Annotated in this window: 49 protein-coding genes; 32 read left to right on the plus strand and 17 right to left on the minus strand. The window is 58.2% G+C overall.

Annotation, left to right across the window (positions count from 1 at the left end; translation table 11 throughout):
- A partial coding sequence (locus YUU_RS0124965; protein WP_156944503.1) for a DUF4347 domain-containing protein occupies positions 1 to 2,464 on the minus strand: 2,464 nt, incomplete at its 3' end.
- A 1,700-nt stretch (positions 2,465 to 4,164) separates the two neighbouring features.
- Here YUU_RS0124965 and YUU_RS0124975 point away from each other — a divergent pair.
- Genes YUU_RS0124975 through terL form a run of 4 tightly spaced genes read left to right on the plus strand, consistent with a single transcriptional unit; the run spans position 4,165 to position 8,032 of the window.
- Positions 4,165 to 4,809, plus strand: coding sequence for a hypothetical protein (locus YUU_RS0124975; RefSeq protein WP_027524842.1), 645 nt, complete (start codon positions 4,165 to 4,167; stop codon positions 4,807 to 4,809).
- A 27-nt stretch (positions 4,810 to 4,836) separates the two neighbouring features.
- Positions 4,837 to 6,219, plus strand: coding sequence for a DNA methyltransferase (locus tag YUU_RS0124980; RefSeq protein ID WP_084801550.1), 1,383 nt, complete (start codon positions 4,837 to 4,839; stop codon positions 6,217 to 6,219).
- Entirely contained in the window at positions 6,216 to 6,635 is a 420-nt protein-coding gene (locus YUU_RS51705) for a DUF5681 domain-containing protein (protein ID WP_051389886.1), read from the plus strand. The genes YUU_RS0124980 and YUU_RS51705 overlap by 4 nt, the downstream gene beginning before the upstream one ends.
- Positions 6,632 to 8,032, plus strand: coding sequence for a phage terminase large subunit (terL, locus tag YUU_RS0124990; RefSeq protein ID WP_027524844.1), 1,401 nt, complete (start codon positions 6,632 to 6,634; stop codon positions 8,030 to 8,032). Before YUU_RS51705 ends, terL begins: the two co-directional genes overlap by 4 nt.
- A gap of 227 nt (positions 8,033 to 8,259) precedes the next feature.
- Here the strand turns inward: terL and YUU_RS51710 are convergent, their stop codons facing one another.
- Complete coding sequence (locus tag YUU_RS51710) at positions 8,260 to 8,682, minus strand: hypothetical protein (protein WP_245288087.1); 423 nt, start codon at positions 8,680 to 8,682, stop codon at positions 8,260 to 8,262.
- A gap of 219 nt (positions 8,683 to 8,901) precedes the next feature.
- Between YUU_RS51710 and YUU_RS0125000 the strand changes: the two genes are divergently transcribed.
- The 3 genes from YUU_RS0125000 to YUU_RS0125010 are packed head-to-tail and all read left to right on the plus strand — an operon-like array spanning position 8,902 to position 11,502.
- Positions 8,902 to 9,762: a YqaJ viral recombinase family protein gene (locus YUU_RS0125000; RefSeq protein WP_027524845.1), complete on the plus strand. Its 861-nt coding sequence runs from the start codon at positions 8,902 to 8,904 to the stop codon at positions 9,760 to 9,762.
- Positions 9,746 to 10,927, plus strand: a complete 1,182-nt coding sequence (locus tag YUU_RS0125005) for an ERF family protein (RefSeq protein ID WP_027524846.1) — start codon at positions 9,746 to 9,748, stop codon at positions 10,925 to 10,927. Before YUU_RS0125000 ends, YUU_RS0125005 begins: the two co-directional genes overlap by 17 nt.
- The gene (locus YUU_RS0125010) at positions 10,924 to 11,502 is read left to right on the plus strand and encodes a hypothetical protein (protein WP_027524847.1); all 579 of its coding nucleotides are present in this window, start codon (positions 10,924 to 10,926) and stop codon (positions 11,500 to 11,502) included. Before YUU_RS0125005 ends, YUU_RS0125010 begins: the two co-directional genes overlap by 4 nt.
- A gap of 458 nt (positions 11,503 to 11,960) precedes the next feature.
- Here YUU_RS0125010 and YUU_RS51715 read toward each other — a convergent pair whose 3' ends face one another.
- A complete protein-coding gene (locus YUU_RS51715) occupies positions 11,961 to 12,179 on the minus strand; it encodes a hypothetical protein (RefSeq protein ID WP_035663303.1) in 219 nt (72 codons plus the stop codon).
- Positions 12,180 to 13,426: 1,247 nt separating this feature from the next.
- Between YUU_RS51715 and YUU_RS56640 the strand changes: the two genes are divergently transcribed.
- From YUU_RS56640 to YUU_RS0125060, 6 genes are all read left to right on the plus strand, one after another.
- Entirely contained in the window at positions 13,427 to 13,684 is a 258-nt protein-coding gene (locus tag YUU_RS56640; RefSeq protein ID WP_084801551.1) for a hypothetical protein, read from the plus strand.
- 923 nt (positions 13,685 to 14,607) lie between these two features.
- Positions 14,608 to 17,385, plus strand: a complete 2,778-nt coding sequence (locus YUU_RS0125040; RefSeq protein WP_156944504.1) for a hypothetical protein — start codon at positions 14,608 to 14,610, stop codon at positions 17,383 to 17,385.
- A gap of 36 nt (positions 17,386 to 17,421) precedes the next feature.
- The gene (locus tag YUU_RS0125045) at positions 17,422 to 17,685 is read left to right on the plus strand and encodes a hypothetical protein (protein WP_027524849.1); all 264 of its coding nucleotides are present in this window, start codon (positions 17,422 to 17,424) and stop codon (positions 17,683 to 17,685) included.
- A 183-nt stretch (positions 17,686 to 17,868) separates the two neighbouring features.
- Positions 17,869 to 18,261 carry a VanZ family protein gene (locus YUU_RS51725; RefSeq protein ID WP_051389888.1) on the plus strand — a complete coding sequence of 131 codons (393 nt, stop codon included), beginning with the start codon at positions 17,869 to 17,871 and terminating at the stop codon, positions 18,259 to 18,261.
- A gap of 153 nt (positions 18,262 to 18,414) precedes the next feature.
- Positions 18,415 to 19,506 carry a GDP-mannose 4,6-dehydratase gene (gene gmd / locus YUU_RS0125055; protein WP_027524850.1) on the plus strand — a complete coding sequence of 364 codons (1,092 nt, stop codon included), beginning with the start codon at positions 18,415 to 18,417 and terminating at the stop codon, positions 19,504 to 19,506.
- 608 nt (positions 19,507 to 20,114) lie between these two features.
- Positions 20,115 to 20,801 (plus strand): FkbM family methyltransferase, encoded by a 687-nt coding sequence (locus YUU_RS0125060; RefSeq protein ID WP_084801552.1) that lies wholly within the window; start codon positions 20,115 to 20,117, stop codon positions 20,799 to 20,801.
- Positions 20,802 to 20,858: 57 nt separating this feature from the next.
- Here the strand turns inward: YUU_RS0125060 and YUU_RS0125065 are convergent, their stop codons facing one another.
- The 5 genes from YUU_RS0125065 to YUU_RS0125080 all read right to left on the minus strand — a co-directional run bounded on the left by YUU_RS0125065 (position 20,859) and on the right by YUU_RS0125080 (position 25,393).
- Positions 20,859 to 21,077, minus strand: a complete 219-nt coding sequence (locus tag YUU_RS0125065; protein WP_027524852.1) for a hypothetical protein — start codon at positions 21,075 to 21,077, stop codon at positions 20,859 to 20,861.
- A gap of 223 nt (positions 21,078 to 21,300) precedes the next feature.
- Positions 21,301 to 22,590 (minus strand): WcaI family glycosyltransferase, encoded by a 1,290-nt coding sequence (locus YUU_RS0125070; protein WP_245288088.1) that lies wholly within the window; start codon positions 22,588 to 22,590, stop codon positions 21,301 to 21,303.
- 72 nt (positions 22,591 to 22,662) lie between these two features.
- Complete coding sequence (locus YUU_RS0125075; protein WP_027524854.1) at positions 22,663 to 23,637, minus strand: GDP-L-fucose synthase; 975 nt, start codon at positions 23,635 to 23,637, stop codon at positions 22,663 to 22,665.
- 261 nt (positions 23,638 to 23,898) lie between these two features.
- Complete coding sequence (locus YUU_RS56645) at positions 23,899 to 24,171, minus strand: hypothetical protein (protein ID WP_245288089.1); 273 nt, start codon at positions 24,169 to 24,171, stop codon at positions 23,899 to 23,901.
- 199 nt (positions 24,172 to 24,370) lie between these two features.
- Positions 24,371 to 25,393 carry an ABC transporter substrate-binding protein gene (locus YUU_RS0125080; RefSeq protein ID WP_256375303.1) on the minus strand — a complete coding sequence of 341 codons (1,023 nt, stop codon included), beginning with the start codon at positions 25,391 to 25,393 and terminating at the stop codon, positions 24,371 to 24,373.
- Positions 25,394 to 25,624: 231 nt separating this feature from the next.
- Here YUU_RS0125080 and YUU_RS0125085 point away from each other — a divergent pair, with 231 nt between their 5' ends.
- The 14 genes from YUU_RS0125085 to YUU_RS0125150 all read left to right on the plus strand — a co-directional run bounded on the left by YUU_RS0125085 (position 25,625) and on the right by YUU_RS0125150 (position 44,380).
- The gene (locus YUU_RS0125085) at positions 25,625 to 27,124 is read left to right on the plus strand and encodes an undecaprenyl-phosphate glucose phosphotransferase (RefSeq protein ID WP_245288091.1); all 1,500 of its coding nucleotides are present in this window, start codon (positions 25,625 to 25,627) and stop codon (positions 27,122 to 27,124) included.
- 115 nt (positions 27,125 to 27,239) lie between these two features.
- A complete protein-coding gene (locus tag YUU_RS56650; protein ID WP_198031821.1) occupies positions 27,240 to 28,376 on the plus strand; it encodes an AGE family epimerase/isomerase in 1,137 nt (378 codons plus the stop codon).
- Between the two features lies 1 nt (position 28,377).
- Positions 28,378 to 29,844 carry a bifunctional D-glycero-beta-D-manno-heptose-7-phosphate kinase/D-glycero-beta-D-manno-heptose 1-phosphate adenylyltransferase HldE gene (hldE, locus tag YUU_RS0125100; protein ID WP_027524859.1) on the plus strand — a complete coding sequence of 489 codons (1,467 nt, stop codon included), beginning with the start codon at positions 28,378 to 28,380 and terminating at the stop codon, positions 29,842 to 29,844.
- The gene (gene rfaD / locus YUU_RS0125105; RefSeq protein WP_027524860.1) at positions 29,841 to 30,827 is read left to right on the plus strand and encodes an ADP-glyceromanno-heptose 6-epimerase; all 987 of its coding nucleotides are present in this window, start codon (positions 29,841 to 29,843) and stop codon (positions 30,825 to 30,827) included. The genes hldE and rfaD overlap by 4 nt, the downstream gene beginning before the upstream one ends.
- Positions 30,824 to 31,870: a glycosyltransferase family 9 protein gene (locus YUU_RS51730; protein WP_051389890.1), complete on the plus strand. Its 1,047-nt coding sequence runs from the start codon at positions 30,824 to 30,826 to the stop codon at positions 31,868 to 31,870. The genes rfaD and YUU_RS51730 overlap by 4 nt, the downstream gene beginning before the upstream one ends.
- Positions 31,871 to 31,872: 2 nt before the next feature.
- The gene (locus YUU_RS0125115) at positions 31,873 to 33,225 is read left to right on the plus strand and encodes a lipopolysaccharide biosynthesis protein (protein ID WP_027524861.1); all 1,353 of its coding nucleotides are present in this window, start codon (positions 31,873 to 31,875) and stop codon (positions 33,223 to 33,225) included.
- 154 nt (positions 33,226 to 33,379) lie between these two features.
- Complete coding sequence (locus tag YUU_RS51735; protein WP_198031822.1) at positions 33,380 to 34,240, plus strand: glycosyltransferase; 861 nt, start codon at positions 33,380 to 33,382, stop codon at positions 34,238 to 34,240.
- A 16-nt stretch (positions 34,241 to 34,256) separates the two neighbouring features.
- A complete protein-coding gene (locus YUU_RS0125125) occupies positions 34,257 to 37,121 on the plus strand; it encodes a hypothetical protein (RefSeq protein ID WP_027524862.1) in 2,865 nt (954 codons plus the stop codon).
- A 261-nt stretch (positions 37,122 to 37,382) separates the two neighbouring features.
- Positions 37,383 to 38,501, plus strand: coding sequence for an acyltransferase (locus YUU_RS0125130; protein WP_198031823.1), 1,119 nt, complete (start codon positions 37,383 to 37,385; stop codon positions 38,499 to 38,501).
- A gap of 431 nt (positions 38,502 to 38,932) precedes the next feature.
- Positions 38,933 to 40,186 carry a glycosyltransferase gene (locus YUU_RS0125135; RefSeq protein WP_245288099.1) on the plus strand — a complete coding sequence of 418 codons (1,254 nt, stop codon included), beginning with the start codon at positions 38,933 to 38,935 and terminating at the stop codon, positions 40,184 to 40,186.
- Positions 40,173 to 40,757 (plus strand): acetyltransferase, encoded by a 585-nt coding sequence (locus YUU_RS0125140; RefSeq protein ID WP_027524865.1) that lies wholly within the window; start codon positions 40,173 to 40,175, stop codon positions 40,755 to 40,757. Before YUU_RS0125135 ends, YUU_RS0125140 begins: the two co-directional genes overlap by 14 nt.
- Positions 40,751 to 42,418 (plus strand): GMC oxidoreductase, encoded by a 1,668-nt coding sequence (locus tag YUU_RS0125145; protein WP_035663307.1) that lies wholly within the window; start codon positions 40,751 to 40,753, stop codon positions 42,416 to 42,418. Before YUU_RS0125140 ends, YUU_RS0125145 begins: the two co-directional genes overlap by 7 nt.
- A 9-nt stretch (positions 42,419 to 42,427) precedes the next feature.
- Positions 42,428 to 43,384 carry an aldo/keto reductase gene (locus YUU_RS62760; RefSeq protein ID WP_084801555.1) on the plus strand — a complete coding sequence of 319 codons (957 nt, stop codon included), beginning with the start codon at positions 42,428 to 42,430 and terminating at the stop codon, positions 43,382 to 43,384.
- Between the two features lie 66 nt (positions 43,385 to 43,450).
- Positions 43,451 to 44,380: a glycosyltransferase family 2 protein gene (locus YUU_RS0125150; protein ID WP_027524867.1), complete on the plus strand. Its 930-nt coding sequence runs from the start codon at positions 43,451 to 43,453 to the stop codon at positions 44,378 to 44,380.
- A gap of 80 nt (positions 44,381 to 44,460) precedes the next feature.
- Here YUU_RS0125150 and YUU_RS58900 read toward each other — a convergent pair whose 3' ends face one another.
- The 7 genes from YUU_RS58900 to YUU_RS0125180 all read right to left on the minus strand — a co-directional run bounded on the left by YUU_RS58900 (position 44,461) and on the right by YUU_RS0125180 (position 52,157).
- Entirely contained in the window at positions 44,461 to 44,871 is a 411-nt protein-coding gene (locus tag YUU_RS58900; RefSeq protein WP_156944506.1) for a hypothetical protein, read from the minus strand.
- On the minus strand, positions 44,862 to 45,677 hold the full coding sequence (locus YUU_RS0125155) for a hypothetical protein (protein ID WP_156944507.1): 816 nt from the start codon (positions 45,675 to 45,677) through the stop codon (positions 44,862 to 44,864). The genes YUU_RS58900 and YUU_RS0125155 overlap by 10 nt, the downstream gene beginning before the upstream one ends.
- Positions 45,625 to 47,871, minus strand: a complete 2,247-nt coding sequence (locus YUU_RS0125160) for a polysaccharide biosynthesis tyrosine autokinase (RefSeq protein WP_027524869.1) — start codon at positions 47,869 to 47,871, stop codon at positions 45,625 to 45,627. Before YUU_RS0125160 ends, YUU_RS0125155 begins: the two co-directional genes overlap by 53 nt.
- Before the next feature lie 117 nt (positions 47,872 to 47,988).
- Positions 47,989 to 48,594: a hypothetical protein gene (locus YUU_RS0125165; RefSeq protein WP_027524870.1), complete on the minus strand. Its 606-nt coding sequence runs from the start codon at positions 48,592 to 48,594 to the stop codon at positions 47,989 to 47,991.
- Between the two features lie 122 nt (positions 48,595 to 48,716).
- A complete protein-coding gene (locus YUU_RS0125170) occupies positions 48,717 to 50,021 on the minus strand; it encodes an O-antigen ligase (RefSeq protein WP_245288093.1) in 1,305 nt (434 codons plus the stop codon).
- 240 nt (positions 50,022 to 50,261) lie between these two features.
- Entirely contained in the window at positions 50,262 to 50,804 is a 543-nt protein-coding gene (locus YUU_RS51740) for a hypothetical protein (RefSeq protein ID WP_051389902.1), read from the minus strand.
- A 129-nt stretch (positions 50,805 to 50,933) separates the two neighbouring features.
- Entirely contained in the window at positions 50,934 to 52,157 is a 1,224-nt protein-coding gene (locus tag YUU_RS0125180) for a polysaccharide biosynthesis/export family protein (protein WP_027524872.1), read from the minus strand.
- Positions 52,158 to 52,528: 371 nt separating this feature from the next.
- Here YUU_RS0125180 and YUU_RS0125185 point away from each other — a divergent pair, with 371 nt between their 5' ends.
- From YUU_RS0125185 to YUU_RS0125195, 3 genes are all read left to right on the plus strand, one after another.
- Positions 52,529 to 53,002 (plus strand): hypothetical protein, encoded by a 474-nt coding sequence (locus YUU_RS0125185; RefSeq protein ID WP_051389893.1) that lies wholly within the window; start codon positions 52,529 to 52,531, stop codon positions 53,000 to 53,002.
- 71 nt (positions 53,003 to 53,073) lie between these two features.
- Complete coding sequence (locus YUU_RS0125190) at positions 53,074 to 53,349, plus strand: hypothetical protein (RefSeq protein ID WP_027524874.1); 276 nt, start codon at positions 53,074 to 53,076, stop codon at positions 53,347 to 53,349.
- 118 nt (positions 53,350 to 53,467) lie between these two features.
- On the plus strand, positions 53,468 to 54,721 hold the full coding sequence (locus YUU_RS0125195; RefSeq protein ID WP_027524875.1) for a hypothetical protein: 1,254 nt from the start codon (positions 53,468 to 53,470) through the stop codon (positions 54,719 to 54,721).
- An 11-nt stretch (positions 54,722 to 54,732) separates the two neighbouring features.
- Here the strand turns inward: YUU_RS0125195 and YUU_RS0125200 are convergent, their stop codons facing one another.
- Positions 54,733 to 55,356, minus strand: a complete 624-nt coding sequence (locus YUU_RS0125200; protein ID WP_027524876.1) for a transglutaminase-like cysteine peptidase — start codon at positions 55,354 to 55,356, stop codon at positions 54,733 to 54,735.
- A 190-nt stretch (positions 55,357 to 55,546) separates the two neighbouring features.
- Here YUU_RS0125200 and YUU_RS0125205 point away from each other — a divergent pair, with 190 nt between their 5' ends.
- Both YUU_RS0125205 and YUU_RS0125210 read left to right on the plus strand, forming a co-directional pair.
- Positions 55,547 to 56,284 (plus strand): metallophosphoesterase family protein, encoded by a 738-nt coding sequence (locus tag YUU_RS0125205; RefSeq protein ID WP_027524877.1) that lies wholly within the window; start codon positions 55,547 to 55,549, stop codon positions 56,282 to 56,284.
- A gap of 57 nt (positions 56,285 to 56,341) precedes the next feature.
- Entirely contained in the window at positions 56,342 to 57,001 is a 660-nt protein-coding gene (locus tag YUU_RS0125210; RefSeq protein ID WP_027524878.1) for a hypothetical protein, read from the plus strand.
- Between the two features lie 16 nt (positions 57,002 to 57,017).
- Here YUU_RS0125210 and YUU_RS0125215 read toward each other — a convergent pair whose 3' ends face one another.
- The gene (locus tag YUU_RS0125215) at positions 57,018 to 57,464 is read right to left on the minus strand and encodes a hypothetical protein (protein ID WP_245288094.1); all 447 of its coding nucleotides are present in this window, start codon (positions 57,462 to 57,464) and stop codon (positions 57,018 to 57,020) included.
- Between the last annotated feature and the right edge of the window lie 207 nt (positions 57,465 to 57,671).

A 57,671-nucleotide genomic window follows, 5' to 3' on the forward strand; every position in this document is an offset into this window, starting at 1 on the left:
TCGACTTGACGTCGACGGTGTGGCTGCCGTCCGCCAGGCTGGTCGGATCGTAGCTCGAGGTGAACGCCGCGCCATCCACCGAATAGCTTACCGCCGCACCGGCTTCGGTGCCGCTCACGGTCAAGGACCCGTCCTTGGTCAGATGGTCGCTGGCGGTGCCGCTGGTGCCGGCGCCCGCGGTGTCGTTCGTCAGCACCACGGTCGGCGCCGCCGTTGTGGTGTCGAGCGTGAAGCTGATGCTGGTGTCGGCGGTGTTGCCGGCCTGGTCGGTCGACTTGACGTCCACGGTGTGGCCGCCGTCCGCCAGGCTGGTCGGATCGTAGCTCGCGGTGAAAGCCCCACCATCCACCGCGTAGGTGATCGCCGCACCGGCTTCGGTGCCGCTTACGCTCAAGGAGGCGTCCTTGGTCAGATGGTCGCTGCTGGTGCCGCTGGTGCCGGCACGGGCGGTGTCGTTCGTCAGCACCACGGTCGGCGCCGCCGTCGTGGTGTCGAGCGTGAAGTTGATGCTGGTGTCGGCGGTGTTGCCGGCCTGGTCGGTCAATTTGACGTCCACGGTGTGGCTGCCATCCGCCAGTGCGGCCGGGTTATAGCTCGCGCTGAAGGCTCCGCCATCGACCGCGTAGGTGATCGTGGTGCCGACGGCGCCGCTCACAGTCAAGGACCCATCCTTGGTCAGATGGTCGCTGGCGGTGCCGCCGGTGCCGGCGCCAGCAGTGTCGTGGGTCAAAGTCACGATCGGTGCAGCCAGGTTAGGCACTCCAAACGTCAGCGTCGTTGAGGTGACGAACCCGTTCTGATCGAGCGTGGTGAGCGTGAATGTGTCGGAGAGAGAGACGTGAGACGTTACCGTGTAGCTGTAGGTACCATCAGCATTGACGGTAAGCGTTCCGTCCGCGCCGTGCACGGTGTAAGAAGTCGGCAGGGTTGCCGTACCATCGAGGTACTTGGCAACAGCGAGCGATGGATCAAGGGTCGTCGCGCTCGCGCCGGCATTTCCCGCGGCGACACCGACGATCTTGAACGTGTCGGTAAAGTTGGTCGAGCTTGTGCCGACCGTGTTGCTGAAGAGATTGAGACTGTTGAGCGAGCCGGTGCTTGAATTCGCGCCGGCGGCCAGATTGATCGTCCCGGGGTTTACGATTTGAACCTGAAGCGCCTCAAAGCCATTGAGGGATAAGCCGCCCCCGGTACCGAAGTTCAACGAATAGGTCGCACTGCTCCCCTTGTGCGTGGCGAGCCAGTTGGCATACCCAGTAAGCTGGGTATTCATCAGCGAGTATTCGTCGGCTGTTACGACGATTCGAATCGTGTCTGTGCCGCCTCCGGCGACGTAGGTGTCGACGTCGTTAGCAATACTCTGCAGCTGGCTGCCCACGACCGTGTAATGGTCCGAGATCGCATAGATGAAGAGATCATTGCCGTTGCCGGCGGTCACCGTGTCGGTGCCTGCGCCCGCCATGATGACGTCGCTGCCGTTGCCGACTTTGATCGTGTCGTTTCCGGCGCCGCCGTAGATGATGTTGCTGCCGTTGCCGGCACTGATGGTATCCGTCCCGCTGCCACCAACAATGATATTGCTGCCGTTGCCATCGCTGATGCTGTTGGTGCCGCTGGTATCCTTCGCATAGATCAGGTTGCCGCCATTGCCGTCGCTGATCGTCGCGTTGCTGCCGCTGGCGATGATCGTGTTGGATCCGTTGCCGTCGCTGATGGTATTGTTGTTGCCACTGACCGTGATGGTATTGGTGCCGTTGCCATCGCTAACCGTGTTGTTATTTCCGGTTACGGCAACGGTGTTGGTCCCATTGCCGTCAGACACAGTGTTGTTATTGCCCGTCACAGTGACGGAATTTGTCCCGTTGCCATCGCTGATCTTGTCGTTGCTTCCGGTGACCGACAGCGTGTTTGTGCTGTTGTTTCCAGAAATCGTGGTGTTGTTTGTGTCCAGCACGCCCGCATAGGCCCGCTGCCCAGCCGCCGTGATCGGCGGCGGTGCCAAAGTTGGTTTTTCAATCGACGAGAGTTCCCAGCTTCCCCCGCGCGCGGCGGCGCCGACGCGCCGGACTGATGCCGCTACCTTCGCTCCGGTCGCGTTTGTGATCGCATGGACGAACGCAGCGCCGTGCTCGCCTTGCGCGACCGCACAGCTCCACAACCGAAGTTCTCCGCCCTCTCCGATCACGCTGCCCAAAACGGCCAGATCATCCCGGTCTTGATCAATCGTTTCAAGCGACAACAGCCCCGCCGAGAACGCGATCTCACCCGGTTGTCCGTGAGCGATAATGTGGACTGCTTCCAGTCCTTTCCTGCCCTCAACTGCGCGCGCCATTTGGCGGAGGGCTGGCTCATTGTTGATAAGCAGGAACAGCTCTACATCGGGGCGAATTCCCTTAGTCAACACATCGAGGTCATCGACGCCCTGGTCGATAAAGGCGATCTCATGCTTGTTAGTGGTGGTCATGGATGAGCTCTCGACTGAAATTGAATAACGGGAACAACGTCGCGCTCACGCGCTGGTAAATGCTGGATTGTTTGGATCGAATGGCTGCCAGGGCCCAACGGCATCTGGACAAATGAATTGCATTCCGTCGTCAGCGAGGCGGCACGATTCGCCACGGGCTCGTTCGAAAGCCCACTGGTCGATTTGAGCGGACGCGTGATTTGCGAGCTTGCTCAAAGACCCGATCGAAAGGTCGCACCGAGAAGAAAGAGGCGAACTCGAAATTTCCTGGCGACGCCGTTCAATTTCGGACCAGTTAATTGGCAATCCGCCCCTGCGGGCAATATTAACCTTACTCAAATCACGTCCCCTGTAGCGCTGCCACTGCAGCGCCCCCGTTCCACGTGCGTCAGAAAACGGCAACACTGGAGCATCCTCGCAATACGCTTGGGCAATCACTCGATCCAGCACGATCCGGGGCTACCCCTTTAGGATGATTTGATCGGTCCGAGATCGGAGTGCGCGGTGCTTCGCCGCAAGCGAATGACCGTAAGCCACCGTAACCGATCTTTCGGTAGGGCCGCGCGCCTTGCGTTCGTCAGCGACCGGCTTGTCGCCGTTCAAGTCAGAGCGACGCCGCGCCAAGCAATGTTCTAGCAGGATGAGATCGCTGCGTTGTGCCGGTTGTCGGACGCGGGCCGGCAACCTTGTCGACGCTGTCGAACGCACCATGATCCTGGGACCAACACATGCCCTTGATCTTATTGGTCAGCCGGCGAGCGCATGTCCAACGGACACCCATGGGCCGGCTCGACGACCTCCCGCCCTGGAACTGGCGACCTGCGACCGCCATCAACTGACAACAGTAGTCCGAGACGGACGCTTACGTGAGCGTAGTAAGCGTCCAAATCTCACACGATTGTCTCGCGGCTCGCGCACACCGATCTGTTCTCGGTCTCGATTTACAATGAGAGGAGAACAGGATGGCGGACGAGAGCCGGCCCCCGCATTCGATACGGCAAGGCGCCTTGGCGGTCACACCAAGCAGAGCACGTTGAATCAGCGCGAGGATTGTGAGGCCCACAGCATTCCGCCGAAGGCGGTTCGGTAATTTGTATGCGAACGTCAAGGCCAAACCGCGTCCGCCCAAGTGGCGGCTGGTCTATCGGCGCGCCGACCCAAAATCATTAGGAGGTTGCCTAAAGGAGATCGCCCTGGGTGCGAAGCCATCCGTTCACAAACACGTCGCTGAGCGACCGGGGGATCGCCGGATCCGCCATGATCGCATCCTCCCATCTTCCCCGTCGCCAGCTCAGCACAGCAACACCATCGTTCAACCTTGGATTGTTATCCACATTGCAACCGCGCGATGCTCCGATCACATGGGCGGAAAACACTTTTGTTAGCCGTCCCTTGATGGGCGCGTAGACGCTAGCAAGATGCATTCCGTCCCGAGGTGACCGGCCATCACCGTTAGATCTCCGTCAAGCTCGGCGGTGCAATCTCCGACGTCATGCACACGTCAGCCTTTCGAACAGACAAGTCCAAGCATCTTTGGAACCAGGCAGGCCACCACGACTTGGCGCTTTCGGTTCGCACTCGTAGGGAGCTCGCCTGGAGTGGCGGGCGGCATCGGCACCTCCTTTAATCGTTCGTGACTCTCATTCGACTATATAGGTCCGTCTTGACGGGGCCAATTGAAACCCATAGTTATACTCCAAATGACCGATTACAAGCGCAATCAAGTTGCGGAGGCGATTTCACGGGTCTTCGACGAGCAGTCGGCCGAGCCAAGTCCGGCGTTACGAACCCGTATCAAGCGCCTCCTCGATACCGACCGCGGCCAAGGACGAAACCTCCGGTCCAGCGATCCGGAGATTTCGAACTACGCCTTTTACAGTGATGACTCCGGCGGCAAGGGCGCCGACGTGCTGTTCTCGGACTACGAGGCTTTTGCACTCATGCTCGGGCTGCAGATGTTGAATCACAACTGGCCTCAATTGTTCGCGGTCAAGATGCTACGCCAATACAGAAAAGAACTCGAAGCAAGGCACGCGAGAATCTTACGTGTCGATCCAAAGGTGCTGTTCGACCCAGAGCAGATGAAGCGCGAAGCCCGACCGGGAGCTCCGGCGTACCCGTCGACGTCGCGCGTCTTCTTGTTAATCTGTTCGGATAACCGGTACGCCAAGGATCCGGAAGCTGTTGCCGCGCTAGCGAAAATATTTGACGACGAAACGACGGCCGTTGCCTTCACTCGTGAGAAGGCCGGCCGTTCGACCACTTGGCTCGAATTGGGGGGATCGGCGCATTTGTTGGCGAATGCGCTCTCCAGAACTCAACCAAAGCAGCGCGGTCGAAGCTGAAACAGCCCAACTGACGGAGAAAAATGGATGCCTTCACGCAAAATTGAAACCCATATAAAGGTTTCAAATGAAAGCTGTCGTTTCCCCTACTGGGACGATCAGCGCAACATCCGGTTGGTGCCTCCGCAATCTCTCAAGCCCGCGAAAAAGAACGCGCGGACCCACTCCAAGAAGCAAGTCAAACAAGTCGCCAACTCGATCCTCCAATTCGGATGGACCTATCCCATTTTGGCGGGCGAAGATCTGCAGATCATCTGCGGGCGCGCGCGCTGGGAAGCGGCCAAGCAGCTCGGGCTCAAGGACGTCCCCGTCCTGGTGATGCGTGGGCTCGACGAGACCAAAAAGCGCGCGCTCGCCCTTGCCGACAACAAGATTCCGGCGAACGCAGGCTGGAATCGCAAGCTGCTCGCCGAGGAGCTCGGCGAGCTTTCTTCCCTGCTCCCGGAATGCAATCTCAGCCTCGAGATCACCGGTTTTGAGCCGGCGGAGGTCGACGGCCTGATGGCCGATTTCGGCGACCAGGATCCGGGCGATGAGCTCTGCGCGATCGAAGATCATCCGGTCAGCCGCAAGGGCGACCTGTGGCAGGCCGGCGCGCATCGCCTGCTGTGCGGCGACGCCCGCGCGCCATCGGACTGGGCGGTCCTAATGGCCAACGATCGCGCCGCCATGGTATTCGCGGATGGCCCTTACAACGTGCGCATTTCGAAAACGCTCGGCCGCGGCAAGATCAAGCACCGCGAATTTGCGGTGGCTTCCGGCGAAATGTCACCGGCCAAGTTCACGGAATTTACAACGACATGGATGCGGCCTGCCGTCCAGTTCTCCAAGGACGGTTCAATCCACTACGTTTGCACCGACTGGCGGCACCTGGGCGAGATGCACAGCGCCGGGCACGACGTCTTCGGCTCCCTGCAAAACCTTGTTGTCTGGAACAAGACCAATGCCGGCCAAGGCAGCTTCTACCGCTCGCAGCACGAGCTGATCTTCGTCTACAAGAAGGGCGATGCGGCGCACCTCAACAATATCGAGCTCGGCCGCCACGGCCGCAACCGCTCCAACGTCTGGAGCTATCCCGGCGTCAACAGCTTCCGCGCCGGCCGGCTCGACGACCTCGCGGTGCATCCCACGGTCAAGCCGGTCGCGCTAGTCGCCGACGCGATCAAGGATTGCACCGCGCGCGGGGACATCGTGCTCGATCCCTTCATGGGGTCTGGCACCACCCTGCTCGCGGCGGAGCGCGTCGGCCGCTGCGCTTACGGCCTGGAGATCGACCCGCGCTACGTCGATGCCGCGATCCGCCGCTGGCAGGCCTTCACCAAGCAAGACGCTGTCCTCACCGCAACCGGCCAGACCTTCGAGGAGGTCGCCGCCGAGCGCGCCTCCGCAACGCCGGGGAGCAGCACATGAGCCGTAAGCGCCCGCGCCGCGCCGACACGTCCGGCACAAAAGATGGCGTCGGCTACTGCACGCCGCCGCCCGAGCATTGGTTCAAGCCGGGCCAAAGTGGCAATCCGAAGGGCCGGCCCAAGGGCAGCAAGAACGAGGCGACGATCATCAACGAGATCCTCGCCCGGAAAATCACGGTCCGTGAGAACGGGCGAGCGCGCAAGATCACCGTGCAGGAGGCCATCCTTCTTAACTTCGCGAATGACGCGCTGAAGGGAAATCCAAAATCAGCGACCTTCCTGCTCAACCGCAAGCAGCTGATCGAGTCATCCGAACAGCCTAAAACCCCGGTCCTCGATATGGACGACAGGAAGATCTTGGAATTTTACGCCCGCCAACTCGAAGAGCAGCTCAAGAAGAAAGAGGAACCCGAATGACCAACCACGACGTTGCGCTGCTGGATGCAGTTCTGCGCACCAACTTTGTCAGCTTCCTCTACCGAAGCTTTCTGACACTCCATCCGGGAGCCACTTTTCTTCCCAACTGGCACATCGAGGCGATTGCCTATCAATTGGATCGCGTGCGCCGCGGAGAAATCACCCGCCTCATCATCAACCTGCCGCCACGTTATCTGAAGTCGGTCATGGTGTCAGTGGCGTTCCCAGCGTTCTTGCTGGGTCTGGAGCCGCGCCGTCGAATCATGGCGATCAGCTACAGCGACGAACTGTCGACGAAGCTGGCGCGAGATTTCCGGTCGGTGGTGCACGCCGCGTGGTACCGGCGCGCCTTCTCGGTCATGAGCCCGCTGCGTGACACCGACGGCGAACTCATCACCACCGAACACGGCTTCCGCAAGTCGACATCGGTCTCGGGAACCCTGACGGGCCTGGGCGCCGATCTGTTCATCATTGACGATCCGCAGAAGCCGGCTGACGCGCACTCTGATGTTCGTCGCGACGGCCTCAATCAATGGGTCAACAACACCATGATGTCGCGTCTGGACAACAAGCAGACCAGCGCCATCATCGTGGTCATGCAACGCGTCCACATGGATGACCTGTCGGGATTTCTCACCAGTTCGTCGGACCAATGGGAAGTGCTTAGCCTGCCTGCAATCTCCGAGACAGACACCACCATCCAAACCGGTATCGATAAGTTCTATACGCGTCGCGCTGGAGAAGCGTTGCACCCTGCACGTGAGTCGATCGAGACGCTCCGCAAACTGCAGCAGACGCTCGGGCCCGACGTGTTCGCCGCGCAATACCAACAGGCCCCCGTGCCGGCCGGCGGGGGCATGATCAAGCGATCCTGGTTGCGGTATTACGACGAGGCGCCGCCACGTGTGCCTGGGAGTAGGATCATCCAGAGCTGGGATACGGCCGCCAAGAATGGCGCGCAAAATGACTGGTCGGTGTGTACAACCTGGCTTGTCACGGACGGCTACTACTACCTGCTGGACCTTACCCGCGGTCGGTTCGAATATCCGGTTCTCCGCGACACCGCGCTCGAGCTCGCCAAGCGCTTCAAACCGCATGAGATCCTGGTCGAAGACGCATCCACCGGGATTGCGCTGGCCCAGGAGCTCCGGGACAAGACCGATTGCTTCGTCAATCCCATCAAGATCGACCACGATAAGATCGGCCGCCTGTACGTTCAGCAGGCCAAATTTGCAGCCGGGCGGGTGCTGTTGCCAAGGAACGCGCCATTTCTGGCCGACCTCGAGATGGAGCTGCTGACCTTCCCGCAAGGCCGTCACGACGACCAGGTCGACAGCATCAGCCAGGCCCTTGCCTATGAGGACAACGGCTACGACTATACGATGAGCTGGCTGTGATGGAGTGCGTTGCCGCTACGCGAGCTTCCCCGAGTTCGCGACCAGTCCAAACGTGAATATCGGCGCGATCGGCAGGCGCGTTCAGCAAATGAAGAAGACGCGGTCGAGAACTGCTCTGTGGCGTCCATCCGCTGGATATAGCCGTTGCTTCGGCGCGTCTAAGCCTCACGGCGCAGCCCTCGGTGCCCAGTTTCTGCAGAACGAACCCAACTTGGTTCCGAGCTGCTTCAACCCGCTCCTCCCCTGAGGGATCGCAGCGCGCGCTTTTGTCGCGCGAGCGCGGCACGCTCATAGCGATCGAGGCCGTTCAACCGCTTCAAACATCCCGACATCTGTGCACCCAGCAGTTCGGTCAACATCGCATGGCGGACGGCGCGGACGCGTGACAGCTCACGTTTCGATCGCGCAACATCCAAGCTCAGCTCAGAAGACATCATCGGCCCTAACGCCGCGGCGACCGCGTCCGCAAGCTCGCTCAGTTCGCGATCCTCGTCGTCGATGCAGCACGCGAGCCCGTGGCGCAGCGCGTTATGGCTGGAGTTGGCTTTTCCGCCCGCCGTTTTCGGACCGGTGCTGCGCGTGGCGTTACGGCGATTGGCTTCGATTTGTCGGTGTGACGTCATCCCCCCAGCTCCTCGGCTGCCGCGCATTCTAGCGCCGAAAAAATCCCTCCAAACGCCTGAAATATCAAGCCTTTTCAGGCCAAAAGAACAACAATCTTGCTGCAGAAAGGACTGGCATTTCCACGCAAAAGGAGCGTTACTGATGCAACGGGGCGTTGACCGACGGCCCCGGTATCTCACCCCGCAGTGGCGGGGGTTTTGGCGGTGCGGCGGCAGCCGCAAGTGCCAAACCCAAAGGAGATACCAGTGGCCACGATCGCAACCAATGGCGCCGAGGCGCCCCATCCCATCATCAAGTTCAATCCCTACGACCGCCGAGCCTTTATCGGCGGCTCGGACGCCCGCATCATCATGGGCGAAGATCAGGACGATCTCATTCGCCTGTGGCGCGAAAAGCGCGGCGAGATTGCGCCGCAAGATTTTGCCCACAACCTGATCGTTCAGCTCGGCACCGTTACGGAGACGCTCAACCGGAGCTGGTATCAGCACGCCTCGGGCCAGACCATCACAGACGTTCAAAAGCGCCTTCTCCATCCCGTGCATGGCTGGATGGCCGCCACCCTCGACGGCGTTGTCGCAGAGACCGGGGCGGTGTTCGAAGCCAAGTTCATGCTGCCCTGGGGTTTTACCGAGGAGGCCGCCGCCGAGAAGCACATGGCGCAGCTGCAGCACAACATGTGGGTGATCGCCGCCCGCTCGGCGGTGCTCTCAGTGATCACCGGCGGCGGCAAATGGGTCGAGATCACCGTCCACGCCGACCCGCTCTACCAGCACCTGTTGCTGACCGCGGAAAAAAAGTTCTGGCGCTGCGTGCAGAGCGGCGAGCCGCCGCTCCTGTTCGGCATCGAGCCGCCGCGTCCGCGGCTCGCCGCCGTCAAGGTCGTCGACATGACCGCGTCCAATCTGTGGGCCGAGTGCGCGGCGACCTACCTGCGCACCCGGGAGGCCCATGGCGAGCACGAGCTGGCCAAGGCGGAGCTCAAGAAGCTGCTGCCCGAGGACGCCAAGGAGGCCTTTGGCCACGGCCTTCGCGCCAAGCGCTCCAAAGCCGGCGCGGTCAGCTTTGATCCGGTTGAGATGGAGAGCGTCCATGCACCAGGCCAGTGAGCACATCGGTACGATCGCGGCGGCGCTGGCCCGCGCGCAGGCCGAATTGACCAATCCGGAAAAGACCCTCACCGCTCAGATCCGTTCGCCATTTCTGCGCGATGACGATCGGACCTTCCGCTACGCCTCGCTGGCCTCGGGCCTCGACATCGTGCGCAAGACCCTGAGCCAGCAGGAGATCGCCACCATCCAGACCACCCGGATCGAGGCGGCAACCGGACAGATCCACCTCACCACCCTGCTCGCCCACTCCTCGGGCGAGTGGATTTCTTCGGACTGGCCGGTGTGCGCCACCAGAGATGTCGAGGCGCCGCACCGGATGGGGGCGGCGCTAACCTACGCCCGGCGCTATGCCCTGTTCGCCCTGGTCGGGATTGCCGGCGAGGACGATCTGGATGCGCCCGACGCGCTGGCAGGCATGCCGGAGGCCGGGCCGCAAGGACCTCTTGGCGCCAAAGCCAAGCCCGCCAAGGGCGTTCTCAACCGCGCGCCGGTGCTGGGGCCGCCGCAGTCCGCTGAGCTGCGCGAGCAGCTTCTGAGCCAGCTCGCAGCCCTGCCTCCCGACAACGACCTGCTCACCTGGGCCAAGGCCAGCATTCCGCTCAAGAACACCTTGCTGGAGGCCGACGCCCGGATGGTCGAAGCTGCCTATCGGACCAAGCTCGAGACTGGCTCAGGTCGCGCAGCCGTAATGGTCGAACCTTTGCCCGTCTCAGATCGCGAGCAAACCCCAGCATCGGTCCAAGCCGCCGACACGGGCGCCGAGGCAGCGCTGCAGCCAGCTCTGCCAGCCGCGCCCGAGGCCGGGCTCGCCCATCCCAAGGAGCCGCCCCGCAAGCGCAGCAAGGCGCATCTGTTGTTCGTCCGCGACCAACCTTGCCTGGTCTGCCGGCAAACCCCGTGCGATGCGCATCACCTCAAATTCGCGCAGCCGCGCGCGCTGGGCCAGAAAGTCAGCGACGAGTTCACCGTGCCGCTGTGCCGCGCCCATCATCAGGAGCTGCACCGGCATGGCAACGAACGGGCGTGGTGGGCGAACCTGCAGATCGTGCCGTTGCCGGTCGCGCAGTTGCTGTGGGCGGCGAGCCCCATCCACGGCCCGTCCAAGGCGGCCGTCGGCACCGCGGCTCTTGCAAACCTGGGGTCGGAGGCCTCGCCACCATGAACGGCCCGTTCCAAACCGCGCAGCAGCTGACCGCGACCGCGCTGCCGACGGAGTTTGAGGTGTTGGCGCAGCCGCCCCTGCTACTCCCCGGTGAACACCTTGACCACTACCAGGCGCTGCGGCAGGCGATCTTCGCCGACCTTGCGCCCCGATCGGCCATTGAGTGGCTGCTCGCGATCGATGTCGCTGAACTCTCCTGGGAGATCCAGCGCTACCGCGTGTTGCGGCACAAGGCTCTCGAAATCTATCGCCAAAAGGCAATCGAAGCTGCGCTTCGCAGTATCGACATGATCGGGATCGCCCCCGAGTTCGAAGCTGAGGCCGAGTACTACACCCTGCAAAATGCCCTGAGCTGGCGGATTGACGCGGTGGCTGCAAGCGAGATCGACACGCGTCTTGCTCGCTATGGCTTCGATCAACACGCCATCAACACGGAAGTCTACGTGCAGGCCCGCGAAATCTTCGTGCTGTTCGAGGGCCTGCTCAATGCCGCACAAACCAAGCGGATGCTGCTGCTGCGCGAGATCCGGAATCAGCGCCTCGCTGGTGGGCGCCGAAGGATGGATTTCCCTTGATCTCCTGATGCAGCGGCGTGGGACCGAAACCGCACGTAGCCTCTTCGAGGTACCCAGCCGATCCGAGAGAGAAGCCCCGACGCGCTACCGCGCGTCGTGGCTTTCTTCTGTCGCTATCCCATCGAGGCCGCCAACTTCGATCAAAGCACGCTCTCTTCGCGATCGCGACTGTGATCGGCCAGCAAAGTGCAGCTGTCATCGTATTCGACCTCAGCCCATCGATTGCACTGCTCCGGCCCGAGGACAGCCCCACCACGCCTAACCGTGGGACCGCCTGCTCCTCTCCGGCTCGGCTTTAGGGCTGGGGCAGCAGTACCAAGGCCCCAAGACAGCGTATCCCGGTGACCTCCGAGTCATCAGCAACGGCCGCCCGGCGGTGCCGAAGCGCATCAGCCTCGTCCCCAAGCCGCGGCGGTCTAGGACAGACGCGATGCCGCCGACGGGCGGCGTCGCTCAAGTCAATTGCTTGCCCGCGCCCAATCAGCCGTCAGTGTCCGATTGATGTGGTTGGCCTGGTCCTTGGTCAGATCAACCGCGGGATTGGTTCCAACCATCGCAGGTCCCTTGCGTTGTCGATCGTAAACCATCCAGCCCTTCGATCCCTCGCGAACCAAAAATCTGGATGGAGGCGACGCGTTGTCGCTCATCAGTTGCTGTTTCATCAGTTGCTGTTTCATCAGTCCTAGCCCTTTTCGATACAAGCCCACCGCCCAGCTGAGACAGCTTCTGCAACAGAGATGCCAATTTCCGTGCCCCGCTTTGGCACATCGGGTTTTGGTTAACAGTCGATCCGGTCCACCCGAGCACGCGTCGTGCGTGGGCTTACGACCGGCTTGTGACGCGCTGGAGCGTTTGGGCAGCGCCAATTCTCGCGGTCGAACAGGGGCGGCCCGCCGCGTTCGACCACCGACATCGACCGTCGATCGCAGTCTGCCATTCCGGGGCGTCTTGCTCGCGCCAGAGAATTGCGATCCCTCGGCCGAGCGAGCTTGAAATGCTCTCATCCCCGCCGTTGCTGCTACCGGCGAGGACGCCGGTCACTACCGGCTGCTGCGAGATGCGATATTCTCCGAGGTCGCACCTCGTTCAGCGATCGAGTGGCTGTTGGGTGCACAAGCGCGCGACGTTCTTGTCCTCTTCGAAAGCCTGCTCAATGCCGCGCAAGCCAAGCGTCTGTTGGTTCTCAAGGAGATGAAACGTCACCGCGCTTTAAGTCGATGCAAGCGCTAGGATTGCGAAAAGACGGAGATCAAGTGGGTTCTACCTGCGATACGCGTTTCGCATGCAGTGACAAACCACGCTCACTTCCGCACCCCTTGGCACCGTCCCATCTCGGTGAAATCTACCAATGGACCATCGTGTCTGGTCTGCACTATAGCGTTGACGCATTCGGGACCTTCAAGGGCGGTCACATGAGCATCAAATCAGTGGTGGCAGGCCTGTGCTGTTTCGCCGGCTTGCTATTGGCGCGCGCTTCGATCGCAGGCGAATGCGCGTCACGCCCCGAGCGCTTCGAACTGCGCTCCGACACGGTGTATTGGTCTTTTTCGATCCAACCTGGAGGCGAGTGCCTGCAGGGTTTGCGGGGCAGGACGCAGCTCCTGGACGAGATAAAATTACTCGAGCCGCCAACGGCCGGCGTTGTAACTACCGTCGGCCCATCATTTCGTTACCAAGCCCCCTCTTCCGCGGGAAATGACCGATTCACATTAGAGGTGACAGGCGAAAATCGCAGGCAACGCGGCACGTCGACCATCATCGTAGAGGTGACTGTCAGGTAAGGGCGCATTCCATTGAAAGTGCGCCAGTGCATGGCCACAAGTAATGTGCTATCTTCGCCGCGATGCCCCTGCTCAAGCCATGCAACCTTTTGCAGGGAAGCGCATTGTTCGACCTTGAGCCATTTTGAGAAGGAGATTTCCCTATGAAGCCCCGTGCCCTGGTCCTGACCGTGCTTTTGTGCGCTTCCGCCCCGATGCTCTCGGCTAGCGTTGCCTCGGCTGCGGATATCTCGACCTATCCGGCGCACCGATACAGGACTGGATACGTCTATTGGGACGATGTCTATCCGCCCGCAGTTTACGGTCCGCGTCTTCGACCAGTTGAGGAGGTAGCGGCACTGAAGGCGGAGCGACGGCCCGTCTCTTCGCTCTGGTCAGGCTACTGGTGGTACAATCACTGATCCATCAGGACATCTCGAGGGTGATCCGAGCAAATTGCTGATGGATCCCCCCTAACAAACAGAATTCAACATTTCCGGAACGACCGTCGATTCATTTAGGAAAGCGTCGATTGTCTTTTGAGCACGATGATGCGCGGCTTTGAACCCGCTTTGTGAAAGCTCCCTTCGATACCGCACAAAATGTTAGGGCGGCCACCAGGCCGGGTAGAGTTTGTGGTCCTTTTCCTCCCCGTTGGGCCACCTGACGCAAGCGTCCAACACTGTCAAATATTGCGATAGGCAACGATCTCGCCCCGCTATCTGCGATCGAGTGGCTGCTCGCCATCGACGTTGCAGAAATCTCCTAGGATATCCAGCACGACCGATTCTTGCGACACAAGCTTCTCGACGCGTATCGCCAACGGGCAATCGAAAAGTCCCTACGGCACATCGATCTAGTGGGCATCGCGTCCGAGTTCGAAGCGCAAGCAGAGCTCTCCACGATTCAAGTTGCGCTGAGTTGGCGGCTCGATCCGATTGCCGCCTCCGAGATTTAAAGGTCGCCCTGCTGCATACGGCTTGGACCAACATTCGATCAGCATGGAGGTGTACGCGCCAGCACAACAGAGCAGCGCTCTGGCCTCCTCCGCGAACTCCAGGCAGAGCCGGTCGAATTGCGCCCGTCACGAACAGGTGATGCCGGGGCTGTGACCTGCCTCACGGTGGAGAGCGACACAACCGTTGATAGTGCAGCGAAGCGGAAAGGACCTACACACAGACAATCAGCGAACACTGCCAGCCGTTTTCGGGAATGGAGAGCATCCATGTGGAACGCGAAATTTCGCATTGAAGCTGCCCGAATGAGACGCATCAGGTCGGCCCATATAGTCAATAGGGCGCAAACCCGACCTCCTACCGCCCGAGATAGATGGCAGAACCGCCTGGTGATGATCAGGTCGTTTCTCATCGGCGGCTGGGATGGCAATGCGAGTGCAAGCCTGAACGGATGGATCAGCTTTGGTTTGCACTATCGCGCGCTGTTGCCAAGGTTCGCTGTGGCACTCGTCTTGTTCCTGCTGCTTGCCGAGCCCGACTGGCACCACTCCTGGCTCGACCAGCATTACTTCCCGATCAACCAGCTTCTTGCCGCGCTTGATCCCCTGCCGCATCTCGCGGCGGCTTTCGCCCTGCTGGTTCTCGCCGCCTATGCCTCCCTCCTTAGCCTCAGGCTCGTGACCGACATCGTGGAGTTTGGCCGTTTAGGCCGGATCGTGGCCGCGATGGCGCTGCCAATCGGCGTGATGGGCGTCGCGACGTATCTCCTGTTCTTCAACGATCAAGGGCGTGAACTTGGCCTCGGTCTAATGGACAAGAAGATCGGCCAATTCGCCGTGCTGTTTTTAGTCTTGATCTATTGGGCCGTGAGTGCGTGGCTGTCGGCTCGGATTGGACTCAATCGGGCGTTTCCGGAGCCTGAACACCATCAGGTTCTCCTGTTCTGGGGGCCTCGTCTCGTCGGTGTTATCGCTCATTTTCTCGCCGCTTGCAGCCTGTCGTTTGCTGCACTCCAAGCTACCAATTTCACACATACCGTCGCAAATATTGCACTTGCGGTTACTGCACCTATAGCGATCGTGCTCGCAGTCTCTTTTGTCTGGTTCCTCGAGCATGCGCTGTTGCCCCACAGGGGCAACGCCGAGCAGCGAGCGCGTGCACGTTCGAACATGCAGATGGCTGCGTTTTTTGAAGTCATGCTCTTAATGGCTGTCGGGTTTGCACTGTGGCGTGAAACTATTCCGGCTGGTCTATTTCGGGCGATACTGGCGATATCGCTCTCCGCGATCGGTTTTTTGGGCGTGATTAGCTGGCTGCGTCGTAGACCTCCGCTCGGCTCCGGAGCCGTTCAGGAACACCGTCGACGCGACACAATCGCGGAAGCGAGAACTTCGTGGATGTGCGGCTTAGGTTTGACCGCAATCATGGTCGGCGGCACACTGGCGATCTGGATTTCGCCAATGTGGGTTGGCGGGCATTTTGGATCACTGGTTATTGCCTTCTTCGCATTCGGCTCATTCCTGTCCGGCGCCAATCTGCTGGATCTCATTGCCGACGCCCTGGCGCGGGATTGCAGGCGGCGAGGCTTCACTGCGATTCACAGACAGACAGTGTGGTGCGTTTTCGTCGGACTTTTGGTGGCGCCTGCCATATTGATGTCGGCCACCCGGACTTACCACCCTGTTCGACTTTGCGGACAATGTAAGCCCGCGCCAGATAAGGCGGGAATGTCCGCTATCGCAAAGTACGACCAGCGGCCCACCGTAACCGAGGCCGTTGAAGCATGGTACCAGAAGGCTGCGCCGATCTACCACTCTCTGTATCCCGGAGAACCTGTTCCGCTGTTCATTATCGCGACTGCGGGCGGCGGGATCCGTGCCGCGTATTGGACTGCGACCGTTCTCGAGAAGCTCGAGGCGGAATTGGACAACGCTGCCATCGAGGCTGCAATGGCTGCGGCCGGCCAGCCGGACAACGACGGGCTAATGCGCCCCTTGCTGTTCGCCATCAGCGGCGTCTCCGGCGGGAGCGTCGGAGCAGCCGCGTACGCCGCAGCGGTTCATAATCATCTTGAGAAGAAGCCGAAGGTCGCACCCACGAACGAAACGACGGTCGGGCCGAAGGTCGAGCCGACGACCTATCTTGAAGGCGACCTTCTCGCCGCAGGCCTAGCAAGCCTTGCATTCATCGACATTCCTTCCAACTTCCTGCCGGATTTCGGACAGATCGACCGCGGCGAGGCACTTGAACGCAGCTTCGAACAACAAGCGCCCGACAACGGGCTGTTGGCTAATTCCTTTACCAGCTTCTTCCCGGAAATCAGATTATCGCCAGACTCATGGAAATGGCGGCCCGCACTGCTCCTCAACGCCACGCATCAGGAAACTGGGCGACGCATCATTACCAGCCATCTCAAGATCGATCAGGACACCTTCGTCGACAGCTACGATGCCCTTAAAATGCTCACATCCGACGTTCGCCTCAGCACGGCTGCCCACAACAGCGCACGTTTCACCTACATCTCTCCCGCCGGCGACCTGATTGATCCGGACAATAAGCCTCATGGGTTCGTTATAGACGGGGGCTACTTCGAAAACTACGGCGCACAGACGGCGGTCGAGCTTGCACGCGCGGCGATCAAGGCGAAAGGTAACGCGATCCGGCCCGTGATTTTGCAGATCAGCAGTGATCCGACGATGGTCGTGGGCAAAACATTGGTCCGCCAATGCACAGACCACCGCGGCGAGGCCCTCGAAAGCTATCAGGCCAATCCCCATTGGTGGAACCTGTCGCTCTTCAACGAATTGAGCGCACCCATGATCGGCATCATGTCGGTGCGGGAAGCTCACGGCTTCACCGCCGTCACCGGCCTCGCTCATCTGTGCTGTGAAGATCAATCGAAACCCGCACTCGACATTGGCGATGCAACCTCACTTAAGTCGGCGACCCGACAGCCCTTGTTTTTCCATCTGGCCATGTGCGCGCAGGAGCAATCATTCCCGCTTGGATGGGTGCTTTCCGACCAAACCCGCGAGAGGCTTAAGGGAAGCGACACGCTTAAGGGCCTACTGACGAAGTGCGACAACGACGACCAACTCTCCAAGCTCGTGCGGGCTTTGGGGAAACCTGTGCCGCTCCCAAGCAAGGTGGCCACGGCTAGACCTTGATCTCATCGCGCCCGAGTTCGAAGAGCAAGCAGAACGGTGCAGAACGCGTTGAGCCGGCGTCTTGGTCCGATTGCCGCCTCCGAAATCGACAATCGCATTGCCGCCATCGGAGGCCAACACGCCATCAGCATGAACGTGTCCGCGCAAGCGCTGGAGACCTTCCGCCTGTTTGAAGGCCACCTCAATGCCACGCAGGCTTCGAGATTGCTGCTTCTCAAGGAGATCAACGGCATCGAAGTCTTCCGCAGCTCAAGGCAAATGTCCAAAGGCCAAGCATTCAAGCGCGCGAACAGGCGTTAACGTGCGGCATCCCAGGCGCCGTTTTCCGCGCAACTGCCCCGTATTTCCGAGGCCATTTGACCAAATATTAGGCGACCGCCGTGCGTCTAACGTATGACAGTCTATCACTCCGGAGTGCCCAGAATTCGAGCCAGATTCCAGGCTAAGCGTTGCAGGATCGCGGAGTTCCCGCTATGAGGAAGCATGGCAAGACTTTGTCTTATTGCAGGATGGCTGGCGCTGGCGGCCGTGGCGTTCATGACGCTTGGCCCCGTGCATGATAGGCCCCAAATTGCACCGTCTCATCTGGAACATTTCGCGGCGTTCCTACTTTTGGGCCTCGTGTTCGCGCTAGCCTATCCGAAACATCCTATGCGTGCGGTTCTGATCGTGGCTGGAAGCGCAATCCTGCTTGAGATTCTGCAACTACTTACGCCCGACAGACACGGTCGCGTGGTGGATGCAATGACCAAGGTTATGGGAGCTGCATCCGGCATCATGCTAGCTCGCGTCATGCTCAACTCCTGGCAAGCAAAATTGCGGAGCGTGCCCGCGGTGAGCACCGCTTTTAGGCGCAGAGAGCGGGATCAGCTTTAATGGCCTTCGCCGCCGCTGCGGCGGCTTGATTGCCGGGCGCCCGCCCGGGTCTGTTAACATTAGCGACCAATCCGCTCGAAAATTCACCTTGTTTCAGGTAGCCCCAACCGAAGGTTTTGGCTAAGAACACGTGTCAAGATCTGTGAGATTTGCATGACTAAAAAACGCGCACTCATCACCGGCGTTACGGGACAGGACGGCGCCTATCTGGCCGAACTGCTCCTAGAGAAGGGCTATGAAGTCCATGGCATCAAGCGCCGGACCTCGCTGTTCAATACCGACCGCATCGATCACCTTTACCTTGATCCACATGAGCCGGACCCGCCCTTCCGCTTGCACTACGGCGACCTGACGGATTCGTCGAGCCTGATCCGTATCGTCGGCCAGGTGCAACCCGACGAGATCTACAATCTCGCGGCGCAAAGCCATGTCGCGGTTTCCTTCGAAGAACCCGAATACACGGCAAATTCGGATGCGTTGGGCGCACTTCGAATTTTAGAGGCTATCCGGATCGTTGGCCTGGAGAAGAAAGCGCGCTTCTACCAGGCCTCGACGTCCGAACTCTATGGCCTTGTCCAGGAGATCCCGCAGAAGGAAACGACCCCCTTCTATCCGCGCTCCCCTTACGCGGTCGCCAAGCTCTATGCCTACTGGATCACGGTGAACTACCGCGAAGCCTACGGCATGTATGCCTGCAACGGCATCCTGTTCAATCACGAGTCGCCCGTCCGCGGCGAGACCTTTGTCACCCGAAAAATCACGCGCGCCCTGGCCCGCATCCATTTGGGCCTGCAGGAACGTTTGTATCTCGGCAATCTCGACGCGCTGCGCGACTGGGGCCATGCCCGCGACTATGTTGAGATGCAGTGGTTGATGCTGCAGCAGGAAAAGCCGGAGGACTTCGTCATCGCCACCGGCAAACAGCAGTCGGTGCGAGATTTCGTCAACGTCGCGGCCAGCGAGATTGGATTGCAAATTCGCTGGGAAGGAACGGGCGTCGACGAAAAGGGATACGATACCAAAACTGGAAAGTGCGTCGTGTCGGTTGACCCCAGATATTTCCGACCGACCGAAGTCGAGACGCTGCTCGGCGACCCCGCCAAGGCGAAACAGAAGCTCGGGTGGGAGCCGAAAACGTCGTTCGAGAGCCTGGTTCGGGAGATGATGAAGGAGGATCTCGAGTCCGCGAAGCGGGACGAACTGATCAAGCAGCACGGCTTCCGCTACTTCGCGCGACACGAATAGCCCGTCGGTAGCTCGTCATCGCAATTGATAAGGAAATAAGCGCTCTCGCAGCGCTTATTTTTTGGCTGCTCTTGCCAAGCGACGCCACCGCGGTGTCATTCCTCTTCAGGGCAAGCGAACCGCATCTTCCACGACAGTGGGGAACGAGGCGTTAGATACCGGACCGACGTCTTGCTGCTTTCACTACCCCAAGGTTTCCGAGCAGATGCCTCGCCGCCATCGCCGCACTCTTGCCTTCGGTGACTTCCTGTAGTTTGCAGCAAAGATGCGACCCGCGCGACCGAGTTCCGCGTTGCCACATTTGCGATACGCAACATCGGGCTCGCGGGTCGAACTCTCAACTCCGAGCGCTGCAATAACGAGCGCTCTATCGCGGCAGCGCGTTCTTGTGCTTTACGCAAAGGCCTTCTTCAATTGGCCTTTCGCCGGCTTTGAAACACCCGAGCAATATTGCCTACAACGTTTGAATGTATTGCCGTGTTGCCGTCATTTTTTGCGACAATCGGGAACACTGGCATGCTTATGCATAGAGCGGGTTGACCTGCTTTCATGCGAGGTTTAGCTGTCCCCTATGGGCTGTTCGGGCGACAAGAACAGGCAAACTCGTCATGCTCACTGCACCGCTACGCATGGCCGGTCGATTGCACCGCTACATTTCGCGCCGCCTTTACGGCGATCCCAACTACTATCTGGAACTATGTTCCGGCGTAATCCATGTCGGGGCAAATGCTGGCCAAGAACGAGACCTCTATTCTCGACACAAACTCAAGGTGGCGTGGATAGAGCCTGTCCCGGAGCAATTTGAAAAGCTTCGACAAAACATTCGTTCGCTGCCCGACCAGCGGGCAATCAATGCGCTGATCGCGGATACTGATGGCAAGCCCTATACGTTCCATGTCTCAAATAATGATGGCCTGTCATCGTCCATTCTGGATTTGCATGGCCACAAGGACATTTGGCCGGATGTGCACTACGTCCGCGACATAACGATTCATTCTTCGACGTTGAAAACGGCTCTTGAGATGTGGCAGGTCGATCCCGGGCAATACGATGCCCTTGTGTTGGACACCCAGGGCTCGGAGTTGCTGGTGCTGCGGGGTGCGCAAGAACTCTTGCGGCAATTCAGATTCATCAAGGCCGAAGCCGCGGACTTTGAGTCATATCGGAATTGTGCGACCGTTGAGCAATTATGCGCGTATCTGAAACCTTTTGGCTTTCAGGTGAGCCGCGAGGACCGGTTTGCGAAGCGTGCGTCTGGTGGCGCCTATTTCGACATCTTGTTCGAACGCGTCTAAGGCCGTGGGCTGCCGGTTCTCCCCCTTCAGGTCGAGGGAACATGCGACAATACGCCGTCACGGGTTCAGCTGCGTGCGCAGAGCGTCACGCTCTTCGAGCAATTCGCGAAGTCTTTCAGCATTGTCAGATTGTATCTCCTGCCACTCGATGCGATCTTCTACGGTCCATAAGTAGGACTCGCGATTGAACCGAGCTTTCTCAGCCTTATCAAATTCTGAGTACAGCTCGATGTCGCGCTCAACCTGGTCCAGTTGTTCCTGGAGAGTTCTTGGCATCAGCCGTTCCCTCGGCTTTGCCTCTAGCCCGCTTCGATCTTCTGCGTAATCGGCGCGGCGATCAACAGGCCTTCCCGTGCTCTCCCCCAGGGATCGTGCCACTTACGCCGAATGGGTTGACCGCAACCAGCCCGACTAAGCGCCCATTGTGTGCTTGTTTCCGTCCAGTCGCGCCGGACGGCGTGCGTGCAACCCAGCTGGGTTGAGACCAAGCACGTCAGGGCTAGCGAACCGCATCCTCCCCAAGAAGCCCAATGTTGTCATTGACGGCCGTTGGGTCCAGGCCCTCTTTCTCGCTCGAACTGCGCTGACCTGCTATGACTTCCGCCCACCGGCGGACGATGGTCCGCCGATCCCAGCGATCAAGGGCGCGCTTTCGTCCTTCCTCGCCACAACGCCGGCGGAGCGCGGGCGCCTCGCTGAGCTGGCAAATCGCAACTTCCAGAGCGGACGAATCTCCGGGCGGGATCACGATGCCTGCGCCGGTCACTTCCGCCGCCAGCCCTGTACCTTCTTCGGCCATCGCGATGACCGGCCGAGCGGACGCGAAGATCGCGCCAAGTTTCGAGGGCAACACCAGATCGGCCGCCGCCGCCTTCTGCGGAATGAGATGAAAATCGGCCGTCGCCATCAATTCATTGAAGCTCTCGTTGGGCTGAAGTCCAAGGAAATGCACGTTTGCATGTCCCGAAGCCATATCTTCGAGTCTCTTCTTGCGCGGTCCCCCACCCGCAAGAATGAAGTGAATATGTGGGTGGCTGTGCTCCAACTTGATCGCGGCCTCTACTATGAGTTCAAGGCCTTGCTTGTGCGACATCGTTCCTGAGTAGAGCGCAACGATGTCGTCGTCACCAAGCTTCAGCTCCTGGCGATACTTCGTCATTCGCGAGCCGGGACAGATCGCGCTGGTATCAATCCAGTTTCTGACCTCAAGCGCTTTGTTGGGAGCCAGCCCCTTGATTGCTAGGCGCAGCAGCATCGCCTCAGAGATCGTTGAAACGTGATCGAACGACTTGAGGATCGCCGCTTCCGCTCGCAGCATCCACTTGCGCAGAGAATGGTTGCGCAGCAGACCAAGATCAAAGGCTGCATCGACCTCGAGATCCTGGACGTGAAGCCATGATTTGGCACCGACGCGACGAGCGACGAACGAGACCAAGGCAGCCGACATTAGAGACGGCGCGACTGCGATCATGACGTCTGGCCGCCAAGAGAGCGCGTCGATAAGCAATGGCACGGCGCTTGAGAGCGCGAACGAGGCGTGATGAACTAGCCGCTTCGCGCCAGACGGATGTTGGGGCACATAGATCGGTGCACGCCTCACACGGACACCACCGATCCACTTCGACCTGAAATACGAGCTCCTGAAGTCCGTCGGAGTCTTCCAGGCCGGGTAATAAGGCGGAGCCGTGATCACTCTGACGTCATGCCCTTCGGCGGCAAGGCTTTCGCAGAGCTCAGCATTGTATTTTGCCACTCCGATCAGATCGGGCGCATAGTTGATGCCGACCAAGAGAACACGCATAAAGCGCAATCCAATTCAAAGTTCAGGGTTTGAAAAGCTTTGAAGTCCAACCGATTTCGCTTAGCTGGTTGCGCTCACCGCCAAATGACGGCCGTGCCCTTTTAGGAAATCTGCGTAGGCCGCAGCGAGACCGGACCGCAGAGCGATGTTCGGCCGCCAACCAAGTGCGCGCATCCTCGAACTATCGAGCAGCTTGCGGGGCGTACCATCGGGTTTGGACGTATCGAAGACGAGCTTGCCTTTGTAGCCGACGATGTCTGCAACCGTTGCAGCAAAATCGGCGATCGACAATTCATCGCCGCTGCCGACATTGATCGGCGTGTCGCTGGAATATTGTTTCAGCAGGAAGACGCAGGCGTCAGCAAAATCATCGACGTTGAGAAATTCGCGAAGCGGCGTCCCCGTGCCCCATACCGTCACCGTTGGCGCGTTGGCTAACTTCGCTTCGTGGAAGCGCCGGATCAGTGCTGCCGGCACGTGGCTATGATCGGGATGGTAGTTATCGCCTGGACCATAGAGATTGGTAGGCATCGCCGAGACGAAATCGTCTCCATATTGGCGACGATAGGCCTGACACATCTTGAGCCCAGCGATCTTCGCGATCGCATACCATTCGTTGGTGGGCTCGAGCGGCCCGGTCAGCAATTCGTCTTCGCTGATCGGTTGCTTGGCATGCTTTGGATAGATGCAGGACGACCCCAGAAACAGCAGACGCCGGACGCCGACCGCGTGACTCGCGCGGATGACGTTCAGCTCGAGTGCAAGGTTGTCGCAGAGAAAATCGACCGGGAAATTGTTGTTGGCCGCGATGCCTCCGACTTTTGCGGCCGCATGAATCACGGCGTCCGGCCGGTTAGCTTCAAACCATCGCAGCGTCGGCTCTTCCTTTGTCAGATCGAGATCACAACGATCAGCAACGAGAACTGCGCAATTCTCAGATGCAAGGCGTCGCACGACGGCTGAACCGACCATGCCGCGATGGCCGGCCACAAAGACCCGCTTTCCGGAAAGATTGTAGGTTGATGCCCCTGTCATAAGCCACCTCGCCTGGGCCCTTTACGGAAGAACCCACAGCACAGCCCCCATTTCCATTCCAAACGCGCTGCAGTGCAGCACACTCAGCTTGTTAACACAATCTTTACGGAGCGGTAGCCCATGTTCCCGCCAAATCGCATGTTTGGTGAACAGCCCCGTTGAGCAATTCGACGGCAGACTGTTGGCTTGGAAATAGACAAAGCAGCCGTGCGGGCCGCACGACCGCTTCTTCGATCGAGTCAAGCTTGAGCAGTTGGCCGGTCAGTAAGCCCGACGCAGGACGGGGCCTGCAGGTGCACAGACGCGATCCATGTACCAGCCATACGGCGTCTCAACACGCACCAGCGGGCAGCGGCGCGCCGGCACATAACGGTAGGGATAAGGCTGGGCCCAGAACGTAACTGGGGTGACCTGATTCTCGCCAGTCAGCAGGGCAGCCGCGGCGGGCATTTGCATCGCTGCATGTGCGCCGCTCGCTGCAAAGAAAGAAGTGGCCACGGCAAAAAGACCAACTCGCGCAAACGTTTTGAACATCCCCAAAAGCTCCTTCGCCCCATTCCGCCGCAGGCGCCTTAGGAGGGCCCGCTGCAGCGGCCTGGCTATCCGAAAATCCAGAGATCAGCCACAAACCGCGACCAAAGATTACCAACCCCAGTAGCATGAAGGCAACGGGGTCCCCCCTCTCAGATCGGTGATTGGCTCTAATATGGCGCACGACTGTGGCTTCTTGGCCCTAGTTTTCCCCGCTCCAGGCTCCAGGACCCCCAAGATTGGGTGAACGGCGGTATACATCCCTGACGAATTGGTAGTTCACGGACTGGGCCAAGGGCACCTCTTCTTCCCCGAGCTTTGCAAATTTCAGGATATCCCGGAGGGTCCTCCACCGACTTTCATCATAGTCGGCGATACGCCCTCCGGTCGGCAGCACCAGGTTTCGCTGCTGCTGAAGCTCGAATTTCAACCGATCAGGCTTCAGCTTTTCGGGATCAACGCTGGCGAGAACCGGCACGCTCCGTGCATAGTCTGAATAGACAAACTGCCATCCTCTGATGAGGCCTTGGAGCGCGTCGGCGATGACTGATGGTCGATCATGAATGAGATCGTTGCTAGCGAAATAGACCAGCCCTGGGACATGGATGCCGTATTCCTGCGGCTTGATGACATTCAACCGGACGTAGCCGGGGCTGGTCGGATCTGGCTGGTCATTGATCGCGGCGATGACGGCGTCGACCTCGCCAGCGCGGAGCGCGTCGAAGCCGTCGCGATCGGCCACTTTTGTAATTTGGCTCCGCGGCAGGCCAAGCTGCGCCATCATGGCGTCGAAGATCACGTCGCCCTCGCTGCCCCTCCGGCAACCGAGGCGCTTGCCGATCAGGTCGGCGGGGCGCCTCAATCCCGAACTTTCCAGCGCGAAGATCGCGACCGAAGTGTCGAGGAAGCTCGCAGCAAAGGCGGTCACAGGCACGCCGCGCCAGGCCGCCAGCAGAAACTTCTGACCACTCGTCACGCCGATGGCATGTTCGCGTGCAATGGTCTGGACGAAGTCAGGATCGTCTGGGCGGACCGCCAAGCTGGTATCGGAAGCAAAGAATCCCTGCTTGAGGGCAGCTATTTCGCCCGCAAACCGGGCTCCGTATGGTCCATCCAGAAGCAGCGCGACCTTGGCTGCGGGGACTCTCAGGGCCTGTTTCGGTACGGAATCGGGGCGCTGGACCAGGAGCGCCGTCCCCAGAAGTGCGGCGGCTGCAAGGCCGATGGTAGCGTACCGGCGGGTCCTCCTCTTGGATCGGCGCTGGGACCGGCTCTGGGACACTGAGAGCTTCCTAAACGGATTTGTGAAATTTGGCATATCGATTGGGGCAGAGGATGCGATACAAGAGAACAGCTGGGGTAAGGTTACTTTTTCCTTCGCCTTGTTTTGATTGCGGTTTTGCCCGATAGCACGCGCATCGGGATAGGACTTTTATCGTAAGTGAGCTTTAGAGCGATGACAATTTTATCGGCTCGACCGGTGTCTACTCCTGATTCTGCTGCGGAAATCCACGTTCTAGAGCACGATCGGGCAACATCCCAAAGCTTCGCATCGAGTTGGCTACGACCTATGGTAGTCGAACGCATTGTGATGTGCGTGGATGCCGTATTGGTTGTGGTCAGCGGGATTGGCTGTGCGGCGGCCTACCACCTCTTTACGCAATCGCTGGGCGGCAAGGCCGAGGTTTATGCCGCGGCGAGCGTGCTTGTGGCGATCAATCTCGCCCTCCTGATCACGGTCCAGCACGGCTACCGCCTGAAGACCATCACCAACCTGCCGCGCACTTTGCGCATGACGCTGATGACGTGGACGGGGCTGTTCGGCGCACTGCTGGCAATCGCCTTCACCATGAAACTGAGCGAAAACTTTTCCCGCGGCACCACGATCTCGTTCTATCTGATCGGCCTCGCCGTGCTGCTTGCCTGGAAGGCCGCAGCCGCGCGCTGGACGGCGCACGCGCAGCGCACCGGCGCCTTCGCCAACAGCCGCGCGGTCATGATTGCCGAATTCGGGCTGCCGGCCTCCTCCAACGCGATGATGGATCTTGCCCAGCACGGCTATCGACTAATGCGGATCATGGAGATCCGCTCCAAGGAGTTCGCCTCGCCCCTCCTGCTCTCGTCCATCGGCCCGCGCCTTGATGAACTGATCGCCTATGCAAGGGAGAACCGGATCGAGCACATCTTCCTCCTGATGAGCTGGAGCCGGCAGCACGCAATCGACAGCATTTTGGACGCCCTGAAGATCCTACCCGTCCCCGTGCATCTGGTGCCCGATGCCCACGCCGCGCGCTTCCTGCGATATCCGCTGGTGAATACCGGCAACACCTGGACCGCGGAATTGCGCCGCGCACCGCTCTCCTGGAAGGAACGGGTGCTCAAGCGCACGCTCGACCTTGTGGGCGCGAGCCTCGCGCTGATCGTCTTCGTCCCCGTGATGCTGGTGACAGCCATCCTGATCAAAGCAACGTCGAAGGGGCCGGTGTTCTTCCGACAGACCCGCAACGGTTTTAACGGGGGCGCCTTCAAAATTTTTAAATTCCGCACTATGCGCGTACTAGAGGACGGCCTGACGATTCGGCAGGCGCAGAAGAACGACCCGCGCGTTACGGCTATCGGCAAATGGCTGCGCAAGACCTCGATCGACGAGCTTCCGCAGCTTCTCAACGTGCTCAAGGGCGACATGTCGCTTGTTGGTCCCCGCCCGCATGCGGCCGCCCACAACTCGGAGTATGAGCAAATCATCGGACACTACGCCTTCCGCCACCACGTCAAGCCCGGCATCACTGGCTGGGCTCAAGTTAATGGTTACCGCGGAGAAACTCATACTTTGCAGTTGATGGAGAAGCGGGTCGAATACGACCTGTGGTATATCAACAACTGGAGCCTGTGGCTGGACTTCGTCATACTTTGCAAGACAGCACTCGTAAGTCTCGGCCAGCGCACCGCCTATTAGAAAAGCACAGAGGAGCTTGGTACGACGGTTTTCTGCCACGAGCAGTTAGCCGGCTCGCGCAGCATGCAGCATGTGTAGCACTTTGATCAAACAGGCCCATAGGGCGCGAGACTGGGTGACTAGTTGCGCAGCCCCTTTCTGGTTCAAAAATGGAATTGATTGGAGCCAAGGCGGCTTCTATGACGCGCTTGATCTCGTGACCTGCGCGAACAACGCTGACCGAAAGAGGCTGAGAACCGCTACACGACAGATCTATGCGTTCGCTGAAGCCAGCCGACTGGGCTTCGAAGAAGGAAAAGTTGCCGTCGAGCACGGCTTGGAGTTTCTATACACCAAAGCCCGAACCACAACTGGCGGCTATCTCTCGCATTTCGAGGCGGACTGCCAACCGCGTTCCAAGGATCAAGATACGTATGATCTCGCCTTCGTGCTGTTTAGTCTGGCCCATTCGTATCGGCTGTTGAAGCAAGAACGAGAACGAGAGGAGGCTCTTCTCGTTCTGGAACATCTCAACACACAACTGCGCCACCCGATCGCCGGCTTTCGCGAAGGTTTGCCACACCGCGGACCAAGGCGACAAAATCCACATATGCACCTGCTCGAGGCAAGCCTCGCCTGGCTTCCCTTCGACGACACGGGCAGGTTTCGGCGTCTCGCCGACGAACTGGTTTCCATTTTCGAGCTGCACTTCCTGAACGCATCTTCCGGAATGATTGGCGAATATTTCGACGATTCACTCTCCCGCAGCTCCGATGTCCGCGACGTCGTCGAGCCCGGGCATCTATTCGAGTGGATCTGGCTTCTCAGGCAGTATCAGAAGGCGACCGGGACGCCTCAATCCAGCCTCCCTGATATCTATCGAACTGCTCACCAGTTCGGCAAGAATCCCAAGACTCGACTGCTGTTCGGAGAATTGGACAGCCAGGGGAATGCGCTTGGGTCTGCGGTGAGACTGTGGCCTCACGCCGAATGGGTCCGCGCAGAACTGGCTGCCCTGGAAAATGCATCTCCAACGGATGCGGCATCACTCGAACAGGCTACGGCGGCCCTATGGTGCTTCCTGGATGCAGCACCTACCCCCGGCCTGTGGGCGGAGCGACACGATGGTTTGTCCGATCAGTTTATCCTTGAGCCCGCCCCCGCCACGTCTCTCTATCATATCGTTGGAGCATTTGCTGCGCTGATCGATTCCGCAGCTAGCAGCAGCTCGAAATCGAGTTTCAACGCCGCCCCTCAGGAAAGCCACGCATAAGATGTTGACAGTAGATAAGTTCTCCTCCGTGAGAGTGTTATGCATAGGCGACGTGATGCTTGATCGCTTCGTCGGCGGCGACATCAAGCGGATCTCTCCCGAGCGCCCCGTCCCGGTGATATCGATCAGGAAGACCGAGCAGATTCCCGGCGGCGCAGCCAACGTCGCGCGAAATATTAGCTCTCTCAGCGGCTCCTGTACGTTGGTCGGCTTGATCGGCGACGATGACGCCGGCAGAACACTTGTGAGCGAACTTGAATGCGACACACGCGTATCGGTTCAGTTTGTAACATCCAACGATCGCCCGACCACAGAGAAACTCCGATACATATCGCAAGGACAACACGTCATTCGAGCAGACATCGAGTGCGCCGAAGATCTCTCGCGTGATCTTGAGTTGGAGTTGCTCGACCTCGTCTCCCGGGTATTGCCGGGCCACCATGTGGTCGTGCTTTCAGATTACGCCAAAGGCGTCCTGACCGATACCGTCATCCGACGCACCATTCAGCTTGCGCAAGAAGCAAAGGTGCCTGTGCTGGTGGACCCCAAATCGCAGCACCTCGAGCGATACTCAGGCGCGACCGTCATCACTCCCAATTCCAAGGAACTGCTCGCCGCAACCGGCATCGATCCTGCAATCGACAATGGCTCTGCGGTCAAGGCATGCCACGCGGTCTTAAGCAACACGACCATTGAGAACATCCTCGTCACCCGCGCCGAAAAAGGTATGACGCTTCTCGGGAGGAAAAAGGAACCGATCCACATCGCCGCCAGCGCACGCGAGGTTGCCGATGTCGTGGGTGCGGGCGATACAGCAATTGCCACGCTGTCCCTGGCTGTCGGAGCCGGCGCCGAACTGGAAGAAGCGGCAGCCCTTGCGAACTGTGCTGCCGGGGTAGTGGTGAGTAAGCATGGCACGGCCACCGTTACCAGAAGCGAACTTCTCGAGACACTTGCCTCCGCGCAGAAATTTTCTGACGACGAAACGTCAGCACGCCTGTTTGTGCTCGATGATGTCAAGTCGCGGATTGCGCTCTGGAGAAAGGATGGTCTACGGATCGGTTTTACAAACGGATGCTTCGACATCCTGCATGTCGGGCACCTGAAACTCCTGAACTTCGCCAGATCAAATTGCGATCGCCTGATTGTTGCGGTGAACAGCGACGCATCTGTCAAGCGGCTGAAGGGGCCCACGCGGCCGATCAACAGCGAGATCGATCGAGCCACCTTGCTTGCTTCTTTGAAAATGGTGGATGCAGTGGTCATCTTTGAGGAGGACACCCCCCTTGAGATCATCGAATCCATCGCTCCTGAGGTTCTGGTCAAGGGAGCGGACTACGAAATTGATCAGATCGTCGGCGCATCTTTTGTGCTCGCGCATGGTGGATCGGTCCTGCGAAGCGAGTTCGTACCGGGGCGCAGCACCTCGAACGTCATTGCTCAGATTTCCAATACGAGTGCACGATGATCGTTGTAACTGGGGCGGCCGGATTTATCGGCTCGAATATCGTTGCGGACCTGGAGAAATTGGGCAAAGGGCCGATCGCGGTCTGCGACTGGTTTGGCAGCGGCGACAAGTGGCTAAATCTCGCCAAGAGATCCGTTGCTGCATTCGTCGCGCCAGAGCGTCTGATCGACTTCCTGAATGCCAACGCCTCGGCAATTCGAGCCGTCATCCATATGGGTGCAATCTCCGCGACGACCGAGAAGGACGTGGATCGACTCATCGAACTCAACGTGAACTTCAGCGTCAGTCTTTGGGATTGGTGCGCCATGTCGCACGTGCCATTCATATATGCCTCGTCGGCGGCAACGTACGGAGCCCGCGAAGCCGACTTTTCGGACCAGGATGACCTCGCTTTCTTAAATGAACTCCGCCCCCTGAATGGATATGGCTGGAGCAAGAAAGCTGTCGATCAGATCTTTGCGGCGCGCGTGGCCAACGGCCAACCAAAGCCACCGCAATGGGTCGGGCTCAAGTTTTTCAACGTGTATGGTCCCAACGAATACCACAAAGATGACATGCGTAGCGTCATCTCGAAGCTGTTCGATACGATCAGCGCCGGGCAGGGAATCAAACTATTCAAATCCCATCGCCCGAATATCCGCGATGGCGAACAGCTGCGCGATTTTGTCTACGTGCGGGACTGCTCCAGAGCTGTCTGCTGGTTTCTGGACAACCCGGCTCTTAGCGGCATTTTCAACCTCGGCACTGGCAAGGCGCGGTCATTTCTTGATCTTGCAACGCTGGTGCGCGCTCACCTCAACAAGCATGTTCCGATTGAATTCATCGACATGCCAGAGGCCATCAGAGCGAAATATCAATACCTCACCCAAGCGGACATGACCAAGCTTCGGAGAGCTGGCATGAGCTTTGAGTTCGCTAGCCTGGAGGATGGGATCGAGGACTATCTCGAGAAATATCTGCTGCAGGACGATCGCTATCGATGACCCGAACGAAGAAGGTCCTGGTATATCGTCTGGGCAGCCTGGGAGATACCATTGTCGCCCTGCCCTGCTTTCACAAGATCGCGGAGATGTTTCCGGATGCGGACCGCATCCTGCTCACCAACATTCCCGTGTCGACAAAGGCCGCACCGCTCCAAACCATTCTCGGCGACAGCGGACTGATCCACAGTTATATTTCCTATCCTGTGGGCACCAGATCGCTTGCCGAGCTCTGGAAGCTATCGCAAACCATTCGTGCGCTTGATGTCGATACGCTCGTGTACCTGATGCCTGCGCGAGGTCGCTTGAAGGTCATCCGGGACAAATATTTCTTTCAGCTTAGCGGCCTACGCAGGATCGTCGGGCTTCCGAGAACGCATGACCTTCAGAACAATCGGCTCGATCCGAAGACCGGCGTTGAAGAGCGCGAATGCGAGCGCCTTGCCCGAACGCTGTTCGAACTCGGCCCAATAGATCTCGGGTCAGCCTCAGCCTGGGATCTGATGCTGACAGAACAGGAAGCGTACCAGGGCGAGCAGCTCATCGCCGGCGTTAAGGCTCCACTGATTGCCATTAATATGGGCGGCAAGGCTGCCGAGAAAGACTGGGGCGTCGAGCGCTGGTTGCAGCTCCTGCAGCGGCTGTCAGAGTCGTTTGGAGATCACGCCTTGCTCATTGTAGGCGCGGCCGAAGATTCCGAGCGGGCGCGGCACGTAGGACAGGTCTGGCCCAACACCGTGATCGACGCGTGCGGACGACTTTCGCCGCGAGAGAGTGCTGTCGCCCTCCGTCCCGCCAAACTCTTCATCGGACATGACTCCGGCCCGCTTCATCTTGCTGCCGCAGCCGGTGTTTCGTGTATTGGACTGTTTGGCGATTTCAACAGACCGATGAAGTGGCACCCATATGGGGCCGGGCATTGCATCATTCACAACATGCATGGAATTTCGGCGATCCAGGTCGATGAGGTGGTCGAGGCGGCATCGAGGCTAATGTCCCACAGCCTCGCGCGGCCGGCTGGAGTCAGCGAGATGGGCGGGCACTAGACATGCTATCCGCCCTCTTCAGTCGTTTTGGAAACCTCAGGGGTCTCGAAGCTTCAGGCTCCGAGTCCCGTCGGCGCCTCATCACGACATTTGGGGCGCAGATTTATAACCAGGTGGTGACGGTTGGTATTCAGCTCGCTCTTATTCCAGTGCTCCTGTACTATTGGGGCGCCGAACAGTATGGCGTCTGGGTCTTGCTGTCAGCGATTCCAAGCTATCTGACTTTCGCAGACTTGGGTTTCACACTTTCAGCCAAAAATGCTCTTACCATCAGCGTAGCGCGCGGAGACCGAAAGTCCGCTCTCGAGATCTATCAGAGCACGTTTGTGCTCATTACCCTAATAGCTCTCTTTGCTATCGCTGCAATAATTGCATGTCTCGTGGTTTTTGATCCGAGCAGCGCTCTTAGGATCGGCAATGCTAGTGATCAGTCCGCCAAGATCACCATCGCCGCCCTTTCAGCTAGCGTTCTTGTCTATCAATACCTGATGCTGCTGGCGGGCGGACTCCGCGCGATTGGGCGGCCCGCGGGAGAAGTCGCATGGACGGCCACCGGACGACTTCTTGAGGGGGTATCGACAATTATCGGCGCAATGATCTGGACCGATTTTGTCGGCGCGGCACTCGCCATCCTCGCGTCACGACTTCTTGTATGCCTGGCGGTCTGGTACCAATTGCGAGTTTCTTCGCCCTGGCTTCGCGTTGGGCTTTCGATGGCCAGTTTTTCGCGAGTGCGAGAGTTGGCCGGCCCCTCCCTCGCCTTTCTGGCACAGACTCTTGCCCAACTTCTGATGATCCAAGGGCCGGTGATCGTGCTGGGCGCACTCACCGATCCCATTCGAGTCGCCGTATTTTCGGCGTGTCGCACATTGGTTCGCGTCGGAACGACAGGTACAAACTTCCTGAATGCAACATTTCTTCCTGAGTACACCGCCCTCTACTCTTCCAACCGGCAAAGACTCCCGACACTGATAAAATGGCACGCAACGCTTTCCGCATTAGCAGTACTAGCATATGTCGCGAGCTTGTTTTTGTTGGGCAGATTGCTCCTGAATTACTGGACAAAAGGTGCCATTCAACCTGATGAGCCGTGGTTCTCGTTACTAATCCTAGCGACCGCAGCAGAGATGGTGTGGACCACAGGATTTGTAGCTCTTGCGGCGATAAACCGACACGTCGCTTCATCATACGCCTTTGGCATCCTGAGCATCATCGCGGTAGCTGGTATTAGCGTCACCGCGCAGCGATTCTCGCTCAACGCTGTTGCCATAGCTTTGCTGGCGACCCACGTTGCCATGATTGGCGTGCTAGGTGTCGACGTAAAGCACCAAGCTAAGCGCGAGGCCTCGCTCTAAAATGAAGATCCTCTATCTTGGCTCGAGTTCTGGCACCTCAAGACAGCGATCACTTGCGATGACTCGGTTGGGACACAGCGTCCAATCTGTGGATCCCCATGCAGCGGTGCCAAGGCGGATGGCTGCTTGGGGTTTCAAGACCGGGCATCTAGGCTTGGCCACTTCCATCCGAAGATACGTCAATGATGCGATCGTAGACGACAGCTTCGACTTGATTTGGGTGGACCACGGCGACTTATGCAGCCGGAAGCTGATCAGAGACTTGAGGAGGTATCGAACTCCGATAGTCAATTATTGCCAAGACAACCCATACGTCTCGCGCGACGGCCATCGATGGAGACTCTTCCGATCAGCAATACCTGAATATGATCTGGTGGTAACTCCTCGAGAATCCAGTGTGGTCCTTGCCAAAGATGCGGGAGCACGCAAGGTCGCCAGAGTCATGTTTGCCGCCGACGAGGTCGTTCACCGAGCCCGCACCATCTCGGAAGTTGATGAGAACACTTTCAAGTCGCGCGTCAGCTTCATTGGGACTTGGATGCCCGAGAGAGGAGCTTTCCTCGAGAGCCTAATCGACATGGGCGTCCCGCTTACTATTTTTGGTCCGCGATGGGAGAGGGCGCCGGAATATCGCAGACTTACAAGTCACATTAGGCTGGGCGAGCTGTCTCCCGATGATGACTACGTCAAAGCAATACAATGCAGCTCGATCGCTATCGGGCTACTGTCAAAGGGAAACGAGGATCTTCACACGACCAGATCATTGGAGATTCCATCGATCGGTACAGTGCTATGCGCGCAAAGAACTTCAGAACACCTCATTATGTATGAGGAAGATCGCGAAGCTCTCTTCTTTGACGACGCCAAGGAATGCGCAAGAAAGTGTATGGATCTGCTTTCAGATCCATCCAGGCTTGCACAGACCGCACGAGCTGGTCACCTTCGCGCGCTTCGGAATGGGTATTTCAACGAGAACCTGTTCCTCAACGTCGTAACTCAACTCGGAACCGCTTGATGCAAGTTGCACAAAAATGAGCAAAACGCTTCTATTTGTCTACCTTGCCGCCACCACGGCCTACTTCTTTGGCCTGTGCGAGAGCGCGCTGTTCCAGACCTACAATCTGTGTCTTGTCGATTGCTTCTTCGTCTCGGGACTTTCGGCAGTCGCGATTATGCGATATCTGCTACTCGGCCGAATCAACGTCTTCTGCATAACCGCGTATGCCACAGTCGCGGCCTACTTGTTTCCATTTGGGTTAGCTGCTGCCTTCCAGGCAAGTCTCGTTCAAGAGGACTATTGGGGACACGGCTTCGCGATCCTTATGATCGCGTTTCCTTTGCTCGTCTTCGGATCAAGCGATCAGCACGATATCGATGTCAGCAATTACTTTTCTCGACGAGCGATATCCCAGAACATCGGCCAGATCGGCTCCTTGATCTTGGGGCTAGCCCTTCTTGAAACCGTGCTCTTGCTAACGCAACAGTGGACGTACGGATCTACAAATTTCTCGCAAGGCGAGCGGACGTCACCAATTGTCCTTCTCGCAGGCCAAGTCACTGTTGGGCTTGCAGGGTTCTGCGGCCTCGTAAGCGGCACCCTGTCAAGCCGCCTCCGCATGAATCGCCTCTCGGAAACTTTAGTATTGCTACTGTCGCTTAGCGTACTCTTATTGCAAGTCTTGTGGTGGCTACCAGTTGGCCGCCGCTTCCTCATGGTGCAACTTTTATTAGGCGTCATTACTTTTTTGGCGGCGCGGAATCACTTTCGACTATCCGCGCGCAAACTCGTTATTCTAGGCGCCTGGCTCGCGTTACTCGCTCCCATTGGACTGTTCCTAACTCGGATATTTGTCACTCTCAGAGTACTCAGTTGGTCTCGTAGCGGCGCCCGTGTCGACCTGTTCGAGTTACTGTCTCAACTTGGAAGTGTCGATCCTAACACCGTATCGATGTACCAAGATCAAGCTGCAGCGCGCGCTCTGATTCTCGATTCCTACGCGCTCGTGGCTCGGTATGTGACCCGCCCTTTTCTCGGCTTGGAGGCGATCACCCAGTTTCTGTTGGCGTTGCCGTCGGCATTCTTCGACAAAACATACGTTCTTGACCAACTTGGAGGCGCCAACGAGGCTCTTTGGACGAACATGACTGGAATTCCATACAGCGACTATGCTCAGACACTGTTATTGGAGGGATACATAGATTTTTCCTACTTTGGCTTCTTCATTTATGTCCTTGCGATCAACCTGATGTTCAGAGCGCTCTTGGTGATCTGCCATCGCTTTGGCGGACTCGCAGCTTTTGGTGTCGTCTTCTACGGGCTCTTCTACACGCTCCTGCAGGTTGAAGGTACTGTGGGGGGAATTCTCGACCATTTTCGCTGCGCATTGATTATCGTTATAGCTGGCCGAGTCCTCCAAATGTACTTTGCTCCCTCGCTTCGATTTCGAAGTCTTAGACAACGACGCCTAGTTAATTGTTATGTCCCTGCAACCGCGCTCATTGCACTTTTCTACTTCTCGGATAGCGCACAGGCCACTGAAAGATCGTATCGCAGCATCAGGGAGTGGACATCTTGCAACGGCAGCACCGACGATCGGGATGGCGTGGCCAGAGCGTTCGACCTGGCCAAACACAATTCGTTTGAGCTATTGATCGACTGCCCTCTATTTGTCCATGTCGGAACAGACATATCGCGGCCCATCTTTATTGAAGATGGGACTACCGTCGACTTCGCCGCTGACGGAAAATTCATCATCGACAACGTATTTATGCCGACTTGGGTCATCGCAAACAGTCAGGACATCAAGCTGAGAGGTTGGCGTGTAGAATACAAAGGCTCCATGCCCGTTGATCCGGACACGGGAGGATACACTCTCAACGGCAGGTTTGTTCGCAGACCGGGAAGCTATCAACCGGCAGCAGCCTTCCACGATCTCGCGCTAACCCCTTGGCTGACGAAGAACAGGGGCATCGTATTCGATCGAACCAAGGGTCACGTCAGCTCTCCGTGGATAGGACCAACAGCAACCGCTTCTGTGTTCTACATTCTAGGTAGCTCGAGCAAAATCAGAATACGCGGCATGAAGCTATTCGCAACCCACGACGCGGATGCAAGCCGCTACATCCCTGTTTGCTTTTCGACGGCTATCGGGTTTAACAGCAATCAACAGGTGTCCGCGCAAACCGCTATTGAACGTTCGTCATCGACTCCAAGCGAAATCGACGTAGACGATATGGAGATAGACGGCGCATATATGGGTTGGGTCGGCGTCTTGCAGGATTCTCAGTTCCGAAATATTCGGTCACTTCGCTATGGAGATCTCCAAGATCTCGATGGAAAGAACGTCGGAGGAATTGGGAAGTGGTTTGCACCACCACATCTTTTTTATCTCACGACCAGCGCAAACCTCGACCTTGGCAACAGACACATTCTAATCGAAAATGTCCTAGATCTTGGTATCAGGGCCGGCTTATCACGGGACGATGATGTGAGAAGCCGAAGCGGCTATGCGCTATCCCTCAAGATAGCTGCCCGAGATTCGCAAGTGTTAAACTACACGTCGTTTCGTCCCGACGGTTTGCTTGACGTCCTTCCGAGCACAAATTTAACTATCAAGAAATTGCAGGGAACGTACAACTCATCTTTTTTAAACGGAATCTATCCCGCGATACGCTTCCCGTCCGGCGACTACACGAACGTTACCCTTAGTGACGTCGAACTCGAAGACCTCGCCCCCACTGCGACGATAGCACCAATCACTGGTGCAGGCGGCAGCTCGCATGTAGTCATGAGGGCAACCAAAGTCATCTTGCATCATCCCGAGCACCAAGCTCTGACAAAGCCAAGTTTTGCCGGAATCGATAATGTTGTTGATGTGGTATTTATAGTCAAATGATCCAACCAACGCTCAAAACACTCTGCGATTGTCCTCAAAATCCCCGAACGCCTTCGAGGTCCTTACTGTTCGCAGGCCGCATCAAACTTGGCGGTAAGGCGACTCTTGCTTTTGTCCGCACCGGCCAACGAGAACAACCACCATGCTAAACGTTCATTGTGTTGCACGACTTCATTTGCAAGCTTTGAATCTGCCGTGCGATATACCACACAATTGCCGCCGCCAGTGAAATTGCCAACTGGGATGCTCTCGAGGTACTTCATGCTGGGTGGTGAAAAAGGGGAGATCGCCGGAATCCAATATCTGCGAGGTCTCGCCGCTTGTGGCGTTGTTTTTGCCCATTGCTCGGGAATAATCCAATTCAGAAAATACTATGGAGAAGCACCATTCAGTGACGTATTTTGGGGCGGCAATGCGGGTGTCGACCTTTTCTTCGTCATTAGTGGATTCATCATAGTTGCAGTCTCCTTGCGGCACGATACGCTGCAAGCTCGATGGCCTCTCCAAGAGTTTCTGCGACGCAGATTTGTGCGTATCATCCCAATCATGTGGGGCGCCATAGTCTTCTACGGCGGGTTGCGTTACCTCGGCCGAAACATCGACGTCCCTTGGTTAAGCTACCTGCGAGCATTGGCGTTGTGGCCAGTCGGCCATGTAGAACCGGCCCAGATCTGGACGCTGCGACAAGAGTGGGTTTTTTATCTTTTGTTCGCGCTGACGACTATACTAACCCAATATCGAATTTTTCTTTACTTGTGGTTTATTCTCCCAATCCTCTTGTGGCTGTGCGGCGGCGTACCAGAGACTGAGAGCGTGCCAAGCACTCTGTTGGGACTGCTCGTTCACCCATCCAGTCTACAGTTCGGGTTCGGGGCAATGCTTGGCCTCACGTTTCTCAAACGGCCGCAAATCTTCAGCTCGAGACCACTTCACTTCGGATTCCCGTTGCTGATCGGCTTGTCGGTTGTCTTATTTTCTATTGCGCAAGCCTTTCATTTGGAGCGGTCTGCGCCACATGCGTTGATAGCAGGATTGATCTCCGTGCTGATCGTCACCGTCTCGCTGTTTGTAAAGCGGTCCTCATCTGCATTTGCACAAGCTGGTGAGATACTGGGCGCAGCATCCTACTCGATATATTTATTTCACCCTGGGATCATATCTGCGCAGCTTGGTGCTCTTTCCAAGATGGCTCCCAATGCTCCGGTTAATCTAGCTTTTGTTGCAGTTGCCGTGACTACCATCTTGTGCTGCATAGCCATTCATTATTGTGTTGAGAGGCCTATCCTTCATCTACTCCGCGGGAAATCTCGTACGCCTGAACCCGTAAGCCAGCATACGCCGACAACCACCTCACCGACCGCTGGTGCGACAACAATCTAGCTCGATCTCCGTTTCGGCGGTTATATTCGGCAGCCAGTAAATGACGTTTCGGTCCCGGAGCAATCCGCCCGATCTGTTATGTACTAGTCTGGTGGGATCCCATTGCGAAGCTCGATAGCAACAATGAGATGTGCTTAGGCATAGCAACGCCAGCGTGGACCGCTCTTCGCGGCCCCCCACATGCGGGCAGGCTCGCGAGCACGACTTCCGACACCCGTGGTGTGAGCTCTTCGTCCGGACAGAGGTCTAGTCTAGTTTGCCAACACTTGTAGCTTATCCAGAAAATCAATTGGTTCACTAGCAGGATGGGTTGAAGTCGAGATGCTCTTTGTTATCTCCGGCTTATCTCCAAGGCTCACTTTACCAAGGGAGGAACTTTCGTTAGTCTTGTCTAGACCTAAATAGCAACAACCTATTCGAACTGTGATTTGATGATCGTCGATCAATCCGACTGGCGGGCCCCTATTGCCGACAAGAGTTCATTGAAAATACTTCACATTATCGGAACTGCTGATCCGCGAAGTGGCGGCCCCATTGAGGGTATCATCCGCTCGTCTGAAGCTCTCATAAAGCTTGGTCACTCTCGGTGGATCGCGACGCTAGATCACCCGGAGGATCCTTGGCTCGAGGATTTTCCCCTTCCCGTTTACCCTCTCGGCACCGTGCCCGCAGAGACGCGGAAGCGGTTCGACCGCATCCCTTGGGTACACTATGGTTATACCCCCAAATTGGTCCCCTGGCTTTCTGGTAACGTGGGTAATTTCGACGTAGTCATTGTAAATGGCCTTTGGAATTATAGCGCCACGGGAGCCAGCAGAGTCCTTCCCCACTTAGGAATTCCTTATTTCGTATTCACACATGGCATGCTCGATCCATGGTTCCGGAAAAAGCGACCGGTCAAGACTGCGCTGAAGCAGGCTTCGTGGTGGTTCAATGAGGGGCCTCTGCTCAAGCACGCCAACGGCGTGCTGTTTACATGCGAAGAGGAGCGAGTGCTCGCTCGCAACGCTTTTTGGCCGTATCGAGTCAAAGAGTTTGTCGTTGGTTACGGTACCAGCGACGTGACCGGTGACCCAGGAGCGCAGGTCGCCACCTTTCGTGAGCGCGTACCCGCGCTCGGAGGTCGGAAGTTTCTGCTATTTCTGAGTCGTATTCATCCCAAGAAGGGATGCGATCTGCTCGTGGATGCGTTCGCAAAGATCGCCTCTTTTGCACCCGATCTGGACCTTGTTATTGCCGGACCAGATCATGCCGACTGGGTTGGTGAACTGAAGCAGCGAGCCGCTACGGCAGGCATTGACCATCGGATTCACTGGCCCGGAATGCTCGAGGGAGAGCGGAAGTGGGGCGCCTTCCATGGGTGCGAGGCATTCGTGCTTCCCTCTCACCAGGAAAACTTCGGAATTGTTGTGGCGGAGGCGCTCGCCTGCGGAAAACCTGTTCTCATTACCAACAAGGTGAACATCTGGAGAGAGATCGAGGAGGACCGAGCCGGGCTGGTCGCCGCGGATGACCCGGCCGGCATTTTTTCGCTACTGCGCGAGTATCTGAGCTTGAGCCCCGATGAACAGCAGAACATGGGTAGGGCTGGACGGCAGACCTTCCTGAAACGCTTCAATATTGAGCAGAACGTTCTCACGTTGCTTGACGTATTCCGCGCGGGTTTTTCGCATGGACGTCCTTGACGCGAGTAGCACGACGCCCATGGAAGGCGGCCCGAGTTTCTCACTTCGTAATCGCCTGTTCCGCAGTTGCTGGAACGTCATCTGGGCGTTGCTGGCCTCATGGACCCCGCCATTCATGCATCCATGGCGCCGTTTCTTGTTGCGATCATTTGGCGCGAAAGTTGCCGGAACGGCAGGAGTATATGGCAGCGCCAAGATCTGGTATCCTCCGCACTTGGAGATCGGCGAGCACGCCTATATAGGTCCTCGCGTCAACATCTATTGCATGGCAAAGATCAGCTTCGGGGACTACTCGCTGGCTTCGCAAGGTGCGCACATCTGCTCGGGCACGCACGATATCGACGATTTCAACTTCCAGCTGAAGACACGGCCGATCGAGATCGGTGCCCAGGCTTGGATCGCCGCCGAGGCCTTCGTTGGGCCGGGCGTCAAAATCGGAGAGGGAGCGGTCCTTGGAGCCCGGGCGTGCGCGTTCCGTGACCTCGAGCCTTGGGTCGTGTACTCGGGAAATCCGGCTCACCCGCTCCGACAGCGGAAATATCTTCCGCGCGCTCTGCCTGAACCATGTTAGCGCGATTTCGTGATATTGCAGAACTTCCTGCGACGGATTTCTGCGTTATTGGGGCTGGACCTGCTGGTATAGCACTATCTTTGGCGCTTGCGGCCTCGGGCCACTCGGTCCTTCTCATTGAATCCGGTGAGGAGACCCCTGACGCTTCCACGAGTGAGCTGACGCAGGCTCAAATCCGCAATACCCAAACACACGCCCCTGCCGAAATTGCCGCGTGTCGCGCCTTCGGGGGAACCTCTTGGTGGTGGGGGGGGAGATGCGTCCCCTTCGACAAAATCGATTTTGAGGATCGATCCTATGCGGCTGGGACGCAGTGGCCGATATCCTATGACGAGATAAGGATTTGGCATCCCAAAGTCGCCGAGTTCTTTGGCTGCGGATCAGGAGAGTTCGAGAAAGATCCAGGCATTTGGTCAGGACTGGGCGAAGTATCTGCCCGCGGCCTTGAGCGCTGGACGCCAACGCCAAACCTAAACCGCACTTTCATCGAGCGAGTTCGCCAGTCCGATTCAATCACATTGCTGCTTGGGGCAACTCTCACAGACATCGAACTCGCCGCAGACAAGACGAGAATTCGGACACTGACTCTAGCGGATCGAGGCAAGACCAAGAAACTCGATGTTCAAGCATGCGTCCTGGCGTGCGGTGGGCTCGAGACAACGCGGATAATGCTCGTTGCAAACCGGAAATATCCAACCCTCTTCCAGCACTCTAAGTCTGTGTTGGGCAGGTTCTACATGGGCCACATCTCCGGAAAGATTGCCGATGTGGTGCTCGACAATCCCGCATCGATCGCCGAGTTAGATTTTTTTAAAGAGAACGACCACTTCGCTCGTCGTCGTTTCACTCTTCAGGAAGACACATTGAAAAAGGAAGAACTAATCAACATCGCGTTCTGGATCGATAATCCGCCGTTTTACAATGCGAGCCACGGCAACGGAATTCTCTCGGCGGTCTGGCTCATGTTAGCAATCCCCTTCATCGGACGTCGTCTAGTCTCGGAGGGCGTCCGCATAAGCCATGTTGGCCCCGCACCATTTCAAATCACTCTACACCTCAAAAATATCTACAGATCGCCGATAACTGTGGCCAGAACGGCTGTTCAGCTTCTCCGCGATCGCTATCTCTCTTCGCCGCGAAAACCAGGCTTTTTGGTTCGTAACAGAGGTGGCCGGTACGCCCTTCACTATCACGCGGAGCAACTGCCAATGAAGTCCTCGTCTGTTTCCCTTTCGGAGAAAAGGGACTCGCTTGGAGTTCCTCGTCTAGTGGTAGATTTCAAATACTCTGAGCGCGATGCGCAGTCGGTCGTCCGCGCACACGAAGTTCTGGACCGATCGCTCCGAGAAGCGAAGATTGGACATCTCGAATTTCGGGCACCAAGAGAACATCTCGTATCCAGCGTCTTGGCTCAGGCCTCAGACGGATTCCATCAGTTAGGAACCACGCGCATGAGCCTCGATCCCAGCGCTGGTATAGTAGATCAGAATTGCAGGGTTCACGGTCTCGAAAACCTCTTTCTCGTGAGCGGAAGTGTCTTTCCTTCGTCCGGTCAAGCTAATCCTACATTTCTCGTCGTAGCCCTGGCGCTTCGATTGGCCGGCCATCTGGCGTCAACGACCGCCAGATTGGCGACGCGGTCTTCTCTAACGGCTACATAGGTTATTCTCATGCGCACGATCCATAATTCGATCCTAAGCCAGGACGTTTCGGCACTTGGCTTCGGATGCGCATCCTTGGGATCGCGAATAGGTACGACTGAAGGCCTCCGATCAATTGGCTATGCTTATGACTTGGGCGTAAATTGGTATGACGTTGCCCCTCCCTATGGGGATGGGCAAGCGGAGGGCATATTGGGCTCATTTCTAAAAGGGCGCAGAGATCAAATCGTCGTTTGCACAAAGGTCGGCATCGCTCGGCCTGAAATATCGCGTGCTAAAATGCTCCTCCGCTATCCTGCGCGATGGGCTATTCACGCATTTCCGGGCCTTCGAAAACACATCTCGCGAGCGCGTTCCGTAGGCAGTCGACCAGCATTGCTACCCACTACAATTCGAAGCTCTGTTGAGACTAGCCTTCGTCTACTCAAGACCGACTACGTAGATGTGCTCGCGTTGCACGAACCGAGTACTGAGGATTGTACAAGTCCACCGGTACTCGAAGCATTGGCAGACCTCCAACGGCAAGGACTCGTAAGAGCAATATCTATCGCCGGGTCGATTGATTCAATCTTGGCAGGCCGGTCTGCGTCGAACGTATTTCACGGAGCGCAATTTCCAGACGATCCCTTTGCTCAGAATTTGAGGAGTATTCTTCGCACGGATCAGGCTTCCAGCAAGTTTTTCCTGGTAACTCATAGCGTCTTCGCCCCCAGCGTTTTGAATCGGCTTAGCCAGCTGCTGAACGAAAGTGGAGGAGAAACCAAAATCGAAGGCAATCCCGCAGAACTCTTGCTCGACTACGCACTAGCCAACAACCCTATGGGGACCGTAGTGCTATCAATGTACTCGCGACGCCATATCACAGAAAACTGCTCAAGGGCGTCGCAGCCCATCGACCCATCCATAGTACAAAGAATTAATGATCTAGTCGCTTCCACGCTCGAAAAGTTGAGTATCACCCACTAGCCAATCATATTTATCAACGGTCCGTCGTTCGGGCGACACAAACAACAGAGGCGGGATACTAAGCGCATGGCCGAGCTTGCTGTGATCATTCTCACTCACAACGAATCCATCCATCTTGAACGAGCACTCCAGCACATCAAGAAAATCGCCAATGAGATTTTTGTCGTCGACTCCTTTTCGACGGACAACACAGTTGAAATTGCCGAATCGTTCGGCGCAACCGTGCTACGAAATAAATTCGTGAATTATGCCAAGCAGTTTCAATGGGCATTGGACAACGCGCCTATCACATCAACATGGATTATGCGCCTTGATGCGGACGAAATCATCGAACCTGATCTCGCCGCAGAAATCGCAAAGAAGCTTCCTGCCCTTTCGTCAGATGTGGTCGGAATAAATTTGAGACGAAAACTTGTCTTCATGGATCGCACCATAAGATTTGGTGGACGCGGCATACTCGTGCTCCTGCGTATCTGGCGCCGCGGCTTCGGCGAAATCGAGGACCGCTGGATGGATGAGCACATGATTGTTCGTGGAGGAGCAACAATAACCTTCGACGGGGGCTTCGCCGATCACAATCTTAACGACCTGACGTTCTTCACTGAAAAACACAACAAATACGCGACTCGCGAGGCCATTGACGCGCTCAATCAGAGGCTGCAATTCATGCCTCGCCCAGAAGGCCTGTCAATCGCGGCAAGTTCGTTCCAGGCTAGCGCCAAGCGGCTCTTGAAAGAGAAGGTTTACAACCGCATCCCGTTTCAACTTGGTGCGGGAGCCTACTTTCTATATCGTTACTTTTTTAAATTCGGTTTCTTGGACGGCAAAGAAGGTCTAATTTACCATGTTCTGCAAGGATTTTGGTACCGATTCCTGGTCGGGGCAAAAATTGAAGAACTACAACGATCGATTTCCAATTTGACAGATCCAGAAGAGATAAGAAGAGAGCTTCAGCGCGTTACTCGCCTTTCGTTAGCTCCTCCCCCATCTTCGTAGCATTCCAATTTCGATTTGTGGCTGTCGAAAGCGATATATTGCTCTCGGTTCAAGGACTCGCCGGAAAGAAGGCAAGGTGCCTACTTCTGAGAAATAGAATATGCGAAGGCACCCACATTCGCCATCACTCCTAACAACACATCTTCCCGGTGATAGCTACCAACTTGTAAGCTCTTACAATTTTCTGTGCCGGAATAGCACACCTTGACATGAATAATACGAGCGCATTTGTTGTTGATACTCACAACGTGATCGAAAAGCGCCCGATTCACGACGTGCGCACGCGAAGCCGCCTCCACATCCAAACAGGGGCGGTTCAGCGCATCTTTGATGACGACCGATGACCCAGATTGATCGGCTGGTCCCTGAAGCCTGAACCTCGATTGATTAAAGTTTGCTTGGCCAAAAACTGGCCAATTAACCAACAATGCGGAGCAAAGAAAAAGAGTCTTCAATCTGAGCTGAGATCCGGAAAGAATCATTAGCGCCATGGCCTTTCATCAATCTCAACGCCCGGAACATTCAGCTTTACGCCGTCCTGCATCAGCCTTCTAGCGAAGGTCTCTCGCGACTGGATATCAACACGCTCCACGCTGGCAAGCAGCCGGTAGCGCTCGTTCCAGCCTACAGTTGTCAAATTGATAATTGCCTGCTGGAGGAAATTACCATCAACTAAACCAGAAAACTCCAACACAATTCTCTCTTGGAGAGTCTCGCCGATCAGTGGAAAAGCTGCGAGTGCGAGCCTATTTCGCCTAAGTGCTATCCAGCCTTCTCGCGGGCCAGTTATATAGGATTGGTTGAGATAGCTCGCAGATGAGAGACTAAAGCCATTGCGGGCAATATCATCAGAGTACAGCTCTAGCCAGAGGAAGGAATCTGCTGGATTCAACAAGAGCGCCGACCTCACCCTCGCGCTTACTGCCTCAAGTTGATGATCTTGCTCTCCTGGGTCGCTCCCTCCTAGCGCTTCCTCACTGACGCGGCGGGCGGCTAATGCCCCAGCCCGCAAAATGTCAGGAGCAACATATAGCAACGGTAATTCGGATTCGATTTGCGTTAGCGCATCTTTCAGAGCACCAGCCCCAAACCTATCATGGTTCAGGATCTGAGCCGATAACCCTCGGGCTGGCCCCTCAAGTCTAAACGTCGGAAGGGCGAGTGAGGGCCACAGAATTCCGGCAAAGCCAAGCGCCGACAGGAGCCCGCGCATCAGTTTCGGACGAAATCTATTCTCATTGACATCATTCCACATAGCCGTAGCGGGTATAATACTTCTGGTAGTAGTACCGGCCATGATAGGACTCGTAGCGAGCGAGCATCTTGGTATCCGCCTTGTTTAAGACCACTCCGAGCAGCTTGTCCTGGATCGCAGACGCATTACGCAGCATGTGCCGAACGACATCCGTTTTTGTTTTGCCCCACTCCACCACAAAGACATAGGAATCAACATAGAGAGAGGTGACGCGCACATCAACGACCGGCGCCATTGGTGGCATGTCGAGTACTACATAATCGAATTTCGAGCGCAACGAGCTCACCAGATGATGCATGGCCTTCGAAGCAAGTATTTCGTTGGTGTGCAGGAGCTTCGAAGTCACGCCGGCCGGGAGGATTGACAATTTGGTCTCTGGATCGACGGTCAAGATATCGTCCAGCCGCGCCCTCTCCGCAATGACGTCGACCAAGCCCACCTTCACGTCTGGCACCAACGCCCGAGACAACGATGGATTGCGCAGGTCAGCATCGATCAGTATCACCCGTGCGCCACCATGCGCCATTAGATGCGCAAGGTTGGTCGCAAGCGTGCTTTTGCCTTCGTTCGGCAGGGTCGAGGTTACTGCCAAGACGCGCTGCTCGCGTACGATGGAGTTCAGATCCACAGCGACCTTGAGGGCACGCACTGCCTCCGTGAATCGGGAGAGCGGATTTTCCACCACATAACGCAACAGATTGGGCCGTTGCCCGCCCCTCTTTCCAAGCTTACCAGCGAGCGTGGACGGCTCGATGCCGAGCGCCGGCAGGATGGAGATGCAATTCGCGTCGAGTAACTCCTCCACTTGATCGGTAGTCCTGAACACACTATCGGTAAGCTCGCGCGCAATGGCGACGCCAAAGCTCAACATAAGGCCACCGAGCAAGGCCACTGCGAGAACCATCAGTGTTTTCGGAGAGCTCTTCCCCAACGGCTGCGTCGCCGCGCTGATCACTCGGGCCTCGGTGATTGGAAAGGATTGCTGCTGCACCGACTCCATGTATCGCTGCAGAAAGTTATCATACATCGCCTGGTAGGACTGCGCGTTGCTCTCCAGCTCACGAAGCTGGATCTGAGCTTGGTTAGTGAGCTGCGATTCCGACACGACGCTGGCTAGACTAGACTTAATGCTCTCCTCGCGCGTGAGGGCGATATCGTAGTCGCTCTTGTAGGATTCCTGAATACGCTTTAGTTCGTCCGTGATGTTCTTCTTGATTTCGGCCATTTGGGTGCGGAGGTTCACCGCGGCGAGATGGTCGCGGCCGTACTTCGCCGACCAGATCGATTCCTTTGCCGCCATGTCGACATACTGGGCGCGCAGCTTGACGATGGTGTCGTTCTTCAGCGCGTCCGTGACGTTAGCATCCGGAATATCCTGCCTGAGGATGTCGTTCATGCGGTCGAGCCGCGCCTTGGCCTCGGCGGTCGACGCATGCGCCAGCACCAGCTGGCTGTTCACTTCCGCGAGCTGCTGCTCGTTCATCAACCGGCCGCCGCTGTCGACGATGTTGTTGGCAATCTTGAAATCGACCACGGACTTCTGCGCGGCGGAAGCCTGCGTACGCAGCTCCTTGATGCGGTCCTGCAACCAGACACTGGCGCGGCGTGTCGCTTGGTACTTTGCCTCGAGCTGATCGACAATGTACGCGTCTGCGATTGCACTAGCAATTCGCGCGGCCTTGGCCGGATCGCGTGAGGTAAAACCAAGTTCCATCACATAGGTGAGTCCGAGGCGCTTAATCGTGCGGGCACTCTCGAACCGCTGCAAAGCCTTGCGCGTTAGTTCGAACTCGGATGGGGGACGGCTACTAGAGAACAGGCCGACGGTCGACCCAATTACAGCGCTGAGTAGCCCCCCTCCCCCGCCGACGAACTCGGGATCATCGACCAAATGAAGGTCACGGATGACAGCGAGGCTGATGTTCTCGGACTTAAGAATTTCGACCTGAGTTTCCACTGTGGCCGAATCCACCGCTACATCGCCCAAGATAGACTGTTGCTGGAACAGCTGGACCTTGCGGGTATCGATTACCATTGACGCCGTCGAAGTGTACTGCGGCGCTGCCGTGAAGAGATAGAGCAGGGCTAGAATCAGGCACGCCGAGACAATTGCGACCATGGTCGGGAACTGCCTACGGACGATGTCGAGATAAGAATTCAGCGTCTGGGAAGGAGCGGCTTCGGGTTCGCCAATCTCGCGGTTGACTCCTGAGGTCGGCTTATTCACCTGCAGCATTTCATGGGTCCTGAAATCATTCCGCTATCGAGTCCGTGATAGCGATCGCCGCGCAGAGGCGCGCACGAGGCGCGCCTTTGCAGCAAGGGGTCAACTAACGACGAGATCGTAGATGTGCTAGCGGGGGCTAACACTACTCGTCGAACTGGTTACCGACCCGGTCGTCGTCGTCGTCACTTGATTCGTTCTAGAGGCGCCGCTGCCGAACGTGGTCACGCCACCGCTTGAACCACCGGTCGCGCCGCCGCCGCCCGTCGCGCCGCCACCGCCCGTGCCGCCACCACCGGTGGCAGCGATCGCGACATCGCCCGTTGCGGCCTGATAGGCAGCGATGACGTCAGCGTTGCCGGTAGCTGCGATGGCAGTCTGGATCTCGTTGGCGTAGGCTTGGTCCTGCTGCGCGGCCATGCGGGCCACCAGCGCAAGGCCGGCCACGATAGCCCGCATCTGGTCCTTGGTGGTCGCGGGATTCTTTAGCAGCCCAATCAATCCAGCCAATGTCGTCGGATCGGAAGCGCCGAGGTCCCGCACGCGCGAGATCATCTGGGCACCGCCGTCCGGAAATTGCTGCAGCAGATTCGCGGGCGCTGACTTGAAGTCAGAAATCTCCTGGGCGGGAAGCTGGCGGTTCGGCGGGTAAACGGCTGCGCTCGCAGCCGAGACCATCGTTAGGGCGATTGCCACCGCGGAAGCCATCCGCAGCGCAAATCGAATGACGCCCATACATACCTCCTAAAAATCAGTAGCCCCGGACCGCGGGCAAAATGAATGTGCGATGCGGAACAGTAACGAAACAACCGAGAGCTGTCCACTTATTCTAAGAACTTCGTTAACCAGCAACTGCTTCAGAAATAGACAGTTTTGTGAATTTCCAGGCTGCGATCGCCCGCCTTAACAGCAATCTTAGAGCGCCTCCCTTCCCGTCCCGCGGGTGGGACTAGGCTGTCGAGCCTCCCAGACTGCTCGGTGGTGCGGAGGGACTGCGCCAGGCCGGCGCCAAAAAGCGCAAAGAACGGAATCGAGTAACCTGGGACCTGAAGCGTGAAATCGAGACAGGAATGCAACAATGAGAGACAGGCGGTTGCCGCCGCCGCAAGCGGGATGATGGCGTCGCGGCGTCGTTCGAGCACGCCCCTCGCCAGCATGATGAACATGACGACCCAAGCGAACGTGATCAAAAGCGTCAGCGGGATGCCGACCTCGGATGCCAGCTCCAGGGGGGTCGAATGCGCCGCATCCCAGATGCCGCGCATCGAGATGTTGGGGCTGCGATAAGGCGGGAAGGCCCACTGGAAGGTGCCCATGCCGGTGCCGAACCAGGGATTGTCGGCGATGATCCGCAGCGTGGATTTCCAGGCCTCCACGCGGCCTTCATCGACCAAGCCTTGGCTATCAAAGCGGCTCGAGACGCGCCCGCCGAGCAGCTGCAAAAGGCCAAGCGCAACGACCGCGCCCGCGCCAAACGAAATCCAGATGCCGGTGCGCGGTGGCAAGTCCCTGCGCAAGAAGGCGGTGAACGACACGATCATGGCGAGTAGCGACAAGCCGACGCCGGCACGCGAGGTCGTCATGAACATCGCCATCAGGCAGACCAGCAGCGCCAAAAGCTGGGGCAAGATTTCCCGTGGAGGAATCTCGGAGAGATCCCGCGACAGCCCCTTCCAGTCGAGGTGCCGCTCAGGGACGCGGCGCCGGACGTCCTCCATGATCAACAGCATCCAAATCACTGCGCAGGAGCCAAAATAGGCGGCCGCGGTGTTGCGGTTGATGAAGGTGCCGGTAACGCTGCCGAGATAGGCGGTCTTGTCACGCCACAGGATCATGGTGGGCTCGATCAGGAACGACAGCACGCCATAGAGCGCGTAGACGGCACCGGAGACGGCGATCACCCAGAGCAGGCGGCGGGCTCGCTCGCGGTCTGCTCCCATGATGATCCCCAAGATGATCGCAAGGATGTTCGCAAGCGCTGCGCCCAGCGCGAAGAACGCTTCGTTCTTAACGATGGAGGCAGACGGCGTAATTGGGGTGCCGAGCAGATCGGATGTCTGCTTCCAGATCGGATGGGAGGGCGCCACCCAGGGATGGTCGGAGAGCTGCTCGTGCAGCACGAACGCATATCCGGCCACGATGACCCCGATCCCTGCGATCATCGACACATGCTCACGCCGAAGATCTCGCGTCGAGGCAAGCATCAGCGCAAGACCCAGGCACAGGCACCAGAACGCGATGGAAAGGTCGTTGGTTGACCCAAACGGAAACGGCGCTGAGGCCACCACAAAGAAAAGGATAAAGGCCGCGGGCAGATTCCGCGACCAGCGTATGTTTAGAGGGCCTAGGCGCATCTCATTCTTTGGGCTGACAGCCAAGCTGTCGTTAGACCAGGAGCGTCGCTAAAAGAAGCAATCAATCGGATAGATCTTCAGATCCACGTTCAATCGGCTGTTTCTGGTTTGCGCCCGAAACGCAAAGAACGGCCCGCCATCATCACTTGACGGCTCGAGCTTGATTCCGGGGGTGAGTTCGTCCGGCGGCACCAGAAGCCCGATGTGGCGGTTGATCGCGGAAATCTCGATTCGATCGCGGCCCTCGCCAAAGCCTCCCGCAAGCTGAGTGACCGTGACCTTCGGTAAGCCCCGACGTTGATGACACGCCTCCTCCTCCCAGATCTTCGTTTGCTTGACCAGCGGTTGGCCCGCGGCCTCAGGGACGACGATATCGGAAAAGGACGGTCGCAGCATACCGAAAAACCGGCTCTCTTTCGAGTTGGCTGACAGACGCACGGTAAACGACAGCGATCCCTTCGCGCCGGAGAGATCTCTAAGGAGTGGCGCGTTCGGCTCCGCCGACACGATCACGTCGATCCGATGCCGCACGCCAAGGCTCGTTTGAGCCGACGCCATCCCGTTGCCGAGCCAAAGCGCCGCGGCAATCATAAAGAGCGCGCGGCCTAGCCAGCAGCCTTGCATGTGGTTTCCTCTGGGTTAAGCGAACCGCCCCCTCAACGAAAATGGCACCGAGACAAAGCCCCGGTGCCATTTCTTTGTCGTTCGGATCGCCGGATCTTACGGCGCGGTCTTGATGTTGTTGCGGAAGATCAGCGATTGGTTCGCGAGGGCAACCGTATCGTTGCCGGTATTAATCCACACCCGCAGGTAGGTCAGGAACTTCGTGATTTCGACGTTGCGCGAGTTCGAGATGTAAATGATGTCTTGATTCTTCATCATGACCTTGGTGGCGAGGAAGAAGCCAGCCGGATCACGGAGGTTCACGTTGAAGATGACCGGGATCGTCTCAGAGGTGTACTTGCTGACGTCGACGCCAAGCTCCGCAGCAACCTCACGCGGCTCGGCGCGATAAAGAAACACGGCCGCCGGATCGGCCAGCCCGTCCAGAAGGCCGCCCGTTTTGCCGACCGCTTCTGCCAGGTTAAGGCGCCACGCGTCAAAATTGAACTCTTGGCCCAGGCCGGCAATATTGGCGGCCGCGCCGGTCGCACCCAACGCGATAAACTTCTGCTGTTCGCGATAGACGTAGATACTGTCGTCCGGGCGCACGTAGATGTTGTTCTCAGGCGCCATGACCATGTTTTCAAACGGCACGGTGGCGCGCTTGCCACCACGCTCCAGCATGACCCAGGTCTCGAAGCCCTGGCCCTTGATGCCGCCGGCGCGGGTGATGGCGTCAAGCACCCTGTCCTTCGCACCCGCCGCGCTCGCCGGGAAACGGATGGGCGCGTTGACTTCGCCCTGCACGCTGATGAGCTGCGTCCGCTGCGAGGACATCGCCACAACGACCTGCGGCTCGATGGCGCGGTTGGCGATCTTTTCGACGATCGAACGCTGGATTTGCACCGCCGTAAGGCCCGCCGCCTTGACCTGACCGGCATAGGGCACGGTGATGAAGCCGTCATTGTCGACCGTTTGATCCGGGATGGTCACGAAGTTGCCGGGCCGGACGCCGGCTTCAGCCGGGATGAACAGACCACCCGCCGCGGCCTCGAAGATGGTGACGGTAACGACGTCGCCGATGCCGAACACGATGCTGACCGGCGGGCGCTTGTCGGTGAACGCGCCTGCGAGGCCCTTGGGCTCGTGGGTATGAAGAATCTTAACCGTGGCCGGGTTGAGCGGCACCAGCTCATACTCCGGCGCGCTCGCCGTCTGCACATGATTGTTAACGTCGTCGGTCAGCGGCCCCGAACCGGGATTGGTCGAACAGGCGCCAAGGGCCAAGGCGACCAGCAAAAGCGCCGGCTTGAAAAGCTGAGTCTTGGCAAAGAGATGCATGAATGGCGTCCCAACAGTCCCCAATTACCGGGAAGTGGTACGGCCTCACTGGCCTCGCGACAAGAGTTCCCACCCCAAACGGATGGTTAACGGGGGCTATCAGTTTGCGAGTGTTGCGCCGCTGCAACTTAGGGAAACCAAGGTTAAGCCATTGTGACCATTTGTTGTAACTCGTTTGCCCGAATGACGGGCAGACCGCGTCAGTAGTGTGCGCAGTTCCCAAAGGTCGGCGGTCTCTGCTAGAAGGCCTCGCCCCCTGCAATGGACTTCTGGACGTGCCTTTTTTCGCTGTTGGACTGATCGGACTGTTTGTGGCGGGCACGGCCGGCCCGGCTCCGCCCTTGCGGTTGGAATCTGGTTGCAACCTCCAGATGCCTCCAGTGGTCTCCCCCTCCTGCCCCGCCCTGGTTCGGGTCGCGGCGTCCTCCGTCTGGAAGTTCACCCGTACCCAGGGGACCAAGGACGGCGAGAGCTTTGCCGCCATCATGAAGACCGCGGACACGACCCAGTCCGATCTGGACTTCGCCGGCCTGATCGTGCGCTGCGCGCCCAAGGGCAAGATCGACGTGCTGATCGCCCTCATTCGCCCGTTTCCACCGCGGAGCCGCCCCGAGGTGACGATCGCCGCCGGCGGCAGCTCGCTGACCTTCGAGGCCAGCATGGCGGGCGCCGGCACCGCTGTCCTGTTGCCCGACGAGGTATCGGCCTTTGCCGCAGGCAAGTGGCAGACGACGCCCTCGCTCGCTATCAGAGTGAAGGAAAACGACAGCGAAATCAAAGGCGTGATTGCACTCGGTGGACTCCGCGAGGCCTACGCCTCGCTGGTCGCGAATTGCAGCCAGTAGAATCTGCGCTTCCCACTTAATCCTGCTTTAGGGTCTGGAACCTAAAGTCCGGAACATGGGGAGTGTTTCGGATGGCTGAGCTCTTGATCTTCAGTTTTCTCGTCGGCGCGGTGCTCGGGCAACGCTTTCGCGTCATGGTGTTGATGCCGCTGACGCTTGCGATGGCGCTGGTCACCATCGTGATCGGTTTTGTGGCGCACCTCGCCTTCTTCGACGGCTTGAAAGGCTTCGCGTGCTGCGCTCTCGCGCTTCAAGGCGGTTATCTGTTCGGATCGTTTGCCCGGTTCTGGCTCGCTGCAGCACGTGCCTCTCGCGTGTTTGCGCGCCCGTTGAAGACCGCGCGCTGATTTCATCCCCATGATCCCGCGCGTTCGGCGGGTCGTGATGCGGCGCGCCGCTTGAAAACAGACTGACGGCTTGTATGGTGGCCTCTCGTTGGTTCAGGCCTTTCCTCGAGCGCGCCGTTTGTCTCTCGCCTATTTCGCCCTCATTCTTTCGGTCGTTTCTGCTTCCATCCTTGAGATCGCTGGCACCACCTTCGGCGCACAGCTCGGGATGGCGGCTGCCGCGTTAAGCCTGCTGGCGGCGTCGCTCAATGCCGGAAAGGCCGACTACGACCATTATCTGCGGGCGACCTCCTGGGTCCGCTGGGTTCTGATTGTCATCCCGATCTTCATTGCCGCCCAGCTGCTGCCGGCCTGGCTTGCCCTGGCCCATCCGATCTGGACCAGCGCCTATGATGCGCTCGGCGGCTTGCCGCTCGGCTATATTACCGCCGATTTCGGCCAGACGCTGAATGCGCTGTTCTTGGCGCTCGCCGCGCTCTCGCTGCTCGGTGTGACCATCACTGTCGCCCGCGACCGCCGCCGTGCCGAGCTGATCTTGTTTGTGTTGAGCGGGGTCACCACCCTGTCAGCTCTGGTCTTGGATCTTCGCATCTCGCCGGCGCTTGCGGATGGCCTTGCGGCTCCCCTCGGCGGCTTTGGTCTGCTGCTCAATCTAGCGGTCATGCAGTTGGCCGCCGAGCGGGCCGAGACCCATCACGCCCTGTCGCGCTCGATCGCGACCGGCCTCTATGGCCTGGTCGGCGCGCTGATCACCGCGTTGGCCGTTTATGGATTTTCAAACACCAACAGCGCGGTCGCCATAAGCTTCGGCATCGTGCTGTTCTTGCTGATCCTGATCATTCGTCGCCTGGACCTGTCGCCGCTCGCAGCCTCAGCGCTGGCGGCTGCCGCCCTGATCGGAGCCGGCATCGTCCTGACCTTCGTTTTCGAGAAAGACTCCGGCTCTGCCCTGTTGCGGCTCTCACCTGAATTGGCCGGGGACGCCAAAGCCACGCTTGAGCGGATGCTGGCCGATACACGCTGGCTCGGCGGCGGCGCCGGCGGCTTTGCGGCCCTGGCGCGGATCTACCAAAGTGACGCGGGGGAATCGCTGGCCGCGCCTTCGACCGCGACCGCAATCTTCGTGGATATGGGCTGGATCGGTCTCGCAGCCGTGATCGCGGTTACAGCGGCACTCCTGCTGCGTTTGGTCTTCGGTGCCTTGACGCGAGGCCGCGATTCGTTCTTCGCAGCGGCTGCCGCAGCGTGCCTCTGCTTTGCGCTTGTCGAGGCCTTTGCCGGTCCGGGACTGTTGCGGCCGGCGGCAGCCTTTTGCCTTTCGGTCATGGTGGGACTTGGGCTGTCGCAGAGCGTCAGCCAGTCCTCACGATAACGGCCTCAACGTTAGACGTTGCGATCACCGAGCGACGCCCAATAGTTCGGGTTCTTCGGCGTCTGAATGCGCACCCAGCGATAGGGCTTCTTCGACCACGGCAGGATGTGCGGGGTAAGATTGTCCAGCACGAGATCGCCAGAGAGGCTGCGCACCACGACGACGAGGTGATGTTCGCCCCAGGTGGTCACGACCTCGCTGAGCAGCACCGAGCGGGCCGGAAAGCCTTTCGCGATCAGATCGTGGCGTTTTGTCACAGCGTAGTCGTTGCAGTCGCCGCTGCTCGGGTGCAGCAGCCACTTTTCACCACGAAGGCCCTCGAGATTCGGCTCGGGCCGGATCGCGGCGTTGACCTGCTGGTTCACGTCCTGAAGCTGTGCCACGCGCTCCGGCGTCAGTTTCAGCCGACCGCCCCTGAACACCATGCGCGGCGGCTTGCACTCGTTGCCGTACTTCAGGCAGAACATCGTGAATGCCATCGGCGGCAGCGTCGGCTGATCGAACTTGATGTATTGAATGGCCCCGCGCAGGTTCATCGGCGCGCCGACGAAGGCCGCCTCGGCACTCTGCTGAACCCCGATCGCAGCGCCGAGCCCGGCGGCCGCAACGGTTAGGAATTTTGCTACTTTGCGCATTGTGCGCCCCCCGTTTTGTCTTCGGGAGACCCTACAAAAGGCGTCTTGAAATACGGCTCATCGGGGAAGCGGCCATTGAATCAAACTCAAGGCAACGCTCTCTGAAACAATTAACAATACCGGGCAGACACTTGCTCTGCTAAGAGCAGCGATGATTTTCGGCGCTGAAACCGGCGATTCGACCGACCCAATGGGCCTTTCCAGACGCTCTCGTAAGCAGACCAAGCCCCGGCTTCCCGATGGCGTCCGCATCTATGCGATTGGAGACGTGCATGGTCGCTCCGATCTGCTTCAATCCCTGTTAACCGTGATCGATGCGGATCTCGCACACTCAGCGCCCATACGCGCCATCCAGGTCTTCCTTGGCGACTATGTCGACCGCGGTCCTGACTCGCGCGGAGTACTCGACCTCCTGATCGAGCGCTCAAGGACCCACGAGACGGTGTGCTTGAAAGGCAATCACGAGGTCTTCCTGCTCGAGGTGTTGAAGGACCCGGCCCGATTGCAGGACTGGCGCCACTATGGCGGCCTGCTCACGCTGGTCTCCTACGGGATCACGCCGACCATGAATCCCACCGCGGAGGAGCAGGTCGAGCTGATCGAGGGGCTCAAGCGCGCAATGCCTCCCGAGCACCTGGCGTTCCTGCAGCAGCTCCCCTCCTCCTTCACCTGTGGCGACTTCTTCTTCGTCCATGCCGGCGTGAAGCCGGGTATCCCGCTCGAGCGACAACGCGATGAAGACATGCTCTGGATCCGCGAGGAATTCCTGACGTCCGAGGAGCGCTTCGGAAAATATGTCGTCCACGGCCACACGCCGGTCAGCGCGCCGGATATCCGAGCGAACCGCATCAACATCGACACCGGCGCCTACGCCACGGGCAACTTGACGCTGTTATCGATCCAAGGCGATAGTCTGCTTGCGATCTAGCCCTTTACGCACGGCATTTCCGGCCCGCTGCAGAATTAGCTTTTTAGAGTTCATCCTATGCACCCGACGAACTGGCTTCGCGGCCTTGGTATCAGCATTGCGGCGATGCTGATCCTTTACGCCGGGGTGAGCCTCTATGGCGATCTCACGCTGCAGAGAGTCCGCGCCAGCGACGTGTTCGCAAGCCCCCTTGGGCCGGCGAATGCCAACGCGTCCGGCAGCTTTGCGCGGCTGGTGTCGTTTGACGGCGACTTGCTCGCAAGCGACGCGGCGCGGATGACGGCTCAGGTCATCCACCATCCCGCCAGCGACGCAAGCGGTCGGGCCGCGGAGAACAAATCGGCGCAGAACGCTGTCACGGCCGCGCTGAAGATTTCTCCGATCAGACCCGCGCTTTGGCTGGCGCTCGGTACGCTGAAAGCCGAAATGCGCGAACCGGCGGCAGCATCGCTGAAGATGTCCTATTTGACCGGGGCGGTCCCGGTGGACGTAGCATTTTCCAGGCTTCAGACCGTGACATCGACCTCGGCTGCATCTGACGAGGACATTCGGCTCCTGGCCCAATCGGACATTCGGTCGGCGCTTGCGAGCCGCGCACGCTTCGAGGCGCCGTTGGTCGCGGTCTATGTCCAAGCATCGCCGGAAGGGAAATCGCTTCTGCGCGACACCACGCAAATCATCGATCCCAAGTTCAACGCGTTGCTGAAGAAGTATTAGTTATTCGATTCAGATCTCAGCGCCTGGACCCTGGCGCGATCGGCACGAAATCCCCTTCACGCCGCGGCTGGTCCGATCGGCCCTGATAGACAAAAGTGCCCTTCTTGGTCGTGACGATGTCGCCGCGCTGCAGGCTTTCGTCGTTGAGGACGCGTTCGCTTGCGACGATTTCCGGGTCCTCCGGGATCGGGACATAGAGCTCTGGGTGTTCGCGGCGCTCGCGCGCGACGTCCTTTGCCCGCCGCCTTGCTTCTTCAACCCGTTGCCGCCACTCCTCGCGCGAGGGCTCGGGTGGCCCGGGCAAGATAAAATCGTTGGCCGTTGGCCCAGGCTCCTCCTGCGCCAAGCAGGCGGGCAGCGATTGGAAAAGTCCGATGGCAAAAACGACAACGGCAATAGTTCGGGAGCCGTGTCTTCCCTGCGCGAGTATCGAACCGGTGCGCCGAGCAGTCTGCAACGTCACAGTTCCTCAAGAATGGGTGCCCGGGGACAAGGTGGACGGCCGCCTGGGTCTCAAGCTTACCTCGTCCTCAATTGCAACACAGCCCATTCACTTGCAATCTTTACGTTGCAACTCACTGGCTTGGGCTGTGTTTCGCACCGGCTTCTCCGACGCCGATCAGTCGGTGATGGGCGCGTCACCGCCGGCTTGAGGCGCTGCCTCGCGTGC

Origin of the sequence: Bradyrhizobium sp. Ec3.3 (assembly GCF_000472925.1) — a bacterium.
In the GTDB taxonomy this organism is placed as follows: Bacteria; Pseudomonadota; Alphaproteobacteria; order Rhizobiales; family Xanthobacteraceae; genus Bradyrhizobium.

Coding starts and splice junctions, on each gene's coding strand:
- YUU_RS0125200 (WP_027524876.1), bottom strand. CDS start 55,356: ATGCGCAAAGTAGCAAAATTCCTAACCGTTGCGGCCGCCGGGCTCGGC.
- YUU_RS0125160 (WP_027524869.1), bottom strand. CDS start 47,871: ATGCTGCAGGTGAATAAGCCGACCTCAGGAGTCAACCGCGAGATTGGC.
- YUU_RS0125115 (WP_027524861.1), top strand. CDS start 31,873: ATGCTATCCGCCCTCTTCAGTCGTTTTGGAAACCTCAGGGGTCTCGAA.
- YUU_RS58900 (WP_156944506.1), bottom strand. CDS start 44,871: ATGGCGCTAATGATTCTTTCCGGATCTCAGCTCAGATTGAAGACTCTT.
- YUU_RS0125170 (WP_245288093.1), bottom strand. CDS start 50,021: ATGATCGCAGGGATCGGGGTCATCGTGGCCGGATATGCGTTCGTGCTG.
- terL (WP_027524844.1), top strand. CDS start 6,632: ATGACCAACCACGACGTTGCGCTGCTGGATGCAGTTCTGCGCACCAAC.
- rfaD (WP_027524860.1), top strand. CDS start 29,841: ATGATCGTTGTAACTGGGGCGGCCGGATTTATCGGCTCGAATATCGTT.
- hldE (WP_027524859.1), top strand. CDS start 28,378: ATGTTGACAGTAGATAAGTTCTCCTCCGTGAGAGTGTTATGCATAGGC.
- YUU_RS0125085 (WP_245288091.1), top strand. CDS start 25,625: ATGACAATTTTATCGGCTCGACCGGTGTCTACTCCTGATTCTGCTGCG.
- YUU_RS62760 (WP_084801555.1), top strand. CDS start 42,428: ATGCGCACGATCCATAATTCGATCCTAAGCCAGGACGTTTCGGCACTT.
- YUU_RS0125005 (WP_027524846.1), top strand. CDS start 9,746: ATGCACCAGGCCAGTGAGCACATCGGTACGATCGCGGCGGCGCTGGCC.
- YUU_RS51715 (WP_035663303.1), bottom strand. CDS start 12,179: ATGAAACAGCAACTGATGAAACAGCAACTGATGAGCGACAACGCGTCG.
- YUU_RS51730 (WP_051389890.1), top strand. CDS start 30,824: ATGACCCGAACGAAGAAGGTCCTGGTATATCGTCTGGGCAGCCTGGGA.
- YUU_RS51710 (WP_245288087.1), bottom strand. CDS start 8,682: ATGCGCGGCAGCCGAGGAGCTGGGGGGATGACGTCACACCGACAAATC.
- YUU_RS0125190 (WP_027524874.1), top strand. CDS start 53,074: ATGGCTGAGCTCTTGATCTTCAGTTTTCTCGTCGGCGCGGTGCTCGGG.
- YUU_RS0125010 (WP_027524847.1), top strand. CDS start 10,924: ATGAACGGCCCGTTCCAAACCGCGCAGCAGCTGACCGCGACCGCGCTG.
- YUU_RS0125145 (WP_035663307.1), top strand. CDS start 40,751: ATGTTAGCGCGATTTCGTGATATTGCAGAACTTCCTGCGACGGATTTC.
- YUU_RS0125060 (WP_084801552.1), top strand. CDS start 20,115: ATGCTCACTGCACCGCTACGCATGGCCGGTCGATTGCACCGCTACATT.
- YUU_RS0124980 (WP_084801550.1), top strand. CDS start 4,837: ATGCCTTCACGCAAAATTGAAACCCATATAAAGGTTTCAAATGAAAGC.
- YUU_RS0124975 (WP_027524842.1), top strand. CDS start 4,165: ATGACCGATTACAAGCGCAATCAAGTTGCGGAGGCGATTTCACGGGTC.
- YUU_RS0125165 (WP_027524870.1), bottom strand. CDS start 48,594: ATGGGCGTCATTCGATTTGCGCTGCGGATGGCTTCCGCGGTGGCAATC.
- YUU_RS56645 (WP_245288089.1), bottom strand. CDS start 24,171: ATGTTCAAAACGTTTGCGCGAGTTGGTCTTTTTGCCGTGGCCACTTCT.
- YUU_RS0125180 (WP_027524872.1), bottom strand. CDS start 52,157: ATGCATCTCTTTGCCAAGACTCAGCTTTTCAAGCCGGCGCTTTTGCTG.
- YUU_RS56640 (WP_084801551.1), top strand. CDS start 13,427: ATGAAGCCCCGTGCCCTGGTCCTGACCGTGCTTTTGTGCGCTTCCGCC.
- YUU_RS0125065 (WP_027524852.1), bottom strand. CDS start 21,077: ATGCCAAGAACTCTCCAGGAACAACTGGACCAGGTTGAGCGCGACATC.
- YUU_RS0125140 (WP_027524865.1), top strand. CDS start 40,173: ATGGACGTCCTTGACGCGAGTAGCACGACGCCCATGGAAGGCGGCCCG.
- YUU_RS0125130 (WP_198031823.1), top strand. CDS start 37,383: ATGCTGGGTGGTGAAAAAGGGGAGATCGCCGGAATCCAATATCTGCGA.
- YUU_RS0125125 (WP_027524862.1), top strand. CDS start 34,257: ATGAGCAAAACGCTTCTATTTGTCTACCTTGCCGCCACCACGGCCTAC.
- YUU_RS0125185 (WP_051389893.1), top strand. CDS start 52,529: ATGCCTCCAGTGGTCTCCCCCTCCTGCCCCGCCCTGGTTCGGGTCGCG.
- YUU_RS51725 (WP_051389888.1), top strand. CDS start 17,869: ATGGCAAGACTTTGTCTTATTGCAGGATGGCTGGCGCTGGCGGCCGTG.
- YUU_RS0125150 (WP_027524867.1), top strand. CDS start 43,451: ATGGCCGAGCTTGCTGTGATCATTCTCACTCACAACGAATCCATCCAT.
- YUU_RS0125155 (WP_156944507.1), bottom strand. CDS start 45,677: ATGGCCGGTACTACTACCAGAAGTATTATACCCGCTACGGCTATGTGG.
- YUU_RS51740 (WP_051389902.1), bottom strand. CDS start 50,804: ATGATTGCCGCGGCGCTTTGGCTCGGCAACGGGATGGCGTCGGCTCAA.
- YUU_RS0125135 (WP_245288099.1), top strand. CDS start 38,933: ATGATCGTCGATCAATCCGACTGGCGGGCCCCTATTGCCGACAAGAGT.
- gmd (WP_027524850.1), top strand. CDS start 18,415: ATGACTAAAAAACGCGCACTCATCACCGGCGTTACGGGACAGGACGGC.
- YUU_RS0125210 (WP_027524878.1), top strand. CDS start 56,342: ATGCACCCGACGAACTGGCTTCGCGGCCTTGGTATCAGCATTGCGGCG.
- YUU_RS51705 (WP_051389886.1), top strand. CDS start 6,216: ATGAGCCGTAAGCGCCCGCGCCGCGCCGACACGTCCGGCACAAAAGAT.
- YUU_RS0125205 (WP_027524877.1), top strand. CDS start 55,547: ATGGGCCTTTCCAGACGCTCTCGTAAGCAGACCAAGCCCCGGCTTCCC.
- YUU_RS0125075 (WP_027524854.1), bottom strand. CDS start 23,637: ATGACAGGGGCATCAACCTACAATCTTTCCGGAAAGCGGGTCTTTGTG.